The organism is Pedobacter psychrodurus, from assembly GCF_004331735.1.
GTDB lineage: Bacteria > Bacteroidota > Bacteroidia > Sphingobacteriales > Sphingobacteriaceae > Pedobacter > Pedobacter psychrodurus.
This window is the reverse complement of the sequence record NZ_SJSO01000010.1, coordinates 1-57,671: the sequence shown is the minus strand read 5'-3', so window position 1 is coordinate 57,671 and position 57,671 is coordinate 1. Positions and strand designations below refer to the sequence as shown.

At 36.8% G+C, this 57,671-nt stretch carries 38 protein-coding genes and 1 tRNA gene (1 of these 39 running past the window's edge); 27 read left to right on the top strand and 12 right to left on the bottom strand.

The window, feature by feature from the left end:
• From EZ456_RS13670 to EZ456_RS13610, 13 genes are all read left to right on the top strand, one after another.
• Nucleotides 1-155 carry the final stretch of a RagB/SusD family nutrient uptake outer membrane protein gene (locus EZ456_RS13670; protein ID WP_131531032.1) on the top strand. It extends 1,597 nt beyond the left edge of the window, so the window shows 155 of its 1,752 coding nt (coding positions 1,598-1,752); its start codon lies off the left edge, out of view; it ends in the stop codon at nt 153-155.
• Between the two features lie 105 nt (nt 156-260).
• Nucleotides 261-2,090, top strand: a complete 1,830-nt coding sequence (locus tag EZ456_RS13665) for a glycoside hydrolase family 2 protein (RefSeq protein ID WP_131531031.1) — start codon at nt 261-263, stop codon at nt 2,088-2,090.
• 3 nt (nt 2,091-2,093) lie between these two features.
• Nucleotides 2,094-3,188 (top strand): endo-1,4-beta-xylanase, encoded by a 1,095-nt coding sequence (locus EZ456_RS13660; RefSeq protein WP_131531030.1) that lies wholly within the window; start codon nt 2,094-2,096, stop codon nt 3,186-3,188.
• A 12-nt stretch (nt 3,189-3,200) separates the two neighbouring features.
• Complete coding sequence (locus EZ456_RS13655) at nt 3,201-4,376, top strand: DUF5009 domain-containing protein (protein WP_131531028.1); 1,176 nt, start codon at nt 3,201-3,203, stop codon at nt 4,374-4,376.
• A gap of 13 nt (nt 4,377-4,389) precedes the next feature.
• Nucleotides 4,390-6,852: a glycoside hydrolase family 2 TIM barrel-domain containing protein gene (locus tag EZ456_RS13650; protein WP_131531026.1), complete on the top strand. Its 2,463-nt coding sequence runs from the start codon at nt 4,390-4,392 to the stop codon at nt 6,850-6,852.
• A gap of 22 nt (nt 6,853-6,874) precedes the next feature.
• Nucleotides 6,875-8,062 carry an alginate lyase family protein gene (locus EZ456_RS13645; RefSeq protein WP_131531024.1) on the top strand — a complete coding sequence of 396 codons (1,188 nt, stop codon included), beginning with the start codon at nt 6,875-6,877 and terminating at the stop codon, nt 8,060-8,062.
• Between the two features lies 1 nt (nt 8,063).
• Nucleotides 8,064-9,236 carry a glycoside hydrolase family 88 protein gene (locus tag EZ456_RS13640; RefSeq protein WP_131531022.1) on the top strand — a complete coding sequence of 391 codons (1,173 nt, stop codon included), beginning with the start codon at nt 8,064-8,066 and terminating at the stop codon, nt 9,234-9,236.
• A 1-nt stretch (nt 9,237) separates the two neighbouring features.
• Entirely contained in the window at nt 9,238-10,359 is a 1,122-nt protein-coding gene (locus EZ456_RS13635) for a glycoside hydrolase family 18 protein (protein ID WP_225876544.1), read from the top strand.
• A gap of 7 nt (nt 10,360-10,366) precedes the next feature.
• Complete coding sequence (locus tag EZ456_RS13630; RefSeq protein ID WP_131531020.1) at nt 10,367-11,833, top strand: glycoside hydrolase family 30 protein; 1,467 nt, start codon at nt 10,367-10,369, stop codon at nt 11,831-11,833.
• Between the two features lie 19 nt (nt 11,834-11,852).
• Nucleotides 11,853-12,677: an SDR family oxidoreductase gene (locus EZ456_RS13625; RefSeq protein WP_131531018.1), complete on the top strand. Its 825-nt coding sequence runs from the start codon at nt 11,853-11,855 to the stop codon at nt 12,675-12,677.
• Between the two features lie 60 nt (nt 12,678-12,737).
• Nucleotides 12,738-13,901 (top strand): mannonate dehydratase, encoded by a 1,164-nt coding sequence (uxuA, locus tag EZ456_RS13620; RefSeq protein WP_131531016.1) that lies wholly within the window; start codon nt 12,738-12,740, stop codon nt 13,899-13,901.
• Nucleotides 13,902-14,399: 498 nt separating this feature from the next.
• Nucleotides 14,400-14,612 (top strand): hypothetical protein, encoded by a 213-nt coding sequence (locus tag EZ456_RS13615; protein ID WP_131531014.1) that lies wholly within the window; start codon nt 14,400-14,402, stop codon nt 14,610-14,612.
• A 230-nt stretch (nt 14,613-14,842) separates the two neighbouring features.
• Nucleotides 14,843-14,916 (top strand) — tRNA-Arg (locus EZ456_RS13610).
• Nucleotides 14,917-15,273: 357 nt separating this feature from the next.
• On the opposite strand, the gene EZ456_RS13600 is transcribed toward EZ456_RS13610, so the two are convergent.
• Genes EZ456_RS13600 through EZ456_RS13575 form a run of 6 tightly spaced genes read right to left on the bottom strand, consistent with a single transcriptional unit; the run spans nt 15,274 to nt 22,486 of the window.
• Complete coding sequence (locus EZ456_RS13600; RefSeq protein ID WP_131531012.1) at nt 15,274-15,993, bottom strand: hypothetical protein; 720 nt, start codon at nt 15,991-15,993, stop codon at nt 15,274-15,276.
• The gene (locus EZ456_RS13595; protein WP_131531010.1) at nt 15,990-16,640 is read right to left on the bottom strand and encodes a DUF4145 domain-containing protein; all 651 of its coding nucleotides are present in this window, start codon (nt 16,638-16,640) and stop codon (nt 15,990-15,992) included. The genes EZ456_RS13600 and EZ456_RS13595 overlap by 4 nt, the downstream gene beginning before the upstream one ends.
• Nucleotides 16,637-17,254 carry a hypothetical protein gene (locus EZ456_RS13590; protein WP_131531008.1) on the bottom strand — a complete coding sequence of 206 codons (618 nt, stop codon included), beginning with the start codon at nt 17,252-17,254 and terminating at the stop codon, nt 16,637-16,639. Before EZ456_RS13590 ends, EZ456_RS13595 begins: the two co-directional genes overlap by 4 nt.
• A 2-nt stretch (nt 17,255-17,256) precedes the next feature.
• Entirely contained in the window at nt 17,257-19,260 is a 2,004-nt protein-coding gene (locus tag EZ456_RS13585) for a DEAD/DEAH box helicase (RefSeq protein ID WP_131531006.1), read from the bottom strand.
• 56 nt (nt 19,261-19,316) lie between these two features.
• On the bottom strand, nt 19,317-21,620 hold the full coding sequence (locus EZ456_RS13580) for a helicase-related protein (RefSeq protein ID WP_131531004.1): 2,304 nt from the start codon (nt 21,618-21,620) through the stop codon (nt 19,317-19,319).
• Nucleotides 21,587-22,486 carry a HamA C-terminal domain-containing protein gene (locus tag EZ456_RS13575; protein ID WP_131531002.1) on the bottom strand — a complete coding sequence of 300 codons (900 nt, stop codon included), beginning with the start codon at nt 22,484-22,486 and terminating at the stop codon, nt 21,587-21,589. Before EZ456_RS13575 ends, EZ456_RS13580 begins: the two co-directional genes overlap by 34 nt.
• Before the next feature lie 574 nt (nt 22,487-23,060).
• Here EZ456_RS13575 and EZ456_RS13570 point away from each other — a divergent pair.
• On the top strand, nt 23,061-23,759 hold the full coding sequence (locus tag EZ456_RS13570) for a DUF1826 domain-containing protein (protein ID WP_131531000.1): 699 nt from the start codon (nt 23,061-23,063) through the stop codon (nt 23,757-23,759).
• Nucleotides 23,760-23,855: 96 nt separating this feature from the next.
• Nucleotides 23,856-24,578, top strand: a complete 723-nt coding sequence (locus tag EZ456_RS13565) for a DUF92 domain-containing protein (protein ID WP_131530998.1) — start codon at nt 23,856-23,858, stop codon at nt 24,576-24,578.
• Nucleotides 24,579-24,846: 268 nt separating this feature from the next.
• Here EZ456_RS13565 and EZ456_RS13560 read toward each other — a convergent pair whose 3' ends face one another.
• Nucleotides 24,847-25,425: a hypothetical protein gene (locus EZ456_RS13560; RefSeq protein WP_131530996.1), complete on the bottom strand. Its 579-nt coding sequence runs from the start codon at nt 25,423-25,425 to the stop codon at nt 24,847-24,849.
• Between the two features lie 664 nt (nt 25,426-26,089).
• Between EZ456_RS13560 and EZ456_RS13555 the strand changes: the two genes are divergently transcribed.
• Both EZ456_RS13555 and EZ456_RS13550 read left to right on the top strand, forming a co-directional pair.
• The gene (locus tag EZ456_RS13555) at nt 26,090-26,800 is read left to right on the top strand and encodes a LytR/AlgR family response regulator transcription factor (protein ID WP_131530994.1); all 711 of its coding nucleotides are present in this window, start codon (nt 26,090-26,092) and stop codon (nt 26,798-26,800) included.
• 22 nt (nt 26,801-26,822) lie between these two features.
• Entirely contained in the window at nt 26,823-28,970 is a 2,148-nt protein-coding gene (locus tag EZ456_RS13550) for an ATP-binding protein (protein WP_165501322.1), read from the top strand.
• Here the strand turns inward: EZ456_RS13550 and EZ456_RS13545 are convergent.
• Nucleotides 28,951-29,796 (bottom strand): helix-turn-helix domain-containing protein, encoded by an 846-nt coding sequence (locus EZ456_RS13545; protein ID WP_131530990.1) that lies wholly within the window; start codon nt 29,794-29,796, stop codon nt 28,951-28,953. The genes EZ456_RS13550 and EZ456_RS13545 overlap by 20 nt on opposite strands.
• Nucleotides 29,797-30,082: 286 nt before the next feature.
• On the opposite strand from EZ456_RS13545, the gene EZ456_RS13540 reads away from it, so the two are divergent.
• The 4 genes from EZ456_RS13540 to EZ456_RS13525 all read left to right on the top strand — a co-directional run bounded on the left by EZ456_RS13540 (nt 30,083) and on the right by EZ456_RS13525 (nt 43,067).
• Nucleotides 30,083-31,915 (top strand): collagen-like domain-containing protein, encoded by a 1,833-nt coding sequence (locus EZ456_RS13540; protein WP_131530988.1) that lies wholly within the window; start codon nt 30,083-30,085, stop codon nt 31,913-31,915.
• 62 nt (nt 31,916-31,977) lie between these two features.
• On the top strand, nt 31,978-33,651 hold the full coding sequence (locus EZ456_RS13535) for a hypothetical protein (RefSeq protein WP_131530986.1): 1,674 nt from the start codon (nt 31,978-31,980) through the stop codon (nt 33,649-33,651).
• Nucleotides 33,652-33,669: 18 nt separating this feature from the next.
• Nucleotides 33,670-41,049, top strand: a complete 7,380-nt coding sequence (locus EZ456_RS13530) for a hypothetical protein (protein ID WP_131530984.1) — start codon at nt 33,670-33,672, stop codon at nt 41,047-41,049.
• Between the two features lie 2 nt (nt 41,050-41,051).
• Nucleotides 41,052-43,067: a fibronectin type III domain-containing protein gene (locus tag EZ456_RS13525; RefSeq protein ID WP_131530982.1), complete on the top strand. Its 2,016-nt coding sequence runs from the start codon at nt 41,052-41,054 to the stop codon at nt 43,065-43,067.
• A gap of 576 nt (nt 43,068-43,643) precedes the next feature.
• Here EZ456_RS13525 and EZ456_RS13515 read toward each other — a convergent pair.
• From EZ456_RS13515 to EZ456_RS13505, 3 genes are all read right to left on the bottom strand, one after another.
• Nucleotides 43,644-44,531: a phytanoyl-CoA dioxygenase family protein gene (locus tag EZ456_RS13515; protein WP_131530980.1), complete on the bottom strand. Its 888-nt coding sequence runs from the start codon at nt 44,529-44,531 to the stop codon at nt 43,644-43,646.
• 299 nt (nt 44,532-44,830) lie between these two features.
• A complete protein-coding gene (locus EZ456_RS13510; protein ID WP_131530978.1) occupies nt 44,831-45,193 on the bottom strand; it encodes a nuclear transport factor 2 family protein in 363 nt (120 codons plus the stop codon).
• A gap of 523 nt (nt 45,194-45,716) precedes the next feature.
• Nucleotides 45,717-46,406, bottom strand: a complete 690-nt coding sequence (locus tag EZ456_RS13505) for a phosphonatase-like hydrolase (RefSeq protein WP_205945090.1) — start codon at nt 46,404-46,406, stop codon at nt 45,717-45,719.
• Between the two features lie 1,250 nt (nt 46,407-47,656).
• On the opposite strand from EZ456_RS13505, the gene EZ456_RS13495 reads away from it, so the two are divergent.
• Nucleotides 47,657-48,184 (top strand): hypothetical protein, encoded by a 528-nt coding sequence (locus EZ456_RS13495; protein WP_131530976.1) that lies wholly within the window; start codon nt 47,657-47,659, stop codon nt 48,182-48,184.
• Here EZ456_RS13495 and EZ456_RS13490 read toward each other — a convergent pair.
• A complete protein-coding gene (locus tag EZ456_RS13490) occupies nt 48,177-48,635 on the bottom strand; it encodes a MaoC family dehydratase (protein ID WP_029274701.1) in 459 nt (152 codons plus the stop codon). The two genes, EZ456_RS13495 and EZ456_RS13490, sit on opposite strands and share 8 nt — an antisense overlap.
• A 520-nt stretch (nt 48,636-49,155) precedes the next feature.
• On the opposite strand from EZ456_RS13490, the gene EZ456_RS13485 reads away from it, so the two are divergent.
• The 5 genes from EZ456_RS13485 (at nt 49,156) to EZ456_RS13465 (ending at nt 57,381) form a co-directional block, all read left to right on the top strand.
• Nucleotides 49,156-51,546, top strand: a complete 2,391-nt coding sequence (locus EZ456_RS13485; protein ID WP_225876543.1) for a TonB-dependent receptor — start codon at nt 49,156-49,158, stop codon at nt 51,544-51,546.
• Nucleotides 51,547-51,763: 217 nt separating this feature from the next.
• Nucleotides 51,764-52,204, top strand: coding sequence for a PaaI family thioesterase (locus EZ456_RS13480; protein ID WP_131530972.1), 441 nt, complete (start codon nt 51,764-51,766; stop codon nt 52,202-52,204).
• Nucleotides 52,205-52,367: 163 nt separating this feature from the next.
• A complete protein-coding gene (locus EZ456_RS13475; RefSeq protein ID WP_131530970.1) occupies nt 52,368-52,547 on the top strand; it encodes a hypothetical protein in 180 nt (59 codons plus the stop codon).
• Nucleotides 52,548-52,735: 188 nt separating this feature from the next.
• Nucleotides 52,736-55,906, top strand: a complete 3,171-nt coding sequence (locus EZ456_RS13470; RefSeq protein WP_131530968.1) for a SusC/RagA family TonB-linked outer membrane protein — start codon at nt 52,736-52,738, stop codon at nt 55,904-55,906.
• A gap of 17 nt (nt 55,907-55,923) precedes the next feature.
• Nucleotides 55,924-57,381: a RagB/SusD family nutrient uptake outer membrane protein gene (locus tag EZ456_RS13465; protein WP_131530964.1), complete on the top strand. Its 1,458-nt coding sequence runs from the start codon at nt 55,924-55,926 to the stop codon at nt 57,379-57,381.
• The last annotated feature ends 290 nt before the right edge of the window (nt 57,382-57,671 follow it).

The window sequence follows — 57,671 nt, the reverse complement described above, 5'->3', positions numbered from 1 at the left end:
CCGGGATGAGAATCGTTCAGCTTACACCAACTACCTTTAGCTACACCCCATTTGTGGTAGAAAGCAGGGCTTTTACGGCTAGAAATTACTTGTATCCAATTGCTCAGAACGAATTAAATAAAGCCCCTGCGTTGGGGCAAAACCCTGGTTATTAACGAAAAACTGAATTTTGCTCAAATTTAGGCGGGCGGTGGAAACACCGTCCGTTAATTAATTGTTAGTTTTGAAACGATCAATTAAATAATATTAAAACTTAAGTTATGCTAAAAACAACCTATAGCGTATTTTTAATCTGCTTTTCGCTCCTTTCATCAATCAGTTACGGTCAGGTTACTGCTATACAGAACATTCAGGGCCGGAAAATCCAGAGCCTTAATGGTAAATGGAATTATATTGTCGATCCTTACGAAAACGGTTATTACGATTATCGTCACGATCCATTCGATCAGTCGAAAACCGGAACCGGAGGTTATTACGATGATAAAGTTCAGAAAGATAAGTCAGAACTGATCGAATATGATTTCGATCATTCACCTCAAATGAATGTTCCGGGCGATTGGAACTCGCAATCAGAAAAATTAGAACTTTACGAAGGCAATGTTTGGCTGCGCAAAAAGTTTGATGCAAAACCCGAAAAAGGGAAAAAATACTTCGTGTACTTCGGTGCGGTAAACTACGAAGCTCATGTTTACCTCAATGGTAAAAAACTGGGTGTACACAAAGGTGGTTTTACACCTTTCCAGTTTGATGTAACCAACAATTTAAAAGTTGGCGAAAACTCCATTGTGCTTAAAGTAGATAATATTCGTAAACAGGATGAAATCCCAACTGTAAATACCGATTGGTGGAATTATGGAGGTATTACCCGAGATGTTTTTTTAGCCGAATTTCCTGAACATTTTATTAGTGATTATAAACTTCAGCTCGTTAAAGGAAACAACAACCTGTTAAATTTTTCGGTAAAACTTGCTGATGCAACTGCTGGACAGGAAATTACGCTTTCTATTCCCGAACTGAAGCTGGAAAAGAAATACAAAACAGATGGCGAAGGTAAAATTGCAGATGAATTTATCTGGAACAATTTGAGCTTATGGGCGCCAGAAACGCCAAAATTATATGCAGTAAATATTAAAAGCGATAAAGAAAATATTAACGACAAAATTGGTTTCAGAACCATTCAGGTTGATGGCGATAGCATCCTCTTAAACGGTAAATCTGTTTTTTTAAGAGGAATATCACTACACGACGAAAACCCGCTTTTAGCTGGTCGTTTACGCTCTGAAGGCGATATGCGCATGATGTTACAATGGGCAAAAGATATGAACTGTAACTATGTTCGCCTGGCACATTACCCGCATAACGAAGAAATGATTCGCCTTGCTGATGAAATGGGCCTATTGGTTTGGGCTGAAGTTCCTGTTTATTGGACCATCAGCTGGACAAATCCTGCAACCTATGCCAATGCAAAAAAACAATTGACTGATTTAATCGTACGCGATAAAAACAGGGCAAGTGTGATTGTTTGGTCTATCGGGAATGAAACCCCGCTAAGCGATGCACGCTTAAGCTTTATGAGCAATTTGACAGAAACTGCCCGCGCTCTGGATGATACCCGTTTGGTAGCTGCCGCTTTAGAGGTGCACCGTGAAGGAAATAACATCATTTTAAACGATCCATTGGGCGAAAAAATCGATCTGGTAAGTTTTAATGAATATGCTGGCTGGTACTGGGGAGGTAATCCATCCGAAATTACCAAATACAATTTCGATATCAAATATAAAAAACCTGTGGTGATCACCGAATTTGGTGGCGATGCTTTGGGCGGTTTCCACGCCGATGAAAATACGCGTTGGAGCGAAGAATACCAGGAGGCATTATACAAAAACCAGATCGCCATGTTAAGCAAAATTGGTGCTTTACGCGGCATGACACCGTGGATTTTAACCGATTTCAGGTCACCAAGAAGACAACATCCTATTTATCAGAATTTCTGGAACCGTAAAGGCTTGATCAGCGAAACAGGCAAGAAAAAGAAAGCTTTCTTCGTGCTGAAAGATTTTTACGACCAGATGCAGGTCAAATACAAATAAAATATGAACAGATTACTGAAAATTAGTTTCGCTTCGAAAGTAATGCTTTCGATGTCACTGTTAACCCTCTCTTGTGCCAAATACAAGAGCACCAGTATCGATCCTGGGACCTTAATACAGCCACAAAAAATAGAAGAAATCAGCTTACAAAAGAATATGCCTTTCCCCATGGGAGCCGCTATTAATGTAAGTCTTTTAAAAAGCAACGCTAATTACCGTAATCTGGTCATCAAAGAATTTAATAGTGTTACGGCAGAAAATGCCATGAAATTTGCATCCCTACATCCCTCAAAAGATACCTACATCTGGAGCGATGCCGATTACCTGGTCGATTTTGCCGTAGCCAATGGAAAAAGAGTACATGGCCATACCTTAAACTGGTACCAATCACTTCCCGATTGGGTGAAAAACTTTCAAGGAACCACAGCTGAATGGGAGAACCTCTTAAAAACACATATCCAAACGGTTGTAGGCCATTTTAAAGGTAAAGTAGTTTCCTGGGATGTGGTAAACGAAGCAGTTAACGAAGATGGTACCATGCGCAACAGCATCTGGGTAGAAAAATTAGGGGTTGACTATATCGGCCGGGCATTTCAGTATGCACACGAAGCAGACCCCAATGCTTTACTTTTTTACAATGATTATGGTCATGAATTTGGACCTACAAAACGTACTGCAATCCTAAATCTGGTTATAGGCTTAAAAAATAAAGGTATTCCCATTGATGGGATTGGCATCCAGATGCATACCCGTGTTACGCAGACCGATGCGAATTTAACGGCCGCCATTGCTACTGCTGCAGCAACAGGTCTAAAAGTCCATATTTCTGAAATAGATATTTCACTTAATCCAGATAATGTGCAGTCGATGACTTACACCACTGCTTTGGGTGAGCAACAGGCAGCAAAATATAAAACCATTGTTCAGGCTTATAACGCCATTCCGAAAAGTCAGCAGTTCGGGATTACGCAATGGAATGTAACTGATGCCGACAGTTGGATACCCTCTAATTACAAACGTCCCGATTGGCCTTTGCCTTTCGATGCACAATATCAGCGAAAAGCAGCGTATCAAGGAATTTTAGACGGAGTTAAATAGCGATATATTAAAATGAGCCAACTACCGCTCCGTATTTTATCAATCGACGTTTTAAGGGCCATCACTATGTTTTTGATGATCTTTGTAAACGATGTTGCTGGCGTTTCGAATATTCCACAATGGATTAAGCATACACCAGCCGATGTAGACGGAATGGGTTTTTCAGACCTCATTTTTCCGGCCTTTTTGTTTATTGTAGGCCTTTCCTTGCCATTTGCCCTTCAAAGTAGAAAAGATAAAGGCGCAGGCTTGTTTTCTATTTTAGCTTACATTGCCTTAAGGGCATTAGCCTTAATTGTGATGGGCTTTTTTTATGTTAATTTAGAAAATTACGATCATCACTCGGCTTTATTGCCTTATCCGGTTTATACCATTCTCATTACCATCGCCTTCTTTTTGGTGTGGTTAGATTACCCCACAAACCTCTCAAAGGTTAAAAAGAACGGGTTCGTTGGCTTAGGTATTTTGCTCATTATTTTGCTGGCTTTGCTGTATAAAGGCGGTTCTGCAGCGCATCCTGAAGGCTTAAAACCACATTGGTGGGGAATTTTGGGGATTATCGGTTGGGCTTATCTCGTTTCGGCATTTGTTTATCTTTTTGCTAAAGGTAATTTGTTGCTGCTTATGTTAGCTTTTGTAGCCTTTGCAGCCCTTAATGTCACCATTCATTTAGGCATTTTTAACCACCGTTTATGGCTCATCGGTGATGCATCATCAATTGTCCTGATGTTAGGCGGTGCATTGATTACTTCGATGTACAAAAAACTGATCGGGGCTAAGAAATACCTTGATTTCTGGATCCTCATTAGTTTTTATGGTTTGTTATCATTTGCTTTTGGCATGTTCATCAGGCCTTATGCAGGCGGAATTTCTAAGATTTATGCCACACCAGCGTGGATATTTGTATGTATGGGCATTACCATTGTGGTTTTCGAATTGCTGATCTACCTGGTAGAGGTTAAACAGAAAAAAGATTGGTTTAAACTGATTAAACCTGCCGGAACCAGTACTTTAACCTGTTACCTCGTTCCTTATTTGTTATATGCGCTGTTTAGTTTAGTCCATTTTCATTTCCCAAATTCCCTGAGTTCAGGCATCGGAGGGATCGTCAGGTCTTTTTTGATGGCATTTTTGGTGATTGGTATCGTGTACTTTTTAGAAAAGAAAAAATTGCGTTTAAAAGTTTAATTTTCAAAAATTTATGTTAAAGTTATTTAGCTATATAGCCTTATTTATTTCGTTGTTTAACAGTCAGTTATTATTTGCTCAACAATCAATTCGCTTAAATAATAATTGGGAGTTTTTAAAACAAGATTTAGGGGGTATATGGGAGTCGGTTCGTCCGGTTGGTGTTGGTAATCCAGAGGCAGTGCCGCTATGGCAGAAAGTGAGCTTGCCACATTGCTTTAATGCTGAAGATGCTGTTGATCCCGATGTAAATTATTACCAGGGACCAGCCTGGTACCGCACGCAGCTTAAAATTGAAAACCCTTATCAAAGTGGAAGAACGATCTTGCATTTCGAAGGTGCCGGTCAAAAAACAGAAGTTTATGTCTATACCACTAAAGTAGGTACGCATGTTGGTGGCTACGATGAATGGACAGTTGATATTACCGATGCGGTTGCGGCTTTTCAAAAAACAGATGTTTACCAAAAACAATTTAAAGGCAAGGTTCCGGTTTCGGTAAGGACCGACAACTCTAGGGATTTAGAAATGATCCCTTCTGACCTGTCTGATTTTAATGTGTATGGTGGAATTTATCGCTACCTGAATTTGGTTTATGTGCCATCGCTTTCGGTTGATAAAATGTTTGCTAAAGCTGAAGTTGATGCGCAGGGTAAACTGGGTAAATTGTCTGTCAAAACACGTTTGTATAATCCTGCAGGGATTAATGAGGCTACCGTTCAGCTAAAATTGGTTGATGTTGCCGGAAAAATTGTGGCTAAAACAGAGAAAAAACTCGGTAATCTATCTGCTGATATTGATTTATGGTCGCTGGAGATTAAAAAACCTCAGTTATGGTCTACAGAGAAACCTGTGCAGTATCGTTTGCAATATGAAATAATTTCTTCAGCAGGGAATTCTAAAGGAGAAGAGAAAATCGGTTTCCGGAATATCGAATTTGTAGAAAAAGGACCGTTTAACCTCAACGGGAAACGTTTATTGTTACGCGGAACGCACCGACATGAAGACCACGCAGGCGTAGCAGCTGCAATGACTGAAGGCATGATCCGTGAAGAAATACAAATGATGAAAGATATGGGCGTTAACTTTATCCGCTTGGGGCATTATCAGCAATCGCGCATTGTGCTAAACCTTTGCGATAGTTTAGGGATTATGGTTTGGGAAGAAATTCCATGGTGCCGTGGAGGTTTAGGAGGCGAGGTATATAAACAACAGGCTCGTAGAATGCTCACTAATATGGTTGAGCAGCATTTTAATCACCCAGCCATTATTATTTGGGGAATGGGTAATGAAAACGATTGGCCTGGCGATTTCCCTGAATTTGATAAAGAAAAGATCAGGACTTTCATGAAAGAGTTGAATGATCTCTCTCATAAACTGGATAAATCGCGTTATACGGCCATTCGCCGCTGCGATTTTTGCAGCGATATTGTTGATGTGTATTCTCCCTCTATTTGGGCAGGCTGGTACCGTGGTGCGTACACCGATTACAAAAAAGCATCTGAAGATGAATTTGCTAAAGTAAAACGCTTTTTACATGTAGAATGGGGAGGAGATAGTCATGCACTACGTCATTCAGAAAATCCGGATAAAGCCTTGAGTAAGATTAAAACCGGGGGTAGTGCCGATGAAAGAGCAGGTGATGCCTCGTTATACGGTGGCGCAGCAAGGATTTCTAAAGATGGCGATTGGAGCGAATCATACATCGCCAATTTAATCGATTGGCATTTAAAAGAGCAGGAAACAATGCCTTGGTTAAGTGGTACGGCTTACTGGCCATTCAAAGATTTTTCAACTCCTGTTCGTCCCGATAATCCGGTGCCTTACATGAACCAGAAAGGTGTGGTAGAAAGAGATTTTACCAAAAAAGAAGCTTATTACGTTTTCCAGTCTTATTGGACAGAAAAACCAATGGCTCACATTTACGGTCACACCTGGCCAATTCGTTGGGGCGACGAAGGTGAAGAGAAAATGGTTAAAGTTTACTCCAACTGTACTGATGCCGAAATTTTCTTAAACGGCAAAAGTTTTGGCAGTAAAAAACGCAATAGTCAAGATTACCCGGCAGCAGGTTTGCGCTGGAATCTTCCGTTTTTAAAGGGCGAAAACACAGTTAAAGTAATTGCCAAACAAGGTAAAGAGACAATAACTGATGAAATTAAATTTATCTATCAAACTGAAAAATGGACAAAGCCAGCTAAAATGGAACTGAAAAAAATCAATCAGCTAGATGATGTGGCAACCGTAGAAGTAAAGATTTTTGATGATAAAGGTCTATCATGTTTAGACGCTATTAATTTGATCACTTTTGGTTTAACTGGCGATGGTAAATTAATTGATAATCAGGGTACTTCTTCAGGGTCGCGCAAAGTTCAGGCTTATAACGGGAGAGCCATGATTAAAGTGAAATTAAACAAGGGGCAAAGTGCAGTATCTGTGAGTGCTGAAGGTTTAAAAACAGTTTTTACCACATTATAATAGCTAACCAAATATATAACCAATGAAAAAAATTATCCCCTGTGCATTATTGGTGCTGCTCTGTTTTACCGAGATAGTATTTGCTTCCCTGAAACCCGATCCGAAAGGAACGGATTTAAAAAAACAGGCAGAGGCTTTGTTAAAAAAACAAATTTTAGCTGAAGCTGCTTGGGCCATGCAGCAAAAACCGGTTACGGTTACCGCTTCATCTTCGCCAAGAAGTGCAGGTGGAAAGCATGATTTCTTCTCAGAAGCGGATTATTTCTGGCCCGATCCACAAAATCCAAATGGCCCTTACATCAATAGGGATGGACTCACTAACCCCGATAACTTCCTCGACCATCGTAAAGCAATGGTTCGTTTTAGTAAAATAATCGGTGCTTTAGCCTCAGCCTATAAAATTACTGCAGATGAAAAGTATGTTAAGCAGGCCGTTAAACACTTTCAGGCTTGGTTTATCAATTCAGAAACCTTGATGAATCCGAATCTACTTTTTGCACAGGCCGTAAAAGGTAAATTCACAGGCCGTAATTATGGTATTATCGATACCATTCATTTAATGGAAGTAGCTCAAGGCGCATTGATCATGGAGAAAGCGAAAGCGTTCGATCCACAGACTGCTAAGGGCGTAAAAAAATGGTTTGCTGATTATATCATATGGTTAAATACCAGCAAGCCGGGCATCCAGGAAAAAACCGTAAAGAACAATCATGCTACCTGTTGGGCCATGCAGGTGGCTTCGTTTGCTAAACTTTGTGGTGACGAAAACATGCTCGATTCTTTACGTACCAGTTATAAAACCATCCTTTTACCTAACCAAATGGGTACTGATGGTAGTTTTCCATTAGAAATGGCCAGAACAAAACCTTATGGTTATTCAATCTTTAATCTCGATGCGATGACCATGCTCTGCCAGATCTTATCTACACCAAAAGATAACCTCTGGAATTTTGAAACAGCTGATGGTAAATCTATCAAAAAAGGGTTAAGCTATTTATATCCATTTATTGCCGATAAAAGCAAGTGGACCTTAAAGCCCGATGTGATGTATTGGGATAACTGGCCAGTAGCCCAGCCTTTTTTGCTGTTTGGTGCAGTACAATGCAATCAAACCAATTGGTATCAAACCTGGGCAAAATTAGACCATCAGCCTCAAGTAGAAGAAGTAATTAGAAATTTACCTATCCGTAACCCATTAATCTGGTTATAATATGAACTTAAAAATAACAATAACGGCACTAAGTGTATTGTCTTTCAGTATAGTAAAGGCACAAAAAACTGATGTGAAAAAAGCATTTGCATCAGCAGCGAAACAAACAGAGGTATTAGTCAAAAATGTAGATTCGGCCAGGAAAGTAAAGCCTAATCTGGTTTCACCACGGACTGTGGAAAATGGCCAGTTTAAAATGGTGGTATCAAAAGATTGGACGAGTGGCTTCTTTCCTGCCGAATTATGGTATTTATATCAGTATACCAATGATAAAAAATGGCTCGATCTTGCTAAGAAATACACTGAAGATATTAAAAGAGAGCAATTTAATAAAGGAACCCACGATTTGGGATTTATGATTTACTGTCCATTTGGAAACGGATACCGTTTAACAAAAGATACGGCCTACAAAGCCGTGATTATTCAGGCGGCAAAATCATTGTCTACAAGATTCAACGTCAAAGCAGGCGTGTTAAAATCATGGGATCATAATGGCGATAAGTGGAAATATCCGGTAATTATTGATAACATGATGAACCTTGAACTGTTATTCGAAACCACCAAACTAACAGGCGATTCATCTTTCTATAAAATTGCAGTAACGCATGCCAATACCACAATTAAGAATCATTTCAGACCCGATTTCAGTTCTTATCACGTAATCGACTATGATACTTTAACAGGCAATGTGCGCCAGAAGGTAACCGCCCAAGGTTATGCCAATGAATCGGCCTGGGCACGTGGACAAGCCTGGGCACTATACGGTTACACCATGTGTTACCGTGAAACTAAAAATAAAGCATATTTAGCTCAGGCTGATGGTGTTGCAGGTTTTATCTTAAATAATAAAATTACACCAACTGATGGGATTCCGTATTGGGATTATAACGATCCTAAAATCCCTGAGGCATCCAGAGATGCATCTGCTGCCTCAATTACAGCTTCTGCACTTTACGAATTGGCAAAATACAGTACTCATGGTAAAAAATATAAAGCCGCTGCTGATAAAATCTTAAATTCGCTAAGTACAAAGTACACCAGTAAAATTGGCGCAAATTATGGCTTTATTTTAGAACATAGCACAGGGCATCGTCCGGCGAAATCTGAAATTGATGTGCCAATTAATTATGCCGATTATTATTATTTGGAGGCCTTGCTAAGAAGTAAAAATTAAAATGAAGCGCATTAAGCTATTTATTGGTGCAGTCCTTGCTTGTGGCTTACTATTGGCCATGCAACTAGATCGGTTACCCAAAAAGAAAGTGGTTATTGGATATGTTGGCGGTTTTAGGGGTTTGGTAGATGTACGAAGAATTTCTGCAGAGAAACTTACACACATCAATTATGCTTTTGTCGACGTAAAAAACAACCGTGCTTTTTTACATCATGAAGCCACTGATACGGTTAATTTTCAGCAGTTAAATCTACTTAAACTTAAAAATCCTGATCTTAAAATCCTGATTTCTATTGGTGGATGGGCCTGGAGTGAAAATTTTTCAGATGCAGCACTTAGCGATACCTCGCGTAAAGCTTTTGCCGAAAGTGCCGTTAAAATTATAGAAAAGTTTAAACTAGATGGGGTAGATATTGATTGGGAATATCCTGGCATTGCGGGTGAAGAAGGTAATGTTTTCAGACCAGAAGACAAGCAGAATTTTACTTTGATGCTGAAAGAACTTCGCTTAGAATTGGATAGTTTGGAAAAGAAACAGCAGTCTAAAAAGCTGTTAACTATTGCTGTTGGTGGTTTTACCAACTTTATCCACCATACAGAGATGGATAAAGTACAGCAGTACCTGGATTTTGTGAACCTGATGACCTACGATTTCTACAACAGCGATTTCGCAGGACATCATACTAATCTTTATAACTCAAAAAGCCACCCGGCAGAGAATTATGCAGATAAAACCTTTCGTGAGTTTGCAGCTGCTGGTGTTCCTGCCGATAAATTAGTGATGGGAATTGCTTTTTACAGTCGCGCTTTCACCCTTAAAGAAAGCGCTAAAAATGGCTTAGGCGATTCTGTTTTAAAAAGCAGTTATGGAAAAGGATATACTTTTTTAAAAGATAGCTTGATCAATCAGAAAGGCTTTAAGAAATATTACGATAAAGACGCTAAGGCTTCTTATCTCTATAACGCAGCAAGTCGTGAATATATGACTTACGATGACGAAAGATCGGTAAAAGCGAAATGTGAATATGTATTGAAAAATAACATGGGCGGGGTGATGTTTTGGGAGTACGATTCTGATTTAAATGGCTATTTGCTTAATCAGATCAATAAAAGTTTAAAATAATATAATAATGAAACAAAATCTAAGCATCTTATTGATTTTGGCAACGGCATTTAATGTGGCTGCTCAGAACAAAAAAGTGGTTAAGCCAGTACAAACTTATACGGTGGCCAACAAAAAAGTAACGGTTTACACTACAGCAGAGAAATCTGAATACCGCATCAGTAAAACCGAAACCTTAAGTTTTGCTGAGAATAAGCAACCTTTTGAAACAGAGCCTTGTATTTTTGTTGATCCAACTGTGAAATACCAAACCATGGTGGGCATTGGAGGTGCCTTAACCGATGCTTCGGCAGAGACATTTGCAAAGTTATCTAAGAAAAATCAACAAGAACTTTTAACGGCCTATTATAGCTTGGATAAAGGTATTGGCTATACTTTGGCCCGTACCAATATTGCCAGTTGCGATTTTTCGAGTGGAAGTTATACCTATGTGCAGGATAATGATAAAGACCTTAAAACTTTTAGCGTAGCACACGATGAGCAATTTAAAATTCCCTTAATTAAACAAGCAATTGCTGCATCAGGAGGTAAACTGCCTTTGTTTGTAAGCCCCTGGTCGCCTCCAGCATGGATGAAAGATAACAACAGTTTAATTCAAGGCGGACATTTATTGCCTGCTTACCGTCAAAGCTGGGCCAATCATTATGTAAAGTTTATTAAAACTTACGAGGCTATGGGTATTCCGGTTTGGGGATTAAGCGTGCAGAACGAGCCTATGGCCAAACAAAAATGGGAATCTTGTGTGTTCACTGCCGAAGAAGAACGCGATTTTATTAAAAACTTTTTAGGTCCAACCTTACAGAAATCAGGCCTTGCATCAAAAAAACTTATCGCGTGGGATCATAACCGCGATCAGATTTTTCAAAGAGCCAGCACCATTTTAAATGATAAGGATGCCGCTAAATATGTTTGGGGCATTGGTTTTCACTGGTACGAAACATGGACTGGCAGCGGAATGCAGTTTGGTAATGTGAAACAAACACACGAAGCTTATCCAGATAAAGCCCTGATTTTTACCGAAGGATGTAAAGAAAAATACGATGTAAATAAACTGGATGACTGGACTTTAGGCGAACGTTACGGTTACTCAATGATTAACGATTTTAATGCCGGAACAGCCGCTTGGACCGATTGGAATATCCTTTTAGATGAAAAAGGTGGACCAAACCACGTAGGTAATTTCTGCTTTGCACCCGTACATGCCGATACGAAGAATGATAAATTAATTTATACAAATGCTTATTATTATATGGGGCATTTTTCTAAATTTATCCGTCCTGGGGCTAAAAGAATAGGATCGGCATCCAGTCGCGATAAATTGCAATCAACAGCTTTCTTAAATACCGATGGCAAATTGGTTGTAGTGGTAATGAATCAATCGGATGACAAATTAAAATACAGTTTATGGATTAAAGGTGAGGCTGCAACAACAACCAGTTTGCCACACTCCATCACAACATTGGTAGTAGAATAAACTTAAAAGAATTAAACAAATGGTAAAAGAAGTAGAAAGCCTGTTTTCGTTAAAAAACAAAGTTGTAGTCGTTACAGGTGCTACAGGTGTTTTGGGCGAGGCTTTTATTAATGGTTTGTGCGCCGCAGGTGCTACAATTGTTGTAATTGGAAGAAACGAAGAAGTAGCTAAACAAAGAGCGGCTGAGGTAATCGAGGCCGGCGGTAAAGCAATTTACATTATTGCTGATGTACTGAATGAACAGAATTTGATCGACGCAAATGCAACCATCATTAAAGCGTTTGGACGTATTGATGCATTGGTGAATGCAGCAGGAGGCAACGTGGCCGAGGCAGTAATTCAACCGGGTAGCGATATTTTTGACCTTAATGTTCCGGCCTTAAAGCAGGCTTTCGACTTAAACCTGTTCGGAACGATTATGCCGACACAGATTTTTGGCAAAGAAATAGCCAAGAACGGCGGTAGCATCGTTAATATATCATCTGTTTCGGCAACCCAGGCCCTTACCCGGGTATTAGGTTATTCACTGGCCAAAGCATCTATTGATAGTTATACGAAATGGATGGCTGTTGAATTAGCCAATCGTTATCAGGATAAAATCAGGATGAATGCCATTGTACCTGGCTTTTTTATCACTAACCAGAACAGGGCATTATTAACCAACGAAGATGGTTCTTTAACCGCAAGAGGGCAGGCCATCATTTCTAAAACACCATTTAAAAGATTTGGAGCCCCAGAGGAATTAATTGGCGCTTTAGTATATTTGCTAAGTGATGCCTCTAAATTTGTAAATGGAGAGAATGTTAAAGTGGATGGGGGATTTACAGCATTTTCTGGCGTTTAAATATCAGTAGAATCATATAACTTTTAATCTGTGTAATCACATTATCTGTGTAATCATATTATGAAAAAATTAGAACAAACCTGGCGTTGGTATGGTCCGAACGATCCAGTTAGCTTACAAGACGTTAAACAGGCAGGAGCTACAGGCATTGTAACCGCACTGCATCATATTGCACACGGCGAAGTTTGGCCATTAAATGATATTCAAGAAAGAAAAGCCATTATCGAGGCTGCAGGATTAACCTGGTCGGTAGTAGAAAGTGTTCCGGTACACGAAGCGATTAAAACGCGTAGGGCAGATGCAGGGCAGTATATCGAAAATTATAAAACTTCTTTGCGCAACCTATCGGCATGCGGAATTAAAATTGTGTGTTACAATTTTATGCCAGTTTTAGATTGGACCCGTACGCAACTGGATCTGGAAATGACCGATGGATCAAAAGCCCTTTATTTTAACTGGATCGATCTGGCTATTTTTGATCTCTATATTTTAAAGAGAGAAGCTGCAGAAGCGGATTATTCGCAATCTATTTTAGATAGAGCTGCAGCTAAACATGCTACATTATCGGCGCAGGATTTAATTGATCTTCGCGTCAATGTATTAATGGGGATCCCGAACGAAAAAGAAATTGAACTGGAGACTTTGCGCAATAGTATTAACGAATACAAAGCTATTGGTACGCAAGGCTTAAAAGAAAATTTGAAATTTTTCTTGTCATCTATTGCTGAGGTTTGTACAGAAGAAGGTATTAAAATGACCATCCATCCTGACGATCCTCCTTACGCTATTTTAGGTTTGCCAAGGATTGCGAGTACGCTTGAAGATTTTAACTACATTATTAAAGAAGTAGATCAGGCTTTTAACGGTGTTTGTTTCTGCACAGGCTCACTAGGAGCCGGAATGGGAAATAATGCCTTAGAAATCTTTAATGCGGTTAAAGAGCGTGTTTATTTTGCACATTTGCGTAACGTTAAAAAAGATGAAGACGGTAGTTTTTACGAAGCAGACCATTTAGGTGGTGATGTAAACATGTACGAAATCATGAAAGCATTAACAGCAGAAAATGCATTACGCGATAAATCAATTCCTTTCCGCCCAGATCATGGTCACCAAATGTTGGATGATTTGGCAAAAGAAACCAACCCAGGTTATTCGGCTATAGGCAGATTAAGAGGTTTGGCTGAGTTAAGGGGCTTAGAAATAGGGGTAACGGGGAATTATTAAAATTCACTCATTGTCAGTCTGAGCTTGTCGAAGACCTAACTGTGGAAAAACTAAAAAAAATGTTCTTCGACAGGTTATCAATGACAGAATCCATAGAATGGTCGTCATTGCGAGGAACGAAGCAATCTTAAAACGCACGCTAGTAGCGGTCGTTGTAAGATTGCTTCCCCGAAAATCGGGGCAGGCTGTCGGCTGAAAAAGCCTTCTCGCATCCGATAGCTATCGGATGACGATTCCTCACAGCCTATTACAGCAAAAAAAGACCCTCTGTCATCTATATTGATTTTATACAATAAATTATCCCTCAGGATAACATCTTTTTTTGGTTTTTCTATTAAATAATAGCATGGGCCTGCATCCCCTTATCGCCAACCGCCAATCGCTTATCGCTAACCCTTATTTTCGATAAATACACTCCAATTCCCAAAATTTTAACTCACCTTTGTCTGTGGCTTGAAATTTGAGTCTCTTAAAATTATGGAAAACAGCAATAATCCCATGAAGAAGATTTTAACGCCTTCTGTTGTGCACGATGATTTACCAGAGGTTAAAAAGCCTGAGCATTTGAGGAAAGTGTCTCCTGATCACGACAGTACCCTGCCCGAAAATCCTGAAAGAAATTACCACCACGAAGAATTAAAGAGTATAACCTCCAGTCATGACGAAATCAGGCATGCTGATGATGACATTTGGAACGGCGAAGACGCATAAATTAAAATTTGATGATGTTTTCGGCAACATATTCTATGTTTTTAGCAAAGAATAGGGGGCCTAATGTTGTTTTTTGTGACTGGAAATCAAATTTATTTAGCCTAAATTAAATTTTAATTGCTTCGTTCTTAAATACTTATTTGAAATAGAAAAAGTACCTTCTAAATAGTTTAAAATATATTTTTACATATTAAATAGAACTTCTATATTTGCAGCTCATTAAAAAATGAGCCTCGGTAGCTCAGCTGGATAGAGCGTCGGTTTTCTAAACCGAGGGTCAGGGGTTCGAGTCCCTTCCGGGGTACATTTAAAGGTCTTTAGTTATGCTAAAGGCCTTTTTTATTTTCAAACTATCCCTATTTGTTTCGCAACTGGCGCGCTAGTTTAAAATTTATTAATTGATTAAAGATATCTTTGGTCGCTTATTGATGTTATAATCTGGTTTGTAGCTTACTTGGACCTCGGTTACTTTGTAAATCTGTGTTTCTTGTATCATTTTATATCTATTAAATATGGCACATGTACCAAACTTTCAACTCAACTAAATCAAGAAGCAATGGATATAAATAGCCTTTGGTGGCTACGTGAGCGTTTATGCCGGAATTTCTTGAAATGTGTTGAGGGGAAAAGCTTAAATTGGTGCTATAGTTAGATAGAAACTCTAAGGATACTCTCTCTTCATCCTTTCTTCTAAACTCTCAACAACATTAATTCCTGATGGAACTTGCGTACTAAGCACATTATTTGTTATTATGCACTTCACCACCTTGCCGAGGTCAGTTATTTTAATTCTTGAACCCACCTGTGGGCCATCATGATCACTAGATTCTCTTACCATGCCCCAATCTGTTCTAGTCAAACCTAGAGCCTCTAAGTCCGCTGTAAAGTTCAAGAGCACTAAAGACTTTTCGTGACTGCCAAAACTTAAAATATCAGCAAGATACAGTCTTCCTATAATGAAAGCAACTCTCTTGTAAAGAGAATACGTAATCTCTCCTCGAGCTAAATACCTTGCAGTTTGCCCTAGAAGTTTTGCTTTTTCAATATCATCGAACCTTTCAATAGCAACTAACGACACCTTCCCAAACTTTTGACTATACGATAAGTCCTCCTGGATTTTATCTATCATCTTTTTTCTCTTTGTAGTTGGTTCTTCGCCGATTTCTCTCAAGAACTCGATTATCTTCTCCATGAATAGAAAGTCACGAACTGCAAGAGTTGCTTTAAATCCTTTAGTGAAGTAAGACACTATAGGTATTCCATCACCCATATCCAGAAACTTTTCAATTGAGTAATCAGCTGATCCTCCTATAATATCAAGAAGATTATCTTTTACAGTTGATGCTTCAAGGCTATTTTCAATGTTTGTTATTTCATTCATACACCTTGTTTATTGGCTTGCCTTCTGCTAGTCAGTTGATTGTATTGGTTTACCAAATGATACAAATAGGTAATTAATGCATCAAAGAAGTCGATCGAATCTTTGGCATCTTGCTGTGTAACAATTAGATCATGAGAATGCGCTCCATCATTCCCTATTAGCCTCAATTCATTTGCCCAATTATATAATGTATCATCTAGTATCTGCTTGCTTCTCAAGCCAAGAAGTTTGGTTGCAAGATTTCCTTTTGATTCTCCCTTGTCTTTACAAATAGCTTCAATTCCTTTCCTACACATGATTACGCATGCTTCATATGCTTGAGCTCTATAACATTTGTATGCCTCTGCGTAAGGTTTAATTACGATTTCAGGAGCGTTCTTTAAAGCAACATTATCAGCATTGGGATATAACTGAGTTGACGAATTAACCCATGAATGTTCTTCTATATTTATAAATTCCTCTTCAATAAGGATAGGACGTTCACAATTAAGGCACTTACAAAGAATAATCTCTTGACCTTGGTTTTGCAATTCATCTGTATAGCTAACATTGAGTGTATAAGTAAAAACAATATCGGTCTCAACTACCGAGTTGCAGTTTGGACAGTAATTAGGTCTTTTGTGTAAAATTGTGTCTTGATCATTCATTCTCTAAGAAATAGACAGTTTGAAGTAATATTCAATATGCTTTCAAAATTGGCCTCAATAATTTCAAGATCTAAGCCAAGTTTGTATGTGGAATATGAAGAATAGTTTATGTCTAAATGGTGTAGTGGATGTAATTTGCCATTTTCATTAGCCTCATCTTTATCGTATCTTACATAAGCTGGTTCAAATTGAAAAATTTCTTCTAAGAAACAAAGAGCATCAACTTCTGAGCTATCTGATTCAACCCAAAAATTCATTGGTGAAGGATTTAATCTGAAATCCGAATTCAACAATATTGCTCTAGCTGACGACAATAGTTTGCTGTCAACGATTATTCCAGAATAAGTTGTTATATCTAATATTTCATCTCCATCAATAATCACAGTGAAAGGAAAGGAAACACTGAAAAATTTATCTTTCTTGTAATAAAAAATACGACTCATTTTGTCAATTAATAACTTTAATTTACAATCCGATTGTATGTCGTTAGGCAAGTTAAGTATTAGTAATCTAGCAGAATAAATAATTAATTTTGCATAGTCAATCTTATCCCTGATTGGGAAAAAGAAGTCGTTCTCTTGAAATGATAAAATATTTCGATTTACCAATTTCATAATTAATCCTTTATGTATTTGATGTTGTCCTTAACAAATTCAACAAGTGTGTCTTCATCCTCTTCTCCCATATCCATCTCTTGTGAAATCTTTATCAACTTATCATGATATTTTTTCTCAACTTTTAAAAGATCAAAAATCTTCTTCATCAAGTCATAGTGGGAGATGTTTTTAAGATTATACTCAAATCTTGTTCTTATTAATTTCTTTTCACGCGTAGATGGTTCTTTAATAACCATTTCTTTTGTTTTCAAAATTTGTTTCAAGCCATCAACCATCTTTTGCGTTAAACCAGAGGCCGTGGTAGGTGGAACAACAAAATAGGATTTAATAAATGATCTCGTTAACATTGTATATAACGAATTCCTGTAGCTTGGATCTTTAGTGATTTTTTTAGAAATACAAATAACGAAAGGAAATTCTAATCCTTTTACATTATTTCTATTACTTATTAAAATAGTTTTTGGAAGTTTTTCCTTTGATTCATAAGCTTTATTTACATCCCATTTCAGCTCGAGATTTATTTTAAATTCCAAAACATCAGCCAACTTGTAAATCTCTTTATCATGGTCCAATAAGATTATTCCAATGTCATCAGGTGATGCGGTTGGATTTTCGGCAATAATTTTTTTCAGTATGTTAATAACAGTATCTGAGGCTTTTTCTTTAATCGGAATCAGTTGAATGCTCTCAAAGCTTTCTTCTACATCTTCAAACCTCCTCAATGGCTCTCGACTTAAATGTAATTGTTCTTCTTCGTCTTTATAAACATTATAACCACAATCTTCCCACTCCTTTTTCTCAAGCCACCTTAACTTAGTGTCTTCAAACAATCCCATTCCTAATGCATGAGCAAACATCAGTGTTTTAGGATCAGTCCTATAGCATTTACCTAATAAAAAATCCGGAGCGATAGAGCTTGATATTTCTGCATCAAATATACTTTGAAATATATCTCCAGCTATATAAATGTTATTTTCAGTCACCAAATCGCAAAGTTCAATGAAATTAATATCGAAATCTTGGCTTTCATCTATGAACATGTAGTTAAATGCAAATGGCATTTTTGAGTCCTTAAATTTTTCTCGGATATCTTGGCAAGCTAGGCTACAGGCTTTGCTAAAAGACATTTGATAAGAATATCTGTAATAAGGAATCTGATACTTAGAACAGATATATCGATAGGCTCCGGAATTGGGTGAAGAATTTGATCCCCACGCATGTGCACACCATAACCTAGTTTCCCACTCAATCTGTTGTTCGACTTTCATAAAGTTGAAAAATGATGGGATTCTCTTTTTTAGATTGTCGGCTAAAATTTTATTATGACATGTGAAAAATATTGTTGATGAATTATCGGTTGTATATAGATCTTTCAATTTATGCAAAAGGAGTTCAGTCTTGCCTGTTCCTGAAAGGCCTTGGATTCTAATTTTTTTCTTTTGAGGTTTTTGGTAAACAAAACGAGTTTGGTCGCCGTCAAATAATTGTATTTTCTGCTTAACCTTATCCAATGTTGTCAGTGGAACAGTCTCCTTTACCCTCTCAATATCGTTAATACTACCGATAAATAGCGAAATTAATAGATCAACTTTTTTCTTTTCTGATTCATCATTAATTTTCAACTCGTCGAATAAAGTATCAATACTTGTGATATCTTTAAAATTTATATCTGTTTCAACTAAAGATGTTCTCCAATTCCTTGGCCTTCCTATTACATCCTTATACAGAAATTTATCAGAAATAGAACCAACATCCTCTATAACATCTTCAATGAAATTCTCGAAGGCTTCATTATTGTTCCCATAATCTAGAAATAGAATTTTGCTTTTAGGCGCTAGGATTATTAAAGCGCTTTTATAAGCATAATTGTATTTGACATCCCCAAGCGGTTTATTCAAAACATAAATTAGTTCTTTGGAATAATCTGCATAATCTCCTAATCGATTTAATAAATCTGCATTTTTAGAATTCTTTTCTGCTTGAAGGTAAAAATAACTACTCATATTGATTCATTTATGCACAAACTTAGATTATTAAATATTCTTTAGAATGGGTATTTTCAATTATTACTGTCGGTTCCGCTAATTATTTTTTCTATTCTATTAAAAATTGTTAATTCATAGCTATCAAAATTAGCTTTAATCTGATTAGCACTTTCAGGGCTTTCATAATATTCAACAACATTTGATGGCACACCATAATCACTAGCAATACGTCCAAACTCTGTGAGAGCATTATATTCTAACTTGACTAAGAGGCGATCAATGCCGATAATTTCCTCAAATGACTTATTGTTTTCTTGAGCTTGGATAAATCGATACATGATATTAAAAACCCCTATATATTTTACGACTTGGTATTTTAAAGTGTTGTAAACGAATTCGGCTGTGTCTGAAATGGCTTTGTCGATTTTAATATTTTGGGAAATTTTATACTTAATAGAACCAATAAAGCCACCGGTCAAATAAAAATGCAATAAATGAGTTAGAGTTGAATAATCTCCGTTCAAGCCTTTATAATCGATTAAAAATTTTAGTTTCTGATTTTTTACAATTGGATGAATTACTTTTAAAATAACTTGAAAACCATCGTAGTCAATATCCAATTTATAATTAATAACTCTGATAAGTGTTTTTATTAACTCTAGTTCCGAAACAGTTAATTTTTTAATTTCATCATAAATTGTAATTTTATCAAGCCTACTTACAACCTTATACAGGTTAAAAATCTCATCAGGAATACCTCTTTTTTCTTGTTCGGCTTTGATGTCTGTTTTTCTGTCTTGGTCAGCTTGTGATAGGAATTCGTCTTTCGAATAAAATAAATCTATTTCATCTTTTGGTGCTTTTAAATCATAATTTTTGTGCTTTATGCCTTCAGGTTCTGACTCAATTGCTTTCATAAATTCATTTTGAAGAACTATAACTCTTCCAGAATAATGATATAAAAATCTGCCTGCTCTTCCTGCAATATTTTTGGCATCAAATTTCTTTAATTCTTTATCTCCTTTTTTACTATGTAAAACAATTAAATTTTTTGCAGAAGTATTGACCCCTTCTGTAATAGTAGTTGTTGATAGCAATACTTTTAACTGAGCAGAATTAAATAATGAGATAATCTCCTTTTGAATATACTTTGGTATCAAACCGTGGTGAACTCCAATTCCTTTTTTCAATGCTTTGATTATCGTCCAATCTTTGCTGAAATTTTTTGAAATATGATTGATGAAGTCACTATAATTGTTATCTGAATGATTATTGAAAATATTAGATTCTAAAAGTGTCGTTGCGTTAGTTTCAGTATAATTTCTGGTGGAACAATAAACTATTGTATTTTCATTAATTTCATTTATTTTTTTTACTATTTCAATTAGTCTATCTGACTTTCTATTTGTTTCAAAATCAAACTCCAAATATTTATCAACGTCAATGTGCTTTTTGGACTTAATATCTTGGAATGATTTACTTACGATTTCATATTGGTTATAGTTAAGTAGTTCAATTTTATTTTGAGTCAGAAAATTATCAAATGAATTATTATATCCATTTTTATTAGGGTCGTAAAAGTCTATATATGGTCCAGCTAATAATACATCAACATTATTTTCCAACGCATAAAATACAGACAATCTATATGCAACATCTCTTTCATTTTCTTTTACTTCCTCATCAAGTAAATACTCGTTGTCAATTTTATATATTTCATCAATAAATGCGAAATTAAAGTCTATACTAGTCGGATTTTTTTCTTTAAAAGATAAAAATCGTTCGGGTGTGTAAATAAATAAGTTGTTTTCTTCAAATTTAGTTACTTCACTTAAAGTGTGTATTTTGTATTTCTCTCTAAAATATTCATAGTTTTCATCGGATATTAATTTTTCCAAATTCTCTGAAAGTAACGCAATTGTTGGGAAAATTAAAACTACGTTTCCGTAGTTCATTTTTCTAATTATCTCAAAAACTATGTGCGTTTTGCCAAATGAAGTACTTGCAGATAAAAAATATCTGTTTAATTTGCCCATTTCAAACAAGTCCATAATTTTCATCTGGAATTTATGGACTTTTAGATTTTCATTTGTGTGTAATGTACTTTCGTATAGTAGTGACGAAAAGGTATTTAAGTTATATTCTTCAATTTCTGTTGAATGATTAAATTGAGTATTGAGTGTGTCAAAATAGTGAGGAATGCCAGCTATATTTGAAATATATTTTAAAAATTTCAAATCAGATTGATTTAAAGAATCGTTTTTTATTTCGTTGAAATAATCACACACAGATTTAATAAGAATATCATCAGATATTTCTTTTGCATTGAATTTATTGATCTGTCTTAGTACATTAATGGTTTCTTCAATTCTATCCATTTGATTACTTCTTCTTTAATTGCTTTTACGTCTTTCATTGGAACCAAAATAAAAAAAATAGAATAATCAACAGTTATACTGAAGGTATTTGCGGTGTATTTATCCTGAATATATTTTGGAATATTCTTAATGCTATCATCATAACCTAAATCGTCTTCTTCGTACAGTAACATTACTGGATAAACCAGTTTCATGTTATGCTGATTAAGCTCGTCAATAATGGATAAGTAGGGGTTTTCTTCCCAGTCTTTTACGACTGCTTCTATTTTGGAACCTTTATAATGTAGATTATTAATGTGGTTTGAAATTGCAAATACATTTGTTTTCAAATAATCGTCCGAAATAGCTTTGTCAATATTTTTAAATATGCTATCTATTCCAGTTTTATAATTTCTATGAAATTTAACTTCTCCAAACCAAAGTTCCGTTTGATTATTATTTTCAATCAAATGGTAGGAATCATATCCTTTCGTTTCTGAATTTTCTAATGGATTATAAAAGTATCCTCTTGCTATCAGTGGTTGAGATTTAAATAGAACATACAAAACACTAAACAAAATGACTTCCCCTAGAAAACCATATTTTATTTTTTGGTCAAGGTCTAAATCTGGATTGTACTTTAATCTTTTTTGTAGGGCTATATAGTGTAGTTTGTCATAGTCCTTGTTTTCAATTTCAAATTCGTTAAATGAATACTCTAATATTGAATTGTAAATAATTTCGGTAAAATCATTTTTATCTATTGATTTGAAACATTGATCATTGTCGACTGACACAATAGTTTTTGTTATACCTGCCGCTGGATTTGGCAAATCATACTGGTAAACAATTGTTTTTTCTATAAGGTCAAGTAATGATTGTCGCATGAGTCATTCGTAAATTAACAAATTAGAATATGCACTGAGTCCCTGTAAGAAATATTAATTGAGAATTGCGGATACATTAATTTGATTTCACTAATATAATAAGGAAAATAATACGATTCTTATGGAAAACCGTAAATACTCATATTTAGGATGCTCACCGCTTGCGAACAGAGAAAATGTGTGAGGATCAGTAGTTGCAAGCAACGGGATCCGATCTATGTTTTTAACACAAGCGTTAGCGCAGCATTTTCGATTGCGCAGGTGAGCTGAAAAGTGGAGCCTCACTAGATTTATCCAGGATAAAGCGAAGCAAATCCTAGATAAAGATAGAGAGAGAAGGCTCACTAAGTTATCCGTATTGTCAGAATCAAAACTATAATAGAAACATAGTGAATGGTTGTTTTTTGGAGTTACCTATAAACCATCGTTTTCTTACGCAAGGAGGCTGCTGGGGTATTCCTAACGGGCAAAAATGATACACCGTTCAACCATTGCTTATGAAAAATAGATTTCATTTTCAACTATTTGCTGAGCTAATCCTTACTTTTGCAGTGAATGATGATTTAATTAAGAAATGCATAATATATTTTCTGATAGCAAGCAGATTGCAGTGGTTTCTACTTTTTCTCAGCTATTGGATACAGATTTTAAGGGAGATATAAATGCAGTTTGCTGGCAGAGGGAGCTGGTTGGAGACTTTAATGAAATTGTATCCAAACTTGAATTGAAAGAGGATCTGACGGAAATTTCCATGGAAGACCTCCATGCGCTAAAGTTATCGGAAGCGGGTAGCGTGGCAAGGGAGGTTATCTTAAATGATTTTCAGCTGTTGGCAGATTCCGGAGCAGCGCCTTCGCTCAATTTAATCAAAAGTTACCAGCGGGATGATGAGCTTGGTTTCATTTCTACAGATGTATATTCTTTTCATATAGACCGTTCGCCCATCGGTACCGATACTTTTTTGTGTACCTATCATGGTGCTGCCAGCGAAATTTTAGCTAATCATCAGGCTGAACAGAAAATCCTGGTCCCTGAGATCCGGCAAAAGCTGAAAGAACTACATGATGGTCCGGAAGCGGAATTTGAAAACTTTTTGATGGAGCATTATTTCGACCTGCATTACCAGGCCAAAGCTGGCGCTAAGCCCGTAAATTTGGGATTGGGCCATTTGTGGAGGTTGGCAGTAGATCATCCTGATAAACAGTGTTTACCTTGTGTTCACCGGGCACCCACTGAAAGAAATGGTGAATGTAGACTGCTTCTGATCTGCTAACAAGCCCCGATTAAAATTAGGTTTAAAGATGGATTTTGATGATAAGGGCAGTCTGCTTTCTGGTTTTTCTGTTGCGGTTTTTAATATATTTGTGATATGTTCAACAGCGGCATCTTTTTGCCTATCATCATTATTTCGGGCATTGCTTATAGCATCCTGGCAAAAAAACTGACGGTTCTTGCCGCTTTTACAGGCGCAATATTGGCCTATCTTATTTTTATCGCAGCTGGTTATACAGGCGTTGCAATGATGAGCACATTTTTTATCCTGGGTTCTGCTGCCACCTCCTGGCAACAGCATAAAAAACGCGGCTTTGCTGTTAAAGAGGAAACCAAAAAAGGCCGTAATGCCTTGCAGGTCCTGGCCAATGCCGGGGTTCCGGCTATTGCCGGTATAGTAATGGTATGTTATCCACAGCTGGCTTATTTAATGTTGCCGGCAATCGCAGCGGCCTTTGCTTCGGCTACAGCAGATACGCTTTCCTCTGAACTGGGAATGGTTTATGGAAGGCGGTTTTTCAATATTATAAACTTCAGGCCTGACCGCTGTGGAATGGATGGGGTGATCAGTCTGGAAGGCACCTTGATCGGTATTGCTGGTAGCTGCATTATTGCAATCGTTTATGTTTTAGGATTCGGATGGAACATCAATTTTTTCTTTATCGTTTTTGCAGGTACGCTAGGGAACCTTGCTGATTCTATATTGGGGGCTTTGTTTGAGCGAAAGGGGATAATCGGGAATAACCTGGTCAACTTTTTAAATACCTTAACAGCGGTGCTAGTGGTGTGGCTTTTGCATGCGCTTTTTTTTACCAGGTAGATAGCTAGTCAGGGGCGGGCATCTTTATCTTTAAATATTAATATGGATCTCGTRTGCCGACCGCTACAGGTGAGCCTTCTTCGGCGATGTATGAGAACGGAAAAAGGAGCTCTTTAGCAGAGCTTATTTCCCAGGGCGCGGGAGATCTTTACAAAGTTAACAAAGAAGAAGAACGTAAAATAAAAAGTACTGTTTGAGGAGAAGTGCCCGTACCGATAAGGCAGGGCATTTCTTTTTAGTTTTTAATCTTTAAATGCTGCTGGTTTAATTACCTAAATATTTTTTGAACGGCCAGCTGAACCTTAGCCGCGTCATTTTCGATCGTTTTTTTTATGGACTCATCAAATGAAGGAGAAAACCCTGCTGTAACAGAGATCAGCTGCTTATCATTAATCACAGTTAGCTCAAAGGCATGACTCCCAAACTTAAAGTTACTTTTTATTTTGTCTGCCTGTTTTTCAATTGCCTTAGAAAATTCGTAGCTGTTGCTAATCTCGTCGAAATGATCCTTTACTGCCTGGAAGATCAGGCGTGTTTCTACATCCAATTCATTGATAATCACCCTGGCATTCAATAACTCTTGTGCTGTTTTTCCTTCAGCTCCATCCTGCAGGTTCTTTAAAGCGGGAAGCAGGTCTTCACTGAAGATGATATCCTTGGGGTCTTTGATGAAAATCGTTGAAGGATTACCATTTTCATCTGATCGCTGTTGAAGGTATATCGTGTCATTGCCGTCCTTAAGTTCTACGCTAGCTGGGGCAATATATTCTATTTTGATGTCGGTAATGGTGTTTTTGATAAGCTTAACAACATATGCCAGGACAGGGTAATCTGTAATATCGTTCATTGGTTTTTTTTTACAAATGTACGGCTTCGTTGAAGTGATATAAAGTGCCCAAGGAAAAAGAATTGAGTTTTATTATAAAGGGATCATCAAGAGGTAGTTAATTTTTTTCTTGGTGCCCATTTCCTTATCTTTAAATCACATTACTTCTATATTAAAACCATTACGTGGCTTGCATCCCATTCCTCAATTGTATATTCAATAAACCTTGCCATTGCTTAACTCCTGATCAGATTGAAGATAAAGTAAAGTAAATGAATACTCCGTGTGATCAGTGCTTCCGTGGCTAAATTATCACCCCAACCGGCTTATTGTTCACTATGAATAATACTTAAAACTGGATGAGGCTGTTTTATCCTCGTTCAGTGTCCACACAGAACGAAAAAAGAATATTTAGAGGTAACTATTGTTATGCAACCCGACCGGTTGCTTTATACAGTTATGTGCCTTGGACCCTTTTTACGTAAACATCTTTAAAATATTTGTTATATGGATTAACCTGAGCACCCCGTCCTTTAAAATATTGTTTTTCATCTACGCTCATCATAAGTTAGAATTGCTAAAAATATTAGTGATATTCAATATTTTGGATAATTTTATCCAAATATTTTTTGGTACGCAGACTGTAATTTTTTTGCTATGTTTATACATCTAATCCGCTAATCGTATGAGAGTCCCGTTATCTTGTATTGTTGTTGATGATTCTGACTTAGATAGGAAATCTGTTGAAAATGAAATAGATAGATCTTCAGATTTAAAACGAGTTGGAAGCTTTGACAACTGTATTGAAGCATTGAGTTTTTTCAATGCGCACCATCCAGACATTCTGTTTGTGGATATAGATATGCCAGATATTAATGGACTCGAATTTATCAGAACCATTAATAATACCAGTACCATTAATGTTATTATTTCAGCTCATCCTGAGTATGCATTAGAAGGTTTTTTGCTCAAGGTTTTTGATTTTATTTTAAAGCCTGTAGAAAGCGATCGATTTGATGTATGTATGAAGCGGTTAACTGATTTTGTTATTCTTAAAGAGAAGGCAGAGTTATATGATATTTTATTCGAAAATGAAAATGTCATCTTTAAGGAGGGTTATGCTACGGTTAAACTAAATGTAAATGAGATTATTTATTTAGAGGCTTTTGGCGATTATACGAAAGTTGTTACCTTAAATAAAAACTATCTAACTTTAACTACCTTGAGTGCATTTCTAGAGTCGTTGCCTAGCGGCAAATTTATCCGTATTCATCGAAGCTACGTGGTTTCTATTAATAAAATTCAAGGTACGAGCTTAAAAAGTATTGATATGGGGGCAAGCGTTATTCCGGTAGGTAAAACGTATGTTAAGGAAGCTAAGAAAATTTTTAATTGATGGTTGACTTTAAATATCAATGATGAAAAAATACCTATTTAGCAATTACAGCATCGTTATTTTTTTTCTTTTCTTTTATTATGCAGGGGTATTTGCCCAAAAGCAACCAGATTTTCCTAAAATAAAACCGACAAATAATATTAATAATGATTTAGAAAAGTTACTTCTTTCGTGCGATTCTGTTTATTTGGCAGGAGATAATAAATTACTCGAAACAACCCTAACTACAGCATTAAAAATTACCCCAAAAAACGATGCGAAGCATTTGAGTCGTTTTTGGTTTTACAAAGGACTTTTAACTGAATCAAGCACTGCTTCTTCTGATTCCTGTATCAAAAATTATGAACAAGCCATAAAATATGCTAAACAAGTTGCCGATACAAAAACCATCACTCAATCATTAGGCGCTATCTTGTCGCTGTGTAATCCGGAAAAGAAATCAGGCAAAGTCCTCAGGGATTCAATTGCAAAGGTGTTGCAAGCGGTGGTTGATAGCAAAAAAGATAAATATGCGGAAGCCGCAGCACTCTTATTTCTTTCGAGGTATTATAAATTGACTGGAAACGATGGGAAAGCACTTCAATATGCCTTAAACGCCTTCTCAAATTATAAGGAATTATACCAGTTGAAAAAAATAAGTTCGGATGAAGTAGCAGAGGCTGCGGTTATTGTTTCAAGAAGTTATGGTAATATGGACCAGGAGGCGAAACAACAGGTTTATTTGGAGGAAATGCGCAAGTATTTAGTTAAAAATCAAGTTTTGCTAAGCTATTATTATATGTATACCGCCAAAAACCTAATGGTCACAAAGAAAATGAGCGAGGCAGAACTATACTATGATAGCTTATTAAATATTTGCAAAAAATACAGTAATGCCGAATTATGGAACAACTGTTTAGATGCTGATATGTACCTGGCGCAGGGCTTTATCAAATTTGGTAAAAATAAAGAAGCTTTAAAATACAGTACGCATGCCAATACAATAGGTGAAATCTGGGCCTTTGATTTTTATAAAGCACAATTAAATTACGTGAATGGAAAAGTATACCTGGCGTTAAAGGATTATACAAAAGCATTGCCTTACTTTAAAAAAGCCGAACCGTTGGCGCTTGCCTGGAGCTATCATGATATGCGCATCCTTACGATAGAAAACATAGCAAATTGTTATGCAGGTTTAGGCAATTGGGAGCAAGCATATGCCTACAGCAAAAAACTAAGCATGGTTAAAGATTCTTTAACTGCAGTTGATACCAAAAAAATATTCGCTGAAGCAGAAGAAAAATATCAAAATAAAGAAAAGAAGCAATTGATCAATATTCAGAACGAACAACTGGTATTTGCCAAAAAACAAAAATGGTGGCTCATATCAGGTCTTTTACTATCAGGTTTAGTTGCTGTGTTATTGTATGCCATTTACAGGAATAAAAAGCAATCGGCTAATATTTTAGATCAAAAAAACCGAGAATTAGATATTCTAAATAAAAAACTCAATGAATCCAATTTAACCAAAACAAAATTATTTGGTATTATTTCGCACGATTTACGGAGTCCTGTAAGTCAGTTATTCACTTTTTTAAAGCTCCAACAAAAAAATGATATCCAGGTATCTGAAGAAAAGCGGGATCAGCATCGACAAAAATTAATAACATCTTCGAAAAATCTCTTAGAAACAATGGAGGATCTATTACTCTGGTCTAAAAGTCAGATGGAAAATTTTGAAATCGACATTGATGAGGTTGATTTGACCCAATTGTTCAGCGATACCATCTTATTGATGCAAAATCAGGCCGATGCCAAAGAAATAAGGCTAATTACAGAAATTAAAGGGATAAGCAGCTTAAACAGTGATCAAAATTTATTGCTGATTATTTTACGCAATTTGGTACAGAATGCAATCAATCATGCTTTTAACCAAACAACAATTTATTTAAAGGCAGGTTTAAATCAAAATAGCCAGATTTATATCGCTGTAATTAATCAAGGTGAGGTAATTCCTGCTGATCAGATCCAGGCGTTAATAGACAATAAGCAGGTAAAAAGTAAATCATCTGGTTATGGGTTATTGATTGTTAAGGAACTTGCCTCAAAAATTAATGCAGTGTTTAACATCAGCAGCAGTACCGAAAATGGTACCGAAATTACCCTGGTTTTTAAAACTGGATGGGCTTGATTGAACGATTATTTTTATGTCGATCGTAAGGGAATGACCTAAAATGGTCTTCGTCTTCAGTAATACTCGGGATCGTACCCGAAAACTGTTTAAAGTCGCGGATGAGATGCATATGGTCGAAATAGCCACAATGAAATGCAATCTTGTTCCACGATAGGTTTGGATGTTTTTCTTTAAGTTTATAAGTGTTAGAAAATCTAATTAAACGGCCAAACATTCTCGGTGAAACGCCAATTTTATGGTTACAGAGCCTTTCAAACTGCCGCAGACTTAAACAGGCCAACGAGGCGGTTTGCTCTATGGTCAGGTTACCGCCCGACCGGATAAAAGCATCAATGGCCCGATCGAAGGGAGAGGCTGCTGCTAAGCTGTTCAATTTTTCCTTCAGAAAAGATTGAATGATGTGGTTTTGTGCCGGGGCCGAGCTTGCTTCTGCCAAACGTTCGGTTAATATAGCTGCATAACTTCCTAAAAATAATTTCGCATCATAACACTTGTTGAGTACTTCATTCTGAGGTACGTTTTCCATCAAACTGTTCCAGCCGATCGGCTTAAATTGCACACATACTGCCCGGTGTTTTTTGCCCAGGTTCATGATCGTAGAAAATAAATGGAAGCTGGCCAGAATCACGTTTTCTCTTTCCACCAATTGCCCGTTTTCATAAGCGCTAATCTTGTCTTCTAGTATGAAACATAAGCAAGACCTGTAATCGGGAACGATTGTGATCTCTTTAATGAAATCTTCGTTGAAATTGAGGTCTATAACAATAATGTTCTCCACATATTGTTGCAAACTTGGTTCAGGCATAAAATAGGTAAAACCCATACTATTTTGACCTTTAAAGGTGAGAGGCGAAGTTATAAAACGTTTGTTATATCCAAGTTAAGCATTTTATCAGAATTTATTGGTGTTGGCAGAAATAAGATGAGTTATAGAAAGGTTGTCGTGTTTGTACTATGTCGCAACGAACGTTCTGGGATAAATTTGACTGTGATCATTTCAATTACAAACATCAAGAAAACCCTTTACCGATTATTTCGTTCCGTTCATCGATTAGGTTCCAAATTCTTGTGGCTGGGGCAATACCTTCAACTAATCAAAAATTATCATTATGAAAAATTTTTACGCTTTTCTTATCATCTGCTTTATTGCTATCTTATTTAATTCGTGTTCTGAAACTGGATTGGAAGGGCCAGAAGGGCCGGCCGGACCACAAGGGGTAGCAGGAAATGCTGGCGCTGTAGGCGCTGCAGGCAAAGATGGCAGCATTATTTATAGTGGAACAGGCACACCTCCGGCAGCGCTTGGCGCAAATGGTGATTATTATTTAGATCGGACAACAGGAAACCTTTACGGGCCAAAAATAGCTGCTGGCTGGGGTACACCAGTTACTTTAATGGGTATAGCGGGTGCGAACGGTACCAATGGTACAAATGGTTCGAACGGGATGAATGGCGTTAATGGTACAAATGGAACCAATGGCAGCACTACTTTAAGTGGAAATGGTATTCCATCTTCATCGGCTGGTATAGCAGGAGATTATTATCTTGATAAAACCAATTATCAATTATACGGACCAAAAACAGGCTCTGGTTGGGGCATCCCGATTTTATTGCGTGGTGCTGATGGTGCACAAGGTCCAACTGGCGCTGCGGGCAAGGATGGAAGCATTATCTATAGTGGCTCGGGTGTTCCTGTTGCTACAGTAGGAGCCAACGGAGATTATTATTTAGATAAAACCACGGGTAATTTATACGGACCAAAAACCGCTGGGGCTTGGGGTACACCAATTGTACTTAAGGGCACTAATGGTATTAATGGGGCTAACGGTACTAATGGAACCGATGGTACGAATGGAACCAACGGTACAAATGGGGCTAATGGTACAAACGGAACCAACGGTACAAATGGCAGTACAACCCTAAGTGGAAACGGCGCTCCGATATCAACTGTTGGGGTACTTGGCGATTATTATTTAGATAAAACCAATTATCTGTTATATGGCCCTAAAGATAATGCAGGTTGGGGTGTTCCTATTCTTTTGCGTGGGGCAGCTGGGGCTCAAGGACCTACTGGTCCTGCAGGTGCCGATGGTACTGTTATTTATAGTGGAGAAACTGCTCCCGATCCTGGTTTGGGGAAAGTTGGTGATTTCTACATTTCGAGGCTACCGATTATGATTTATGGACCTAAAACAGCCCTTTTTGGCTGGGGCATGGGAACTGATTTAAAAGGTGCCGATGGAACTAATGGAGCAAACGGTACAAATGGAACTAATGGTACCAATGGAAATAAAATTTTAAGCGGAGGTGGTTTTCCGCAAAATACATTAGGTAACGATGGTGATTTTTACATAGACTTAACAAGTTATGTGATGTATGGCCCTAAAACAGGTGGCGCTTGGCCTTTTCCGGGTACATCTTTAAAAGGTGCTAATGGCGCAGATGGAAATGCTAATGTAGTCTCTTTAGAAACCCCAGATAATGTAACCTTTACCTGGAATGTTGAAGGAGCTAATTTTAATACCTACGCATTAAAAAAACATGGGGTTTCATTTAACGATACTACATCGGTATTTAATATTCCTGCCATAAATGTAGCTGCGGTAAGTAAAGGTATTGTAATGGTGTACATGCGCAGAACAGAAGCTCCGGGTGTTTATAGCTGGAAACAGTTGAATTATACTGACTTAAGTCAAACCCCAAATCAAAATTTAATTTATAGCTATTCGTTGAGGGTTGATGCAACTACTGCAAAAGTTAGAATTTCATTTTATAATGGATTTGGTTCAACCTTTATGGCATACCCTGTAGATAAGGTTAGGATCGTTATCGTTCCCCAAAGCACAACAGGTGTATTAAGTATAAAACCCAATAATACACCCTTGCTGCAGGCCATGCATCAGCTCAATTTAAAAGATGCTGATTTTAAAACATTAAAGTGATGTTATTAGGGTTGTAGATGTACATACGACCTATTATTCCCATTCTAACAAACGTAGAATCTATGAAACGTATATCACTTTTTGTGCTGTTTTTGAGTGCTGTTTTTTTTGCCAGATCGCAGGACTTAGGCCAGATTACAAAACAAAAACCAATTGTATTTAACGGTACCATAGGTCTTGGGCTTGGAACTTATAATGTAAGTGGAATTCCGGCCAGACAAAGAGATTTCTCTTATATTTTTAATGGAGCACCAACTTTAACCGTTTACGGGGTGTCGTTCCCATTCTCGGTTGTAGTTAGCGATCAACAGCGGAGTTATACACAACCATTTAATCAGTATGGTATTAGCCCTACCTATAAATGGATTACTTTTCATGCCGGTTGGCAGAGTTTAGAGTTTTCACCTTTTACTTTAGCCGGGCACAATTTCTTGGGTGGGGGCATTGAGCTTAACCCCGGCAAGCTGAGGTTTGGTTTTATTTACGGCAGGTTTAACAAAGCAATAGAAGAAGACCTAAACCAGCCACTTGCCTTAGCACAACAAGCGGCCTACAAAAGAACAGGTTATAGCACAAAACTAGGTTGGGGCACTGAGCGCAACCATGTAGATGTTATTTTCTTAAATGCTAAAGATCAAGTCAGCTCTTTAAGCAACACACCGATTTCTACAGAACTGAGTCCGGCTGAAAATATGGTACTGGGCATTTCTTCAAAATTTAGTTTCCTTAAACATTTTGTATTTGATATGGATGTTTCGGGTAGTATCTATACCCGAAATGTATTATCGGATACGGTTGAAAACCTAAAACTAGACAAAGTAGATTTTATAAAAGATTTGATTACGCTAAATGCATCAACGCAGTTATTAACAGCTGCACAAACCAGTATTGGCTACAATGCTACCAATTATAATGTAAGGTTTAGGTACCGAAGGGTAGATCCTGATTATAAAAGTATGGGCGCTTATTATTTCGAAACCGATGTTCAGAATTATACGGTTGAGGGTGCACTTCGCCTAATTAAAGGACAATTACAGTTGGGTGGAAGTTTTGGTGTACAGAATGATAACATTTTGCACGACAAATCAGTCCGTTCTAACCGGAAAATCGGCGCGATCAATGTTTCATTCAATAAACCTAATTACGGTGCAGACCTACGCTATACCAATTTTGGTATTACACAAGATCGGGGGCTAAACCCCATTATCGATATGTTCCGAGTGGCCAGAACCAATCATAATTTAAGTACCATGTTGCGCTATAATATCAATAATGAAAGTATTACGCATGGTTTTGTGTTGGTGGGTAATTTACAATCGCTGGTAGATTTAAATGAAATAACCAGTCCAAATAACAAATCTAACAGTAAAATGGCCAATTTATCTTATCAGTTCGGTTTGCCCAAAAAATTATTCAGTGCCAATGCCAATGTAAGTTATACCGTGGCAGAAGTAACTTTTGGCAAAACTATTTTTTACGGGCCAACTTTAGGGGTTAGTCAGGCTTTAGATAAAGGTAATTTAGGCTTAAATGCCTCTGTTAGCTATCAACTACAGCGCAATAACAATATCGATGCAGGAAACATTTTCAACATCAATTTCAACAGTTCTTATCGCCTCGGTAAAAGAAATGCGGCCAATTTAACGCTTAACTATTTAAAGAGCAATTCGAAGGATGCAACGCTTCCTTCGTTTAACGAATTCAGATCAAATCTTGGTTTAACACATTCCTTTTAAATTTTAACATCAATTGCTATGACTAAATTTTATCCAATCATAAAGCGTTTTAAAAGAAGTGCTGCTTTGCTTTTGATAGCCATTTTAACAATGGTTTCTAATGGTTTATTTGCACAAGCTCAGGTTAATATTAATGTTACTGTTACACCACCTTATTCTCCGTTTTATGCAGATTATGCAGGTACAAATGCATCCAAAGTATTATTGATTGTACAAAACCTAACCTCAACCCAGAAAAAAATTAAGTTAACAGGGCAGCTAAGTGGAGATAATGGCATTAAAATTTCTACAAAATCGACTTATGTTCCGTTGCAGCCCATTATTTTAAACCCAAACGAAACCAAACAGCTTAACGGCCTGGCTTTAAAAGATATTTTCGATTTAAATACACTAAATGTATATGGAATTGATAAGGTAAAGCTGGTGCAGACTTCCCGGTTACCTGAAGGCAATTACACTTTTTGTATCCAGGCGGTAGATATGACAACAAATCAGGTTATTTCTACAGGTGCTCCATTGGGTTGTTCGTTCATCAGCATTATTTATCCTGATGCGCCGGTATTGATTAATCCATCTGCTAATAGCTCAATTCCTGCATTCACTGGTCAATCTTTTGTTTGGGGGAATAATTTGCCGCAATCAATAACGGTGATGTATCAATTTCAGGTTGCAGAGATGCCCGATGAAAGGAAAGACCCTAACCAGATTTTAAATGCAACCTCGTGGTTAAAAATTGATAGAACAATAGTGAATAGCATCAGTACAACATTATTACCATCTGATCCGCCATTAATAGAAGGCAAACGTTACGCCTGGCGGGTAATTGCTTCCGATCCAAGTGGGAAAATCATTTTTAAGAACAATGGAATAAGCCGTGCCAACGAATTTAGGTATGGCGAAAAACCTTATATCACCTCAATACTTCAGTTAAATACACCTCAAGCAAATTTAAGGTTTAAGAAATTAGATGACCTAGTTTTTGACTGGAGTTTTGCCGATAATACCTCGAAAAATGATAATGTTGGTTTTTACGATGGTCCAGTTGCCATGAAACAAAACAATTTTAGCAACAATGCTAAATACGAACTACATATTACTAAAGTAAAAAATGCAGAAGATCTAGCGGCCGAAAAGAAAGCAAATTTGACTAAAGGATTGGGCGGTAATAAGCAAAATGCACCAAAAGATAACGGCATTCTTATTCCTGTTAATAAAGAAACTATAGATTTTAAATCATCGCCAGCAATGGCTGCTTATATAAAAGACGGTAACAATTATACCTGGCAAGTAAAGCATATAGCGACTGGTGTATTATCAGAAGAAAGAACATTTACAGTAAAATCCGAAAAAATTATTACAGATTATACAATCGCCTTATCAGGCACTTTGCAGTATAATTTTTATGATAATTATGCAACAGGCTTTAACAAAATAAAGCAAGATAAAGCGCTAAAACTCAAACTCGAAACGCAATTGCAGAATGCAAAATCTAAACCTGAGTTAATGAAAATAAAAGCAGAGCTTGATAAAAATGTTGTTTTAACAGAGCTGGAAAAAGGTTTTCCTGTGGCCAATAAAAATGTACAGGTATTAAAAGTGCAATTGTTGGCACCAGTTTTTAAAGTAACCAAAAGTGTTAAAGTGATGGAAAACGGTGTCGAAAAAATACATTCAGAAGAACAAGACAGTATTGCATCGGTAAGCGATTTATTAACATATCCTTACGGAGCACCAATAATTCCATCTGCTACAATTGTAGCAATAGGTAAAACCGATGGGATGGGGAATTTTAAAATTGATGTTCCAATTAACCAAGCTCAATTTAGAGTTGCAGAACCTATAAATATATCGGGTAAGCGCTATGCTTTTGTTGAAGGTTTAGTCGTGAAAATAGAGGATAATCACCTGTCAGACCCAAATTGGTTTGTTGTACCTAATGCAAATAATACAAGCATTACCTTGAATGAGAGCATAGTTGAGGCCTATAGTTATAAAGTGAATGCCAAGTTAACCACAGCAGCGCAACGTAATTATAAGGGCAAACTTTACTTACTACGTAAAACCGAAAATGTATTTAACGGCGAGGCGCAAAACATAATTGGGCAAACAAAAGATATTCCCATTTACAAGTCTTCAGCAGTATTAGGTGTTGATATTATTAAAAAAAGCACACAGCGTTTTGTAGTAGTTGGTACATCAGGTATTAACGAGCTTGATGCAAATAATTTTAGCACCACTTTTTCAAACTTAGTAAGTTCAGTAAGTGCAAATGATGCATATACTGTGTTTTTTGAACCAACCGATGAATTGGATGCTTTATATTTTAGTCCACAAACGGTAAGTAAAATTGGCGGTAAAACGAATGCTTTTGAAGCCACAACTTTTCAGAATAAAAATTTAACAGAAACAGTTTCATTTGGGCCAAAATTCATTTCTATGAATGTTTCTGGAAGGTACACGTACAATTGGAAACAACCTTATGGCAAAACGAATATAGCATTGCCATTACCAGAAGGGACAGAACTAAAGCTCTTAAAAGGCAATTTATCCCAGAAAGATTTTTTTAAAGATGGAACTATATTATCAGACGAAAGTATAATAGCCACTACAACGGTTAAAAAAAATGGCGAATATTCTTTTAAGGTCGGAATGCAAGATTACAATACTTTTAATGATGGCAAAACATACAATTTGGTAATTTTAGTTCAAAGTAATCAGTATTACTCAAAGCCTTACGCCATCCCTTATAACCAAAATGAAGATATTAAGCTGCCAGAGTTAACGGCAACAGTACAACAATACAGTTTCAAATCTAAATTAGCCGTGTATAACGGGCCAGGTAACCTTACGCTAGTACCAGGTATGGATGTTTATTTATGCCGAAAAATTGGTGAAGACATACCAATTGGCCGTCCGGTAAATGACGGAGACCCGAATAAAGCAACTTATTTTAAAAAGATATGGGAGCGGAAAAATGAAAAAAATCAAACCGAGAAATACGAAATTATAGATAAAACTACTTCATTTGGATCTGCAGGTAAAGAGGGCTATTTTGCCTTTGATAGGTTGGTTACACCGGCAGATATTAATGATAAGTATTATATTTTTGCCGAGCCGATAAGTACCAGTCAGGATAATTACATCACCCAGGATGCTTTTTCTGTAACGAGTGTATTGAATTTTGAAGCTCAAAAACAAGGTCATTTTACTGATGAACAAACCATTTTAACACAGGATTATAATATTGGATACCTACATGTACCAGTTGTTCCTTTGGCACCTTATATAGATGGAGCAGTTTACCCAAGCAGTAATGCAAGCACATCCGTACTATCGGGTGTAAACGTAGAACTTTTTAATATGTCTGGCTTGGCAAATACAGCAACAGATAGCCAGATTGAAACTTATTTAAAAGATAAAAAACCACAGCAGGATTTTATAACCGGTACAAATGGCCGTTTTTTATTCGAAAACATTAATACCTGGTTGATGAGCAATTGGAAATTACTCCGGCTTACCAAAAATGGATTTTTAGTTACCTATAAAAAATTAAACAGTGGTAAACCATTGGTAAAAGGACAACGCGAAAACCTGGGCAAAGTATACATGGATTTGCCAATTCTGTTAACCACAACAGTGGTTGATGATAAAGAAAATAAAGTGGCCGCCAGAATTATTGTTGGAGATGATTTTAGCTGGAGCGATTATAAACCAGAAAGTGGTATTTCAGCAATATTGCAATCGCCAAAAGGGAAAGTTGCCTTTACCATAATCCCTGTTGATAGGGCTAATTATAAAACAACTGTTGTTACTTTAGATGGCATTAGCATCAATAAAGTTGTAAAATTCGAAGTTAAAAAGAATACACGCAATTTCATCGTACGTTGTTATAAAAAAGGAACAAAAATCACGTTGGCAAGCGATGTTATAGTCTTAAATACAAATAACTATACACAAACCAAAGGGACTTCTTTAGGTAAAAATTTCACAACAGTGGAGGTTGCTGCGGGGGGGAGTCAATTTGATTTAAAAATAGTGCCCGTTGATAAAAATTACACCATTGCAAAAACGCAGGCACATGCTGATGGACTTACAGACGTAGTTGTTGATGTTGAAGTAGAACCTGCCATTACAGTAACAATTACTGCGAAGGAGGTTTATGGTAATTGGGAAACCAAACCTTTAAATGGTAATTTTAATGCTTATGTAGAGGGTTTTGATGAAGACGAATATGTTAAAACCAGTACTAAAGTAATTGTAGCTTCAGCTACACCTGATGTAATTGGAATGCCAACCGACAATAAGGCTCCAAAAACACCTCCTCCGGTTATACCACCGGTTAAACCTAACGAGCCAGAACCGATAAAAGTTGTTAAACCGATAAAAATTCAAAAAATAGGGGCACTTAAAAAAGCTACAACGACTGAAATGGCATCAGTAGTGCCTAAGAATAACAACTATTATAGCGCAGTGCAGCAGAATGAAATGTCGGGGCCGAATAACAATGGTTTCTATGAAGAGCTTGTCTCGCCAGATGGCGCTAATCAAACCCATGCCAATGAAGGATATCTGCTATACGATGATGTAAGTGCAACTCCAAATAATAATCAGCCAGATCATAGCATAAGCACTGCTGTTTTTAATGAAACACACACTACAATAACGATCAGCAGGTTGCCCGCCAATAGATCATTTACAATTATTGGTACTAAAGTAGACTACATTGGGGGTACCCAAACCATAAACCCCGGCGGTGTAAATGCTAAAGTTGTACTCCTGTTCATAAAAGCGCCTAATATGAATGTAAATAGTATGTATGGTTTCCCGATCGAACTAACCAAAGCTCAGCCGATAACCCAAACGCAATATAAAATATCAGGTAGGTTAAGCCCAACCGGTAATGTAAGTGAAAGCACCCTTAAGAGAAAGTACGTGGATCGTAAACTTGAATTTACCGATATTTTGGTAAATATAAACCAAGCACCATCGGGACAGGAAAAAGACCGCTTTTTTACCTTGGCAAATGGAATGGTTTTCAATCAAAATGATTTGGAAGCCGTGTTATTCTCTAAATACGATATTAAAATTTTAGATAAAGGTGGGCTGGCTTTATCTCCTCAAACCGCTACAACAGCCAGCATATTTGGAAAAGTAGGTTTATATGCGGCATCTTTGGCTAAAGGTGTAGAAACCTCATCATCAGATAATGTTGGCGATAACAACTATTTATACCTCAATAACGCGAGTGCGTCTTATGCTTTGATTACTGCTTTGCCAGCAGATAAAAAGGCGAATAATTTATATACATTTTCTACCGGTAAGTCTGATTTAGCCACTTCCCAATTTTTGGTATCAAGCAATACACGCGCTAAACCAAAGTTTATCGGGGCAGATGATATCAGTGTTACACCAGATGGAAATGTAATGTTAACGAATACAGGAATTTCGTTTTTAGGCACATTAACCACCGATTTAGCGTATACAACTAATCGCGACATACAAGCTAAAGCAAGGTTTACTTTAAACGAAAATGGTTTCAAATCGGATAACCAACAAAAAATTACCATTAAATTAAACCAGTGGCAGTTAGAAGCTCCAATCTGGACTTTTGGCTCCGAAGGGCTTACCCTTAAAGGCAATTTAAATGCACTAGGACTAACTTTTCCTTTTTCGAACTTAAAAATTACCAGGAATAAAATTGGTTTTGGAGATTTTGAAGTGAATAGTTTAAAACTGCTGAATGCATTTCCAGTTACCATAAAAGGAAGCGATGTATACACCAGTTTCGGTTACGATAAGGGATATTCAAAAGATAAAGGCGCATGGTCGGTATCGCTGTTAACAAAATCTGGTAGCACCTCATTGGCTAGCCTTAAAGGTTTGCCTGATTTAGAACCTACAGATGAAATTAAAATTAACAATATTAATCTTTATGATACCGGTAATGAAAATGACACGAGGATTTTACTTTCCGATAAACAACCGGCAGTTACCTTAAATGGCATCGCTAAATATAAACCAAGCACTGTTTGGGGCGGATCGGATTTTGTAACTTTTAGGGGCGATTTAAATATGGATATACCAGGTTTTACAGGCTTGGATTTAGTAACCTATGATTTAACTTACAAAGCAGAAAATGGCAAATTAGCGCATAAACACGATGTGAAATTTCAAAATTTAGGACTCGACACCAAAGGCATAAAAGTAACATTTGATGGCGAGCAGCGCTTTACCAATGGAGAACTTTATTTAAAAGGTTATTTAAAAGATAAAGATGTTGCAGGTAAATATAAAATCGATGTTGAACTTACTAAAACAAAAAGCGAGACCAAATTGGTTGTGCCGAAAGACACCAAAATATACCTTAATGAAGACGAAAAATCTGGAAGTTACTTAGATAAAGCAACCGGGCAAAGTAAGGTTGCCAATAATGAGTGGGAATACTTTACTTTCGGTGGTGATATGACAGGTGCTAACGGAATAGCCCCTTCGCCAATGAGCTTTACAATTAAAGGAGATGTAGTAGCAAATTCATCCGCAATCGGTGTGAATAATATGGATGCCGGCGGAGTAAAAGGGTTAAGCATTGTATACGATTTTACCCAAAAAGCCTTAATCGGTTCCGGCCATCTTAATCAGAATACAAATTTTGCCAGTTTAGATTTAGATGCAGAATTAAAACTTGGAAGTAGCGACTGGTATATTTTTAGTAATGGCCTGGCCGATGTGAAATATACACCATTTACAGGTATTGGTGTTGGTTTTATGGTTGGTAATGCAACGTTAAGCGAATCGCAAAAAAACTCATTCTATAAACATTTTGGTGGCACCGATCTGCCCAATGCTACAAAAACAGCATTTAATGATGTAAAAGGAGTTTTACTAATCGTATCGGCCAAGATGCCAATACCATTATTGCCAAGCTTTGATTTAGATCTTAATCCTGTTGCACATTGCTCATTTACCCACGGTTTATATGCTGCGGCATATTTAAAGGCTAATTTCAGCTTAAAACCCGAAGATATTGCAATTAGTGTAGGTGGCCGCGTGGGCGCATTTGTAAAATTGAGTGCTGGGGCAAGTATAGGTTTAGCCTGTGCAGGTATCAATTTAGGAGCCGATGCACATGCAGATATTAATGGATATTTAGCGCCACTTAAAGGAGAGTTTTCTGCAACAATGGGGCTTACATTTACCTTACAGGGAAGTGCTTATGTTGGTGCTGGCGTTTGTAACAGCAGTTGCGAAACACCTTGCGTAAGTATAGGCTTTACAGATATCTGTAGTCCAATACCTTGTGTTAGGGTAGGCTTTAATAAAACGCTGGTATTAGGTGTAGAAGCAGGGGTAAATAACAAAGGTATTTTCATTTCAAATCAATCTAAAACGTATCAATAGTTATGAAACCGTATAGAATTCTAGTAGTTAAAAGTTTCTTGATGATGCTTTTCGTACAAATTGCTTTACAGGCCAATGCTCAAAAGGAAGGTAAAGTTGCCTTTAATGGGTATAAAGGCAATTATATATACAATTTATTTAAGCCTGCTTCTGCCGAACACCCAGATGGAGATGTAATTGCTTTTCGTTTAGATCGGAAAGCACAAAATGAATCCAATTGGCAAGAGTTATATAAATTTAGTACCCCTTCTAATTACGAAGAACTAAAAAATAATTATCAGGCAGCAAAAAACAAAGTTTTTGAATACAATCCAACTACTGCTTATACGGCAGATGAGGTGTGGCCGATATTTAAAAAGAAGTTTAATTACGATTCGCTTTCTGTTTATCTTACTCAACAGCCATTGGCAATTGCATTTAATATTTTATTGGTTGATACTACCGCGAAACATAATGCGGTTTATCAATACAGGGTAATACAGCTTAAAAGAGATGGAACCGAACAGCATAAATATACCTCATCACCTGTTTCTGCTAATGATTTTTTTATAACCAATAAACCAAAAAGGACCTATAGAAAAACTACTGGAGATGTATTTAGAATAGAATGGAGAGCCAAGGCTACTGCAGAATTACCTGAGGTATTATTGGTGAAAAGAAGTGATGGCGTTAAAATGCCTTTCAATAGAATTTTAACAACATATAATATTGAGCACCGTGGTGATAGCATAATCTACACTGTGGAAGATAATCAAGTAAGTAAAGATGTGCTTTATCAATATAGCATTAGTCCGGTAAACCGCTTTGGTGGTGGTGCAAAAATAGTATCAGATACACTTCAGGTGGCATCTTTAGATCAACAGATGTTAATACCTAAAATATTTACGGCAACTGCCGATTCTACCAATAATAGCATAAAATTAAATTGGGCTTTTATAAAGCCGGATTATGTGAGTGTAGTAAATGTTTACCGCTCTACAGAGTATGAAAGCGGTTATAAACTTTTAGCCTCAACCGCTGGATACAGTTATATTGATAAAACGGTTATACCTGGCCAAAAATATTATTACTATTTAGTAGTTGTAGATAAACTCGGAAGGGCTACAGAAAGAGGAATTAAAATTTACGGCTTAGTTCATCAAATCAAACCATCAGATCCACCGGCAAATGTTGTTGTTAAAAATGTAAACAAACATCATGTAATTAGTTGGACAGATTACAATAATGATACCCGTGGATACTATGTATATCGTACCAATGAGGTTGGGGGCGACATGAAACCGATTACAGAAATGATCTATTTTGATGCGAAGGCCAAAAGAAATTACGTTTATATCGATACAGCAGATAATTTATCACCAACCGTTGGCTATGCCCTTGTTACTGAAAATTTAAGTAACACCAGAAGCGTTTTTTCTAAAATATTTTACCTTAGTAATCCGAATTTTAGCATTGCGGCACCGGTTATCGTAGATTTCAAAAAAGATGGAAAAGGTATTTACCTTTTTTGGCAAGATACAACTGTTGTAAAACAGGTATCTGGTTATAATATTTACAGAAAATCTGGAAATTCACCTTATGTTAAAGTTAATAAAACACCTGTTCTAGGTTTTAAAAATACATTTAAGGATGAATTTCTCTTTAATGATGTTGAAGTGAGCTATAAAATAACCGGTGTAACCAGTACCGATAAAGAAAGCGGATTTAGCAATGAAATAACGGTAAGCAGTAATCAATTGGTTTATGCTCCAAGTGCATTAAAATCGTTTACTGGTAAAGATAATAAAAGCATTATTTTACAATGGCAACCTTCGCAAAGTGAAGTGGCTAAATATGAACTTTACAGATATGTTAGAGGCGCAGATCCTACAAAGATTGCCGATATAGATGCGAAAATTTTAACACACACTGATGCCACTTATGATAAAGGAAAGATTAACTATTATTTTATTAAAACGATAGGAGTGAACGGTAAAACGTCTTTACCATCTGCAGAAACGTATGTGGGTAACCGTTAAGTTAGCAATTGTATGGCTTAAAGAATTGATAATTCGGGAAAATAAATTTTCGCTCAATATTCGGTCTACATTTGTAGGCCGTTTTTTATTTTTTAGATAAGGGTACATAATCCATCGCCATATCGGCCACTTTCTCGTAGGCCCAAAACCTTCATACAAAAGTGAGCGGGAATCGTAAATACCGTCATTCTCGTAAAAACGAACGCCTTCGCCGGTTAAGTTAGCAACAGAAATTTCATTTTCGGGTACATCTAAGGGGCTAAAACTAGAAACCGGTATTAGAATAGGCCAGAGATTCTTTTTCCTTAGTGTATTGAATTAAAAGGTACCTCGGAAGTAGAAAGAATAAGCCCGGAAATAGGTCTGTTCAATAAACTGTTTCATTGATTATATTTAAAACTTTACCATCGGCCTGTGTGCTCACAGAACGAAAAAAAAGATATTTAAGATTCCAGATCAGATTAAAGACAAGGCAAAGCGATGAATACTCTGTGTATCAGTGCTTCCGTGGCTAAATGCAAGGTATTCAAGGTTAATTAATCAGCACATAAAGCATTAAAAAATGAAATAGTGCGATTAAAGGCTACCGGCAGAAAATATCAAAGGAAAAAACTGCCCTTCCATTTTATGCCCTGCCATAATAGGCGCTACTCCTTTAAGTAAGGCTTCGTTGGTATTTGATTCGGTACCATCAGTAAATACATTTAAAACGAAAGCGCTTCTTGAACGTGGTGATTTATTTTGGAAGGAGCCATGAACCATTAAAGGATGGTGAAAGGTGGCATATCCCTTTTTAAGTTCGATAGGAACAGGATTAAATTCGGCCTTCTGCTCTTCTGTTGAATACTGCATCAAGCCCTCCATATCACCAGCTAAATCTGGTTTATCCAACAGGCCCCAGTTATGGCTTTTAGGTACATAATATAAACAACCGTTTTCTGTGGTTGCATCATCCAATCCAACCCAGCAGGTTAAATGTTGCATGGGGCCGGTGCGTGTCCAATAAGAATAATCCTGATGCCAGGCTACAACTCCTCCGTGTTTTGCGGGTTTACAGAACAACTGATCGTGCCAGAAACGTACACTTTTATTGCCTAAAATTTGACTGGCCGCCATTGCAAAAGCGGGATTCCATATTACATCATGAAAGCTTTCGGTAATGCGCCAGGCGCCCAAAGCATGAAATAATACTGAATTAGGATCTGCAGATTCATTACTGTGAAACTCATGAAACAGCCCATTCAATGGGTGTGCAGGATCTACAATTTCCGCTAATTCTTTGTTTAACCGCTCAACCTGCCATTCCTCCAATAACTTTATATCACTAACGTATCCAAACGTTTTAAAAAAATCAAGTTGCTCGTTGCTGAGCTTGTAAGGTTCCCACTCAGAAGCTTTAGTGGGCCATTTAAATAGGTCGGAAATGAGTTGATGTTTTTTTGAAAGGTCTTGCTGATTGGGCATTGTCATCAATTTTATACGTTTTATGGTTAGAAATTGCTCATTTATTTAAAGGTAATAAAACATTTTCCTTCATAGAACAGGCAAGGCAAATTGATTCTAATTATTTTTTACTCACTAAGCGGTGTTTTACGATTTAATGAGTTAATGCTATATAACCAATTTCAGCTAACACGTCATACATATTTAACACTGAATTAATAATCGGTCCTTAGTTTTGTGGTATAAATATTTGGTTAGTATTTATAAGTTTAGGTTAGTTGATTATAAAAGCCCAGATGGATATCTGGGCTTTTTATATTTTAACCCATACGATAGAAAAACTCGTCGGCTACGATTTTCCCATCTTTAACCTCATAAACGCAGATCTCACTCATCGCCATTCTTCCATGAGCTTTATAAGTGGCATCAATGTTCATTACAATAGCAAAATGATTTTCTGCTACAATTGGTTCTGAGCACGAAGAGCTATGTATCTCTTCAACACTTTCTTCCCATTGTATGGTTTTCTTTTTAACAGCATCCTTGCCTTCTGTTAATTCCATTGGTGAGCCTTTTGGCTCTTTGCTTACAACGTTGTCGGCGTAAAGTTCATCAATGGCCTGTTCGTGTTTGCCTTCGCGGCAAAGCTGTACCAATTTGTCAGCTACTTCTTTAGTATTCATATGCTTATATTTTAGTTATGATCTAAGTTATCTAAAAATAAACGCTTTGCCTGTTTAAAAGGTTTTAAGTTTAGGTTAACTTGAAGTGTTAACGAGGAAGATTGCAGTCATTAAAATTCGTGATCGAAATTAGCCTTACGGATTAACTAGAATAATATAGATCACAGAACAGGTAAAACATCTTTCGCAGGATTCACCATTATCTTTCATGTCTATTTCCTGAATACAATATGCGAATAATTAGCGTGCTATTACCGTTTTAAAGTATGTGAAGCCAAAGAAATTATTTCGATTTACATTATATATTGAATCATTATGTAGGCAATTTTAAGATATTACGCTATATAAATGAAGTGGGTCAGGAAGATTCAATGAAGGAAGAGGGATTACTATAATTTTATTATAAAGGCTTCTGGTATAACACCAAAAGCCTTTTGTGTCTAATTCAAGTTGTTTCTCCCATTGATTCAATGTTACGATTAAGGAAACCGGAAGCTTATGCGATTAGTAATTATTTAATGATTTAGTTCTGTTTGGTTACCATGGCCAGGATATCCATTAAATTGTCTATTACCGCGTCAGGTTTAGCTTCTTCTAATTGTTTCTGCGTATGTGCTCCTGTGGTAATGCCAATGCTTAGGCCGCAACCTGCATTTTTACCTTCTTCAATATCGATACTTGAATCTCCAACTTTAACAACTGATTTACCGTCGGTAAGACCATGTTGTCTCATTGCCAACAAAATCATATCAGGTTCAGGCCTGTTCTGGCCAACTTCCGAAGCAGTAACGAGCGTATCGAAGTCGGTACCTGCCTTCCAGCCAAGTCTGTTCAGGATAGCCTCTGCCGTAACCCTGTCATAACCTGTATTAAGTACCGAAATTATTCCGTTTTTTCGAAGTTTTTCAAAAAGTTCAACCGAACCTGGCTGGGGTAAAATTTCCTCAGTTTCATAAGCCAGCTTCAGTTTGCCAATAAATTCTTCATATATATCGAAAACCGTTGCTTCATCAAAAGAACCTTCGTAAGTTTTAAGTACCGATCTGATTGCTTCTTTCTTTTCCTTTCCGGCTGCAACAGCCAGAACCTGATCAAGGGTATAAGAAAAACCAGCGGCATTTATTGCATTCATTAGTGTTTTATAAACTAGGTTGTTTTCGTTCACTGTGGTGCCAGCCATGTCGAATACTACCATCTTAATTTCAGGGTACATTTGCTTTCTATTAAATTAGATAAATTAATTTTTTGAACTTTTGTTGTCAAATATACTATCGGTAAATTTACTAAACAAATGTTTAGTAATAGTTAACATTTATATAAACATTTGTTTACTTTAGCTAAACATTAAAAGTCCATTTTTGCTTTATTGTTCATACAACTTCAAATGGACTTTTAAAGGGTATGTTGCTTCGTTAAATGTACCGTCTAGCACCATTGGCTAGATCAGCTTTTGTATGTTTATCGGCTAGCCAGTTTTTTACTTCATTTATTTTTGTCGGGTCTTCTATGTGAACAACCACATAAGAACTTAAAGCACCATGGTGTTTTACATATGGATCTGTAATGGGGCATATTGCCCTCAAGCCACTTCAAAATTTCGCGATAAGCATCGTTTCAATAAATAACACATTGGGCGATCCATCGGCTTAAATTTTAGCATTCATAACATGATCGGCAGTGGCGCCAATTACCGCACCAGGCTCGAGCATTTTAATTTTATACATGGATCATTAAAAATGAGCGCTGGTTTCTAGGTATTGATCATGTGATAATGAGTATGGTTTGTTTGATATTGCAAAGCTTGATATAAAAATGTTGTTCGTTTCTAAAATGATGCACTTCTATTTTTTTTATCTGCCCCGAATATGATTCGTATGTAATATAGTCACCCTCCCGGAGCGTTTGAAGCTCAGCACGGCTGGTTGATTTTTGTATTCTCATGTTTGTGATAAACTGGCTCCTATAATAGGACCAACATTAAGGATTGCTGAAAGAGAGCGCCCTTTTTAACAGGAAGTTTCACCCCATTATTTGTCAGTAATAGCTTTTATTTACGCACCTAAAACATAAGTTACGCTAGTTTTACGCATACATTAAAATTATTTGTTTAGTGCCGAAAATAGTCATCTAAAAAAACATTTTTTGTAATTCAGTAACCTAAATAACCAAATTGAAAGTTGAAATTGCGCTTATATGTTTATAAATGAAGTTAATCATTAAAACAACATAATTGCAAGCAAGAGTATACTTTTCTAGAACACATCGTAAAAAATGTAAAGCAAATTGTTCAGTAATTGTGAAGTTCAATAAACAGTTAATTCCATAATTTGCATTTGATTAATTGTTGAACATGAAAATAAAATTTTGCCGCTTTTAAGGTTTGTTTTATTCATTTGTACTAGTTGCAACTCAAATAAGAATTTAACAGTTGCTCCTATTATCTGTACAAGTATATCTGAGCAAATGAAGGATGGCAACCAGTTAATTAATGCACTTTTAGCCGATCGGTTTAGTTACAATAAAGCACTGATTGAAGATGGTTTTAATTTAAAAAAACAGCTTCCAAAACCCACAGCAATCATAAACAATACTCTGCTCAAAACCATATCGTTCAATGGATTAAGTTATTTAGTTGAAGATGGCAAAGTTGTTGACATTAAAGGGGTTAATCTATCCGCATCAACACTATCTATAATAACCGAAAAGTTAGCAGACTTAGATCAGATTCAGCAGTATTGTTGCGAAAAAGTAAATCTAGAATACCTACAGAAAAATCGCAATCTGAATGCTATAAAAACACTAGATCGTCAGTATTTTGCAACACTTAATTCCTTAAAAAATATTACTTCAAACATAGCAGTCGAAGCCAGGAAACGAAATGCATCTATATCAATAGGAAATGTCGTTAGCCAAAATCATTTGCCCGATATCAATATTCTCGGTATGAAAACTATGGGTATTATGTTGCCAAAATTGAATGATTTTATATAAAATGGTATAAGAATACCACATCACCCACATATGCTGGTTTAGGTTGGTCTTTAATCACAAGAGTAGCTTGAATCGTAACTTTAGTTATCCCCCTCAAATTGCTAATGCAATTTAATTTTGCTTTTAACTGCACTTCACTATCCACTAAAACTGCCTGACCAAATTTAAAACGTTCAATACCATAATTGATTTCCATTTTAATATTACGTACATCTGCAATCTGCTTCCATAAATAAGGAATTAAAGACAAGGTTAAATATCCATGTGCTATTGTTGCTTTAAATGGTCCTTCATTTTTAGCTTTTTCTGGATCGGTGTGTATCCATTGATGATCCAAGGTTGCGTCGGCAAATTTATTGATCTGTTCTTGGTCTATAGTATGCCATTGCGAAACGCCTAGTTCTTTACCTAGATGAGATTCATACTCTTCGAAATTATTAATCACCAACATATATTCTGTTTATAGGATTAGTACTGTTTTAAAAACTCCTTTAGGATAACAATCCTTCAGGTATTATAAGTTTTATTCACGCTTATGTATCCAATGATAATCATAATAACTGTTTGTTTAAGGGGATACGGATAAAAATTTTTTAAAAAACTTCGTTTAATATCGCTTTAATTTTTAGGTTATTTATAATCAGCTAGATAAGCATTCTCGCTGTTCATTGAATTTTTAAAAAATAATTTTGCGGCTAAAAACGAAAATAATCCTAGGCTAAATGTTAGAACTCCGAATAGAACGCCTAATATACTCGCTTTTCGCTCACCGCTAAACGCTTTTATATTTGTTTAAATTCATTGATTTTAAGTGTGTTAAATATTATCTAAATATTTAATTTGATATATTTAAAATAAAATTTAGATTTGTCTAAAATTATATTTAGACAAATCATTTTATACTCATGAAATCCCTATTATTATATTGCTTCTGTTTTTTTATATCGCTAAATACCATCGCCCAAAAGGTTATGATTAAGGGGGTAGTAACCTCTCAAAATGAACCTGTAGAAAATATCACCATTAAAATTTTAGGAACTAACGGATCAACAAAATCGAGTAGTTCAGGCATGTATCAATTAAGCGGAATTCCTTCTGGAAATTGCGATCTCGTTTTTTCAGGTATTGGTTATCAGTCAAAAAGAATTAAGGTAACCTTAAAAGGAGATACAGTCTTGGTTAATGCCGACTTATTAAGTTTAGCATCAGATTTAAGTGATGTGGTGATTACGGGCGTGAACCGGGCTACACAGCTACGTAAAAGCCCTGTACCCATTGCCGTACTTTCTAAAAAGTCAATGGATCAAAATGTAAATACAAACCTGATCGAAGCCATTGTTAAAGGGGTACCAGGCATTACAGCTGTTACCACTGGTCCAAATGTTTCTAAACCATTTATTAGAGGTTTAGGTTATAACCGTGTGTTAACTTTATATGATGGTTTAAGGCAGGAGGGGCAGCAATGGGGCGATGAACATGGAATTGAGGTAGATGAATATGGCATTACCAGGGCCGAAGTAGTAAAAGGTCCTGCCAGCTTAACCTATGGTTCTGATGCCTTAGCCGGGGTAATTAATATGATTCCTTACACCCCCAATTTTGAAGATGGCAAGTTGAAAGGCGATTTTACCGCAAACTACCAAAGCAACAATGGCATGATTGGTTCTTCGCTTGGGCTGGCTTACATTAAAAACGATTGGAAATATACTTTTAGAGCGACCGGGAAAACGGCACATAGTTATGAAAATAAAATAGATGGTCTGGTTTATGGAACAGCTTTTCGGGAATACAATTTGTCGGCTAGCGCTAGGGTAGATAAAGCCTGGGGTTTTTCTAAAACTGCCATTACCTATTACGATAATTTAATGGAAATTCCTGATGGTAGCAGAGATTCTCTATCTAGAAAATTTACCAGACAAGTATTAGATGATGGAGATGATATCAAAAACAGACCAATTGTTGCTGATGGTGATCTGAATAGCTACTCAATTAATCCCTTGCATCAGCACATCCAACATTATCGGTTCTATAATACCAGTCAGTTTAAATTTGGAACGAGTGATTTAAATTTATTAATCGGCGGGCAGCAAAGTGTTAGGAGAGAATATAACCACCCAACATTGCCAAGCCAGGCTGGACTTTATGTAGTGTTGAACACTTTTAATTACGATCTTAAATACAACCTGCCAGATTTTGCCGGTATCGAAAGTACCATCGGGGTAAATGGCATGTACCAGGGTAACAGGAGCAAGGCTGCTACCGATTTCCCAATTCCGGATTATGATCTTTTCGATATCGGTGCTTTTTATTTCGCAAAGAAATCGATGGGAAAAGTAGATGTTTCCGGAGGGATCAGGATAGACAGGAGAAATATAAATTGGGGCGATTTTTATGTAGGTACTAATGCACAAACCGGTTTTGGTAAAGAGGTGAGCTCAACCGATGCTACCGGAAAATTGCAATTCCCTTCATTTGATAAAAACTATTATGGCTTATCAGGAAGTTTGGGTCTAACTTACAACATCTCTGAAAAACTACTTATTAAGGCCAATATTGCCAGGGGCTACCGTGCACCAAATATTACAGAAATTGGTTCTAACGGATTAGATCCCGGTGCGCACATTGTGTACTTGGGTAACAGAACCTTTAAGCCGGAGTTTAACCTTCAGGAAGATATTGGCATTATTGCCTACTTAAAAGATGCAGATATAAGTATGGAGCTGTTTAACAACAATATTCAGAACTACATTTATCAATCGCGCTTAACCGATGCCAATGGAAATCCTGTGGTTATAGTCCCTGGTAATTTAACTTATCAATATCAGCAGTCAAAAGCCAGGTTGTATGGTGCAGAAATTTCGGTAAATCTACACCCCTCAGCGATGAAATGGTTAAGTTTCAACAATAGCCTGGCATATGTGGTTGGGTTGAATCAGAACCAGGAGCTCCTAAATAAACACGGTAGGGAAGCCAAATATTTGCCTTTTATTCCGCCATTGCAGGTGAGAACGGAGATCAAGGCAACTGCACAAAAACCTATAGGTATTTTTGATAAGCCTTATATTAAAATTGATGCTGCTTTTTTCGCTGATCAGGATAAATTTTATGCTTTGGATAATACCGAAACCTTTACTGCAGGTTATACTTTAATTAATGGAGGAATAGGGTCAACGCTGAAAACTAAAAAAGGAAAAACTTTATTCGATATTTTTCTTCAGGCCGATAATATTTTCAATATCGCCTACCAATCAAATTTAAATAGATTAAAATATTTCGAATATTATAACCGTTCGCCCAATGGCCGATCAGGAATTTACAATATGGGCAGGAATTTGAGTTTCAAAGTGATCATTCCAATTTAGGAATAAAAGAACTATAACAAGGTTGTGGTAATCATGTTTTAGGGGTTAATGTTTCGTTTAGAAAATGGGAGGTATTTATATCTTCCATTTTCTTTTAAATACCCGATTAAATCTTCTCTCTGTTAGCCTTTCCATTCTATGGACTATGGACTATGGACTATGCCCCATTTTACCTACTTTTACCTCATCCATCTTACATCATAACATTTTACCTCATATGGAATTCTCTTTAAGCGAACAGCGTTTAAATTTTTTAAGGCAATCAATTGGCAAGGTAATTACCGATTCGCCCTCTAACTTTATGAATTGGCTGGCGCCGGTTTTAATCAAAGCAGAAAACGGCGTATTGGTTTGCCAGTATACCATCCGTAAAGAAATGACCAATCCATATCAAATTTTACATGGTGGGGTAACTGCAGGCATTATTGATGATTTAATTGGTGCAACTGTTTTTACGATGGGATTAAACGAACGATATACCACGGTAAACAATTATATTGATTATTTTGCCACTGCAAGCGAAGGCGACGAAGTTATTGCGGAAACGTCGATTGTAAAAAGAGGACGAACAATATTAAATCTGCAATGCGAGATATTTTTACCTTCAAAAAAGCGTTTAATAGCTAAAGGCTATTCGAACATGTTAAACATAGGTTAAGCCTTTTCAGGTAGTTTAAGAATTAATTGTTAATTCCTTTAAATTAACGAAACATTCTCGTTTATAATTTGTTGTAAATTAACCAAAAATATAATGAGCCATGTTAGAAAATTATTCCACCCTGCAATTCATTGTTAGAGGCAAAATTTTTAAGGGATTTTGCATGCGTATTCAAGATGATTTTCACGAAACTTATGCCGTTGTTTTAGATGGTTACCACTCTTTTTGTATCTGGTTAGACAACAAATCAGAAAAGTGGTGTGCTTCTAAAAACGTAGCGATTGATCCTGATGCTATTGATGAGATCATTAACAGGATCTCTATTCCTCAACCATCTTGCTAGTATTTCGTAATAAAAATGTTGCAACATAAATTCTGGCGCTAATTTGCAGGATTTTGCTGTTTTATGCGGCATTTTTCCTTTTTTATCGTTTGTAATCTCTGTAACACGAAGTTCATAATGGATTTTGATTGGCTAAATTGTGTATTTTAACAACCACTTAACTAATCAATTAACCTAAATCTTTCATTATGAACAAAAAATTACTAATGTTATTAGGGATTTTAACTTGTTACGTAGTTTCCTATGCCCAAACAATTGTAAAGGGAAAGGTAACAGACGAAAGCAATGTTGGCATTCCAGGAGTAAGTGTACTGCTTAAAGGCAGTACAACGGGCTCTTCTACCAGTGGCGATGGTACATACAGTATTACCATTCCCTCAAATAATGCTACACTGGTTTTTAAATCAGTAGGCTTTGTTACTCGAGAAGTAGCTGTTGGCGGGCGCTCGCAGGTTGATGTTACTTTATCAGGTGATGCAAATAAACTAGATGAGGTAATGGTGATAGCTTACGGTACAGCTAAACGAGGCAGTTATACTGGTTCTGCTGCTGTAATCGATCAAGATAAAATAAAAGACGCACCATCTACCTCCTTTCAAAATGCCTTAGCAGGTAGGGCTGCAGGTGTGCAGGTTACTGCATCTTCTGGTCAGGCAGGATCAACCCCTAGCATTCGCATAAGGGGAATAGGATCTATAAATGCGTCTAATGATCCTTTATATGTAGTTGATGGGGTTCCGGTTGTTTCGGGTAATATTGGCCAAGGAAGTGATTATACCTTCTCTACCAATAATATTATGAATACCATAAATCCCGCTGATATAGAAAGTATAACCATACTTAAAGATGCCGCTGCTTCTTCATTGTATGGTTCACGGGCCGCTAATGGCGTAGTGTTAATCAATACAAAACGCGGAAAATTAGGGAAACCTAAAATTGAATTTAGAACATCTTTAGGTTTAACGCCAACTTGGGCCACCGATAATTATGAAACAGCTGGCGTACAAGAGCAAGTAAATATGTTATATCGTATTTTCCATGATGTACGTACTTCAGCTAGTCAGAGCGAGGCGGCAGGAAATACTTATGCCTTAACGCAACTAAATACTAGGTTTAACCGTCATGGCTATCGTTTTACTACTGATGGAACAGGTCTAAATGCAAATGTGAATATTCTTGGTATGACCGATGGAATAGAGAACCGCGAAGGGCGGTATTTTGATTGGGAAGATGCACTTTTCAGAACAGCGAAATACCAAACTAACGATCTAGCTGTAAGTGGCGGTGATGAAAAAACGAAGTATTATTCTTCATTTTCTTATACCAGAGATCAAAGCAGAATCAAAGTGAACGATTTTGACCGATATTCGGGAAGGATTAACTTAAGCCAAAAAGTGGGTAAGTTTGTCGAAATTGGTTCTAACGTAAGTATTACCAGATCGGCCCAGAGCGGTTATAACGATACCCGTAATACCGGTTCAAATAGTTACTTCCAAACGAGAAATCTTTTATGGCCACTATATTGGCCTACCGATTATAAAACTGGTCAGCCTTTTACAGCCAGATACGGAAGTTTAGCACAGAATAACATCTACTATGATAATCAATGGGATAATAAATCGGTTACAAAGAGATTTGTGGCCAATCCTTATATTCAGGTAAATGTACTGCCTGAGTTAATAGTGAAATCTGTATTTTCTTATGATAACTCTCAGGTTAATGACCACATTTATTATAGTGCGCTTCATTTTAATGGCTTAACCAATAATGGAAGCATAAATGAAATTACAACAAACTATAATAAAATGGTTTCTTCCAGTACAGTTAACTACAGCAAACAATTTGGATTACATTCTATTAGTTTATTGGCGGGTTTTGAAGCTGAAAAAAATGTGGTCGATTTTCAAAGGGCTACAGGTGTTGATTTGGGTAGCAGCGAATTACAAAGTGTTTCAACTGCTGGTACTACTTCATCTTCAGCATATAATTGGGGGAACTCTATCGTTTCTGGTTTATCTCGTTTAGAATATAGTTTCAACCAAAAATACTTTATCACTTCTTCTTTGAGAAGAGATGGATCATCAAGGTTAGGCGATATTAATAGATGGGGCACATTTTGGTCTGTTGGAGCCTCATGGAAAATTAATAGTGAAGATTTTTTAAAAGAGGTATCATTTCTTGACAACTTAAGATTGAGGGGGTCATATGGTACAAATGGGACATTACCATCCAATAACTACGACTGGCGTGAGTTGACTTCATTTTCTAGTAAATACTTAGGCCAACCTGCAGCATTGTATGCTTCGCTTTCTAATCCTTTGTTAACATGGGAAAATAGTTACTCAACAAACATAGCCTTGGAGTTTGGTCTATTTAAAAGGATTACCGGTACCGTAGAGTTTTTTAATAGAGATACAAAAAATCTATTATTGGGTGTTCCGGTATCGATGACCACAGGATTTAGTTCCACATTAAGAAACATCGGGGAAATTAACAATAAAGGCATCGAATTTGATTTGAATGCTAATCTGATTAATAAAAATGGGTTTAAATGGGATTTAGGCATTAATGGATCATTTACAAGGTCTAAAGTAACCAAGTTGTACAAGCCTGAAGGCACAGCACGTGGAAATGATATTATATGGAACGACCCTACAGGTGGAGATGCAAGGGCACAGTTTCTGTATAGTGAAGGTTTATCAATGCTTAGTTTTTATGGTTATGAATGGGCTGGTGTAAATCCTGAAAATGGTAAAAATGTTTGGTATCTAAATGGAGCAACACCAGCAACAGGAACTACCGACTTTAATGGCAGACCTGCAACTTACAATTATAATGATGCCAACAGGGTAGTAATCGGCGATGGTAATCCAGATGTTTTTGGTGGGATTAATACAGACGTTGAATATAAAGGTTTTAGTTTAGGCTTAAACTTTATCTACAAATTGGGTGGGCAGATTTATGATGGTGCTTATAAGGATGTAGCTGATGATGGTTACTATTGGGAAAGAATCAGATCGCAAAGTTATTACGACAATATGTGGACTCCACAAAATACCTCAGGTACGCAGCCAAAACTTTCTGGAAATGACCTTACCGATGCGATGCAGTACAGTTCACGTCAATTACATAGCGCTAGCTTTTTAAGATTGAAAAATGTATTATTTGCTTATCGCTTTCCAGAGAGGATAGCATCTAAACTTGGTGCCTCAAATATTAGAGCATATTTTAATGGCTCTAACCTGCTTACATTTTCTAAATACAAAGAAGCAGATCCTGAGGTTGGAAATTATAGTACCAGAGGTTGGGAAACTCCGTTTGGAAAGACCTACACTTTTGGTTTAGAAGTTAGTTTTTAATATAGGAGATTCAAAATATGAAAAGAATAAATATACTACTGATCAGTATCTTCATGTTAAGCATACTATCATGTAAAAAGTTTTTAGATATGACGCCGAGTAATTCGGCCGATTCGAATAAGGCCATCCAAACACCGAGAGATGCACAGATCGTAATTAACGGTGTGATGAATCAGATGACAGATGCCTCATATTATGGAAGAAATTTCTTTCTATATGGCGATGTTAAAGGAGGAGATATGACTGTTTACTCGCAAGGTCGGGGCTTAGATGCATTATATAATTACAATCAAAATGCCAATACCAATAGTTTTTCTGGTTTTTGGTCGCAAATTTATTTTTGCATACTACAAACCAATTATTTACTTGAAGAAATAGTCAAACAAGAGGCTTTAGGCGCTACTGGTTTTGCTTCCTACAAGGGGCAGGCCTTAACTGCCAGGGCATTAATGTACTTCGATTTGGTGAGGTTGTATGGTAAAGCATATACTGATAATAATCAATCTTTTGGCGTTCCTTTAATATTAACAAGGCAAGGGTACGAAGCACAACCATTACGATCGACAGTAGAGCAGGTTTACAATCAGATTGTTAAAGATTTAAATGATGCAGCGCCATTGTTGCCAAAAACAAAAACAAATGGTTATATCAACTATTATTCAAATAAAGCCATCCAGGCGAGAGTATACTTATACATGAATGATATGCCGAAATCGCTTCTAGCGGCCGAAGAAGTTATTGGCGCCTCAGCTTTATATACATTATATACAAATGCAAATTGGGTCGATTCATGGAAAAGTCAATATGGATCTGAATCTATTTTCGAATTAGGTGTTAATCCTTTAGAGAACGATCTTGGCGCGGCTTCATTAGGCGTTTACCAGCGAAACAAGGGAGTGGGTACAACATCAGCGTTAGGTTTTTTCTATTCCAGTACAGACTTTTTAACCCGCTTAAATCAAGGAGCCAGTGATATACGACGTGGAGTAATGGCTCGGGATGAAAGTTCGGCGACAAGGTTAGGGGCCTTGTATAAATATAGTGGTAGCACAACCTTAGCTGGTGATAAAAGCACAGCGAATAATACAGCAGTTAACATTAAACTAATCCGTTTATCTGAAGTTTATTTAATTGCAGCCGAGGCAGCCCTTTCTACAAACACAACAAAGGCTGCCAATTATTTGAATGCCATACGTCAAAGAAATCCTTCTGCAGTACCAGCTACTCCAGCTACGGTTACGCTCGACATGATTTTAGATGAAAAAAGTAAAGAATTATATGGTGAAGGTCAGCGTTTCTTCGATTTAATCCGGACCAATAAGACAATTACCTATAATGATGAATTCGGCGGATTAACGATTAGCACCAGACCAAAAACAATTGATAGGACATTTAATAAAACAATTCTTCCAATCCCGCAGACGGAAATAAATGCGAATCCTGGAATAAAGGCACAGCAGAATCCTGGTTATTGAGCGACATGAATGATTTGCGTGAGCAAATCAATGCTGTCTGATTGATGAGGGAGGGCCCCTCGGTATCGGCTTACAGGAGCAGGTACCAAACCTCCTCTAAGCTGCTTGGATTAAGTGTCCTGGTAGTGAGCGTTAGAGGAAAAGGCATCTTAGAGGTGTCAGGTGAGTATAAAGAAGATGAATGCAAATGAACTGCCGAAGAGGCGTCGAAAGGATTAGATGATGTCAAAACTAAAGTACAGTAACACTTTATTATCAGCAGAGAGGATGACCTGTTTACCGTCTCTGTG

Coding starts and splice junctions, on each gene's coding strand:
- EZ456_RS13590 (WP_131531008.1), bottom strand. CDS start 17,254: ATGAAATTGGTAAATCGAAATATTTTATCATTTCAAGAGAACGACTTC.
- EZ456_RS13550 (WP_165501322.1), top strand. CDS start 26,823: ATGAAAAAATACCTATTTAGCAATTACAGCATCGTTATTTTTTTTCTT.
- EZ456_RS13600 (WP_131531012.1), bottom strand. CDS start 15,993: ATGAATGAAATAACAAACATTGAAAATAGCCTTGAAGCATCAACTGTA.
- EZ456_RS13485 (WP_225876543.1), top strand. CDS start 49,156: ATGATTAAGGGGGTAGTAACCTCTCAAAATGAACCTGTAGAAAATATC.
- EZ456_RS13495 (WP_131530976.1), top strand. CDS start 47,657: ATGAAGGATGGCAACCAGTTAATTAATGCACTTTTAGCCGATCGGTTT.
- EZ456_RS13530 (WP_131530984.1), top strand. CDS start 33,670: ATGACTAAATTTTATCCAATCATAAAGCGTTTTAAAAGAAGTGCTGCT.
- EZ456_RS13545 (WP_131530990.1), bottom strand. CDS start 29,796: ATGGGTTTTACCTATTTTATGCCTGAACCAAGTTTGCAACAATATGTG.
- EZ456_RS13630 (WP_131531020.1), top strand. CDS start 10,367: ATGAAACAAAATCTAAGCATCTTATTGATTTTGGCAACGGCATTTAAT.
- EZ456_RS13490 (WP_029274701.1), bottom strand. CDS start 48,635: ATGTTGGTGATTAATAATTTCGAAGAGTATGAATCTCATCTAGGTAAA.
- EZ456_RS13570 (WP_131531000.1), top strand. CDS start 23,061: ATGCATAATATATTTTCTGATAGCAAGCAGATTGCAGTGGTTTCTACT.
- EZ456_RS13515 (WP_131530980.1), bottom strand. CDS start 44,531: ATGCCCAATCAGCAAGACCTTTCAAAAAAACATCAACTCATTTCCGAC.
- EZ456_RS13555 (WP_131530994.1), top strand. CDS start 26,090: ATGAGAGTCCCGTTATCTTGTATTGTTGTTGATGATTCTGACTTAGAT.
- EZ456_RS13655 (WP_131531028.1), top strand. CDS start 3,201: ATGAGCCAACTACCGCTCCGTATTTTATCAATCGACGTTTTAAGGGCC.
- EZ456_RS13580 (WP_131531004.1), bottom strand. CDS start 21,620: ATGGATAGAATTGAAGAAACCATTAATGTACTAAGACAGATCAATAAA.
- EZ456_RS13660 (WP_131531030.1), top strand. CDS start 2,094: ATGAACAGATTACTGAAAATTAGTTTCGCTTCGAAAGTAATGCTTTCG.
- EZ456_RS13575 (WP_131531002.1), bottom strand. CDS start 22,486: ATGCGACAATCATTACTTGACCTTATAGAAAAAACAATTGTTTACCAG.
- EZ456_RS13585 (WP_131531006.1), bottom strand. CDS start 19,260: ATGAGTAGTTATTTTTACCTTCAAGCAGAAAAGAATTCTAAAAATGCA.
- EZ456_RS13560 (WP_131530996.1), bottom strand. CDS start 25,425: ATGAACGATATTACAGATTACCCTGTCCTGGCATATGTTGTTAAGCTT.
- EZ456_RS13525 (WP_131530982.1), top strand. CDS start 41,052: ATGAAACCGTATAGAATTCTAGTAGTTAAAAGTTTCTTGATGATGCTT.
- EZ456_RS13505 (WP_205945090.1), bottom strand. CDS start 46,406: ATGTACCCTGAAATTAAGATGGTAGTATTCGACATGGCTGGCACCACA.
- EZ456_RS13465 (WP_131530964.1), top strand. CDS start 55,924: ATGAAAAGAATAAATATACTACTGATCAGTATCTTCATGTTAAGCATA.
- EZ456_RS13565 (WP_131530998.1), top strand. CDS start 23,856: ATGTTCAACAGCGGCATCTTTTTGCCTATCATCATTATTTCGGGCATT.
- EZ456_RS13535 (WP_131530986.1), top strand. CDS start 31,978: ATGAAACGTATATCACTTTTTGTGCTGTTTTTGAGTGCTGTTTTTTTT.
- EZ456_RS13640 (WP_131531022.1), top strand. CDS start 8,064: ATGAACTTAAAAATAACAATAACGGCACTAAGTGTATTGTCTTTCAGT.
- EZ456_RS13665 (WP_131531031.1), top strand. CDS start 261: ATGCTAAAAACAACCTATAGCGTATTTTTAATCTGCTTTTCGCTCCTT.
- EZ456_RS13470 (WP_131530968.1), top strand. CDS start 52,736: ATGAACAAAAAATTACTAATGTTATTAGGGATTTTAACTTGTTACGTA.
- EZ456_RS13480 (WP_131530972.1), top strand. CDS start 51,764: ATGGAATTCTCTTTAAGCGAACAGCGTTTAAATTTTTTAAGGCAATCA.
- EZ456_RS13595 (WP_131531010.1), bottom strand. CDS start 16,640: ATGAATGATCAAGACACAATTTTACACAAAAGACCTAATTACTGTCCA.
- EZ456_RS13540 (WP_131530988.1), top strand. CDS start 30,083: ATGAAAAATTTTTACGCTTTTCTTATCATCTGCTTTATTGCTATCTTA.
- EZ456_RS13645 (WP_131531024.1), top strand. CDS start 6,875: ATGAAAAAAATTATCCCCTGTGCATTATTGGTGCTGCTCTGTTTTACC.
- EZ456_RS13635 (WP_225876544.1), top strand. CDS start 9,238: ATGAAGCGCATTAAGCTATTTATTGGTGCAGTCCTTGCTTGTGGCTTA.
- uxuA (WP_131531016.1), top strand. CDS start 12,738: ATGAAAAAATTAGAACAAACCTGGCGTTGGTATGGTCCGAACGATCCA.
- EZ456_RS13615 (WP_131531014.1), top strand. CDS start 14,400: ATGAAGAAGATTTTAACGCCTTCTGTTGTGCACGATGATTTACCAGAG.
- EZ456_RS13475 (WP_131530970.1), top strand. CDS start 52,368: ATGCGTATTCAAGATGATTTTCACGAAACTTATGCCGTTGTTTTAGAT.
- EZ456_RS13625 (WP_131531018.1), top strand. CDS start 11,853: ATGGTAAAAGAAGTAGAAAGCCTGTTTTCGTTAAAAAACAAAGTTGTA.
- EZ456_RS13510 (WP_131530978.1), bottom strand. CDS start 45,193: ATGAATACTAAAGAAGTAGCTGACAAATTGGTACAGCTTTGCCGCGAA.
- EZ456_RS13650 (WP_131531026.1), top strand. CDS start 4,390: ATGTTAAAGTTATTTAGCTATATAGCCTTATTTATTTCGTTGTTTAAC.